Source organism: Trinickia sp., assembly GCF_057351765.1.
Genome location: NZ_JBMRBK010000095.1, coordinates 1 through 55,202 on the forward strand (window position 1 = coordinate 1; position 55,202 = coordinate 55,202).

Below are 55,202 nucleotides of genomic sequence, written 5' to 3' on the forward strand. Positions count from 1 at the left end.
ATACCAGGTGTAAAACGGCGCATTCGATTCGTCGAGCACCTTCGTGAACGGCTTGTGCCACGACAACGTCTCGCGAGCGAGCTTCGCCCAGAATCCTTCGTAGTCGTGCTCCGCGTGCTCCATCAGCGCGCGGTACGCGTCCATTCCGGACACCGTCGCATTCGCCACCAATTCGGGGGGCGGCGCAAAGACGCGACTTTCATGAAGGACCGATTCAATCGCAGACATCGACAACTCCTAATCGACAAGATGAAATTTTCTATCCGCCGCCGGCGCGCCCGTCGTTCGAGCATTCGGTCGGGCAGCTTGCAAGCTGGCGCCGATGGATGCGGCACTGCAACATGAAGCGCATCCATCCCGGGTATCGCGTAACAATCCCGAGAATATTCCCTGCACCCGCCCTGCCGCAACTCGCGTGATACCTACCGGTCGCTCTGTCCTATACGCCGCGCTGGGGATTGAATACTGCTGGCGAGATGATCCATGCGCACATCGCGCTTGCTTTACCGTGGCCCAGGCGCGCCCATACAATGCCAGCCTGACCCATGCCCCCGCACCCCATGAATCGATACGCCTGGTTTCTCATTGCCGCCATGCTGCTCGTCGGCAGCAATGTCGGGATCGGCAAGTCGATCGTCGCTTTCGTCCCCGTCCCGCTTTTCGCCACGCTGCGTTTCGTCATCGCGCTCGCCGTACTTTGGCCGCTTTTGCGTGTGAGCAAAATGAAACGCGTCAAGCGCGACGAATGGTTCAATCTCTTCCTTCAAGCTCTTTTCGGTACGTTCGGCTTCACGCTGCTGATGCTGAGCGGAGTCGCGCGTACCAGCGCGGTGGCGGCCGGAGTCATCACCAGTACGATCCCGGCCGTGGTCGCCCTGTTCGCATGGCTTTTTCTGGGTGAAAGACCTACGGGCCGGGCCATCGTCTCGATCGCATTCGCCGTCGCCGGCATCGTCGTCATCAATCTCTCGCAAGTCGGCGCACACGCACCCGCGCGGCCCGTTGCGGCATCGCTGGCCGGCAACCTGATGGTGCTCGGCGCCGTTTGCTGCGAATCGCTGTACGTGATCTTGTCGCGCCGCCTCACGCAGACATTGGCACCGATCGATATCTGCGCTTACACGCACCTGTTCGGTTTCCTGCTCATGTTGCCGCTCGGCGCCAATACGCTCGCGCACTTCGATTACACGAGCGTGCCCAGCCACACCTGGGTGCTCGTCGTCTGGTACGGGCTGTCCGCCAGCATCTTCTCGTTCTGGCTCTGGATGAAAGGCATCCGCCACGTTCACGGCAGCCTTGCCGGCGTCTTCAGCGCCGTACTGCCCATCGCGGCTGCCGCGTACGGCATCGTATTTCTGGACGAACGCCCCACATTCGCGCACGGCATTGCTCTCGCGTGCGTCATGGCCGGTATTGCGCTGGCGAGCGTCGGCACGAAACGCACGCCGCCCGTCGCCTCCTGATCGGGCGCCGGCTCCGGCGGGCCCGGGCGGGTGCCGGGCTCCGAGACGAACGGCCAATGCACAGCGCGGTACAATAGCGCGATTTTTCGCGTTTTCCCGGCGGCCGGCGCGCCGCCTCGCCCCCACAGCATCCAAGCCATGACAGTCATCAAACAGGAAGACCTGATCCAGAGCATCGCCGATGCGCTGCAATACATCAGCTACTACCATCCGCTCGACTACATCCAGGCACTCGGTCGCGCGTATGAACTCGAAGCCAGCCCGGCGGCGAAAGACGCCATCGCGCAAATCCTGACCAACAGCCGCATGTGCGCGGAAGGCCGCCGGCCGATCTGCCAGGACACCGGCATCGTCACCGTCTTCGTGAAGGTCGGCATGGATGTGCGTTGGGGCAGCGAGAGCGGCCCGGCAACGATGGGCGTGACGGAGATGATCAACGAAGGCGTGCGCCGCGGATATCTGAATCCCGACAACGTGCTGCGCGCCTCGATCGTCAATCCGCCGGAAGGTGCGCGCAAGAATACGAAGGACAACACGCCGGCCGTGATCCATTACGAGATCGTGCCCGGCAACACTGTCGATGTGCAGGTCGCGGCCAAAGGCGGCGGCTCGGAGAACAAATCGAAGTTCGCGATGCTCAACCCGTCCGATTCGATCGTCGACTGGGTGCTGAAGACGGTGCCGACGATGGGTGCGGGCTGGTGCCCCCCCGGCATGCTCGGGATCGGCATCGGCGGCACGGCCGAGAAAGCGATGGTAATGGCGAAGGAATCGCTGATGGATCCCATCGACATTCAGGAAATCATTGCGCGCGGCCCGCGTGACTGGATCGAAGAGCTGCGCATCGAGCTGCACGAAAAGGTCAATGCCCTCGGCATCGGCGCGCAAGGCCTCGGCGGCCTTGCGACCGTGCTCGACGTCAAAATCATGGCCGCGCCGACGCATGCCGCCTCCAAGCCCATCGCCATCATCCCGAATTGCGCGGCCACCCGTCATGCGCACTTCACGCTCGATGGATCCGGCGCCGCGAAGCTCGAGGCGCCCCCGCTCGACGCCTGGCCGAAGGTTCAATGGGTGGCCGACACCGAGACGAGCAAACGCATCGACCTCAATACGCTCACGGCAGAAGAAGTCGCCAGCTGGAAGCCGGGGCAAACGCTGCTACTGTCGGGCAAGATGCTCACCGGTCGCGATGCGGCGCACAAGCGCATTGCGGACATGCTGGCGAAAGGCGAAAAACTGCCGGTCGACTTCACGAACCGCGTGATCTACTACGTCGGGCCCGTCGATCCCGTCCGCGACGAAGTGGTCGGCCCGGCCGGCCCGACCACGGCCACGCGCATGGATAAGTTCACCGAGACGATGCTGTCGCAAACGGGTCTCATCTCGATGATCGGCAAGGCCGAGCGCGGCCCGGTCGCGATCGAGGCGATCAAGAAGCACAAGGCGGCTTATCTGATGGCAGTCGGCGGAGCGGCCTATCTGGTGTCGAAGGCCATTCGCGGCGCGAAGGTGCTGGCGTTCGAAGACCTCGGCATGGAAGCCATCTACGAATTCGACGTGACGGACATGCCGGTCACGGTGGCGGTCGACTCCACGGGTACGTCGGTGCATGAAACCGGCCCGAAGGAGTGGCGCGCCAAGATCGGTAAGCTGCCCGTGGTGCCGGCTTAAGGCGACGACCTGGCCGCGGCGTCTCGCGTGCGAAAGCCGGGCCGTCGCGCCCGGCTTTTTCACTGCGGCACGCCGAACATCGTCCGATCGGTCAACGCTCGCGCACGCGGCTTGGCATTTCGGACAGCAGCGTTTATCGTTCGCAAACAGATGCCTCACGACAAAGGAAGATCATGCAAGGCGACAAGCAAGTTCTCGACTATTTGAACCGCCAACTGACCAACGAGCTGACGGCAATCAATCAATATTTCCTGCACGCCCGCATGTACAAGCACTGGGGGCTCGAAAAGCTGGGCAAGCACGAATACGATGAATCCATCGGCGAGATGAAGCACGCCGACATGCTCATCGAACGCATCTTCATGCTCGACGGATTACCGAACCTCCAGGATCTGCACAAGCTGCTCATCGGCGAGGAAACGCGCGAGATTCTCGAGTGCGATCTGAAGCTCGAGCAAGGGTCGCAGGCGACTTGCAAGGAAGCCATCGCCTACTGCGAATCGGTTCGCGACTACGTCTCGCGCTCCATCTTCGAAAAAATCCTCGACGATACGGAAGAACATATCGATTGGCTCGAGACGCAACTCGATCTCATCGATAAACTCGGCATTCAGAATTATCAACAGTCGGCAATGGGTTCGATCGAATCCTGATCGAGCAGTAGCCCGACTACGCGATCGTCGCTTCGTCGCTTCGTCACTTTGTCACCTTTCATGACGACCACCCCAACTTCGTTCGAAAGCAGCCCGGCGGGCACCGTTCCCGATCTGGCCGCCGCACCCGTCGGGATCTTCGATTCCGGCCTCGGCGGTCTTTCCGTGCTGCGGGCCGTTCGCACCGTGCTGCCCGGCGAGTCCCTCCTCTACGTGGCCGACTCCCGTCACGCCCCCTATGGCGAGCGCGACCACGCGTATATCGTCGAGCGCACGCTCGCCATGGGGGACTGGATCGTTTCGCAAGGTACGAAAGCGCTCGTTGTCGCTTGCAACACGGCCACGGCCGAGTCGATCGCCGCGCTACGCGAGCGCCTGCCCATTCCCGTCGTAGGCGTCGAGCCCGGCATCAAACCGGCGGCCGCGCAGTCGAAGACGCGCGTGGCCGGGGTGCTGGCCACGCCCGTCACGCTGAAAAGCGAGCGGTTTCGCCAACTGGTGGAGCGCCACGCGGCCGATTGCCGCTTCATCTGCCAACCGGGACACGGCCTCGTGGAGGCGATCGAACGCTGCGACATCGATTCGCCGGCGCTCTCGCGGCTCCTCGAGGGTTACATCGAGCCCATGCTGGAAGCGGGCGCCGATACCCTCGTCCTCGGTTGCACCCACTACCCGTTCCTCGATACGGCCATCCGCCGAATCGTCGGAGACCGGTTGACGCTCATCGACACGAGCGTTGCCATCGCCAGACAGCTCGAACGCATCCTCGATACTCACGGGTTGCGTGCTGTGCAAGGCACCGCACCCGCGGCGCCGCGCCTCTGCTCCACGAGCGACGGAGCCCATCTGCGGCAGCTGGCCCAGGCTCTCTTGAGCCTGGATCTGCCGGTGGAGCAGTTGCAGCCCGTTGGCGCGCCCGGCTCGGAACGCGGCGTGGCCGGACACGCTCCCAAGGCGGCATAACAGCAAAACCGTTTACACCGGCCTACACCGGCCCGCCCTTCCTGCCCCAATAAAGGGGCAGGACATCCTTCCCCGATAAAAAAACAACGCACAGGCTTGCAAAGCGTTGCGAACGAAATGATAATAGTTCGCATTAACGTTCTCTACTGCACGAGCCATGATTGTCTGCGTCTGCAAGTCCGTTTCGGACCGGAAGATTCGCGCCGCCATCGCGGAAGGTGTCGATTCGTTCGACGAACTGCAATTCGAGTTCGGCGTCGCCACGTGCTGCGGCAAGTGCGAGGAATCGGTGCGAGACGTCATGGCACAGTGCGGGGTATGTGAGACGCGCTGCGGCGTGCAGCGCCCGGCGCACGCACATCCGATGGAAGTCACTTTTTACGATCGCAAAGCTGCTTGAGCATTGCGCAGTTTGCTTTCGCTGTTTATCTTTTCGTTCGGCGCGCCAGTTTCGTCACCCGCCAGCAGCCGCTCGTGTTCGTCGGAGGACTTCGAGATGGAATTGCTTATCGGTTTCGCCATGGCGCTGGGTATCTCCCTCCTGATTTTTCGCGCATGAAGTGCCAGCCATTGGGTCGCGCGCGCCATGAAGTCGGCGCACTGCCGTATTGATGATGGGCGCGCCATTGAACGTCCCGGCCTCGACGGCATCGGCGCTGCCGCCAGCGGCGCGCATGCGCGCAGTGTCGACCGTGGCCGCGGTTGCCATCATCCACGTCGTGTTGATCGCCCTGATCATGCGGGCGAGCGAGCGTACGGCCCCGCCCGTCGAGATCGAATCTCCCGTCATCCGCGCACAATTGCTGAGCCCCGAACCGGCGCCAGCCGCCCCAAGCGCATTACGGTCGAGCCCCGCGCCCGCTCCGGCACCCCAACCCGTCGTGAAAAAGCACATCGAGCCGCGCGTGCAGCCGCCAGCGCCTGTGCACACGGTGTCGCCGCGCGTTCCCGACCATCCAGCGGCGCCCGCGCCATCAGCCGCGTCACAGAACAAGCCCGAGCCGGCTGCGGTCGTCGCGCCTCCCAAAGCGAACGAGGCGGCCAGCCAGCCGGCTCAGCCCGCGCCGGCCGCCACAGGGCGCGAAACGCTTGCGATGAGCGCGCCCAAAGACGTACGTCACGTCGACTGCAACATCGTCAAACCGGACTACCCCGCGTTATCGCGTCGCCGCGGGGAAGCCGGCACGGCGGACGTGAATTTCGTGATCGGCCTCACGGGTACGATCGAAAACATCGAACTTGCCAAGAGCAGCGGCTACCCGCGGCTCGACGAAGCGGCGCTTGCTGCGATGCGCGCGAGTTCTTGCCGTCCTTATACGGAAAATGGCTCGCCGGTCCGCGTGGCCTATACGAAGCCGTTCATATTCGCGTTCGGCGATTGACGTCACCGAGAAAAGAGGAAACCAATGCAGAGCTACGGTGTAGCCCATGTCTGGGCACAGGGCGATTTCGTCACGCGCGCGATTGCGATCGCGTTACTGGCAATGTCGTTGATGTCGTGGAGCGTGATCATCGCGAAGGGATGGAGCGCGCTCCGGCTGCGCCGCCTGACGAAGCATGCCGAGCGCGATTTCTGGCATTCCGGTGATTTCACGAGCGGCATCGAGAAGCTTGGCGCATCGGCGCGCGCCGCCCACGACAACCCTTTCCTTGCGCTCGCGCTGTCGGGCCAGGAAGCCGCCGATCACCACAAGCGAACGCAGCCCCATTTGCACGATCAACTCGACGTTTCCGAATGGATCTCGCGGTGCTTGAAGGACACGATGGACAATCGTGTCGGGCATCTGCAGAGCGGCCTCGGCGTGCTCGCGTCGATCGGATCGACTGCGCCGTTCGTCGGGCTCTTCGGTACCGTATGGGGCATTCATCGTGCGCTGATCTCCCTCGGTGCGAGCGGCGCGGCATCGATCGATCAAATCGCCGGCCCGATCGGTGAAGCGCTCGTCATGACGGCGTTCGGGCTGATCGTTGCGATTCCGGCCGTGCTCGGTTACAACGCGCTCACCCGCTCGAACAAGGCGATCGTCGGAGGTCTGCGTCGGTTTGCCCACGGCCTGCACGCGTATTTCGTGACAGGGACACGGCTTTCATCGACGGGAACGGGAAGCCTGCGCCTCGCGACGCGCGCGAACTGAACACGGGACGGGCAACGACCATGCAAGCCTTCGATGTCGATGACGACGACGATCTGATGAACGAGATCAACATGACACCGTTTATCGATGTCATGCTCGTGCTGCTCATCGTGTTCCTCGTAGCCGTTCCCGCGATTCATCGCGCAATCGCGGTCGATCTCCCGCAAGCCGGGGGAAGCGCGCCGGCTCCACGTCCCGCCCATGTGAGCGTCAGCGTGCGCGCCGACGGCGCCCTCTTCTGGAACAACGAGCCCGTTGCGCCGGACGCGCTGTTGCAACGAATTCGGAAGACGGCCGAGGCCGATCCACAAACCGAGTTGCATCTCGAAGCCGATCGGAAGGTTCCGTATGAGCGGGTCGCCGAAGTCATGTCGATGGCGCAAGCGGGCGGATTGACGAGAATCGGTTTCGTCACTGCACCCAAGCCGAACGCGGCGCCCGTTGAGCGCGCATTCCGCGCTCAATAAAAAAGGCCCTCATCATGCGACGAGGGCCCTTTTTTTCATGCGCACACGGCGCCTTCGGGCGGCGGGCTCGCTCGCCATCGGGGTAGCGGGAGCACGCAAATGCGACAGCCGTGATCGTCACGGACAGCGCGTTTCAGCCCTATTCGGCTTGCTATGAGAGAAGCCGCCATATTCCGCACTGGACCGCCAGCGCGAACGGGATTCCACTATAGGTCTCCCTGCCGGACGGTTCAAGCGAACCGCCATAGAAACTACTGATCGTCGCCGGCGCTTCAATGACAAAAGCGATGCACCCGCCTCATGGCGCCACCAGGGACGCTTGCCGTTGCGCCGCGCGAACCTGCTCTTTTGTGGGGCATTCGCCCGGATGTTCGGCCCGATCGATGACCTCGACGAGATAATCGACGAAGGCGCGCACCGCCGGAATCATGCCCTGTCGCGAGACGAACACCGCGAAAAGTTGCGGCGCCGGCAACGTCCAACCCGGCATCACGGGCGAAAGCTGTCCCGTTCGCATGGCGGCGCCATACATCATGACAGGCAATGCAGCGATACCGACACCGGCCAGCACTGCGTCACGAATCGTCGTGAGATCGGCCGTCACCACGCGCGGCTCATGCTCGTGCGCGTGCCGCTTGCCATCGGGTGAAATCAGATTGAACACGTGGCGCCCGTCCCCGCTCGGGGTATCGAGCGTCTCGAAGCGTGCCAGATCGGCCGGAACAACGGGCGGCGCATGCTGGCTCAGCAGGCTCGGGGCTCCCACGAGCATCTGCTCGGTGCGCCAAAGCGGTCGCGCGACGATGTTGGCGTTGTCGGGCGGCTCCGAACGTACGCGCAGTGCCACATCAATGGAGTCGTCGTAAAGATCCATCACCCGATTGGTCACACGGATCGATAGCCGAATTTCCGGATATCGCAGCAGGAATTCAGGAAGGACGTCCGACAGCAGCGTCTGCGAGACCGTCACTGGAACGCTCACACGTACGGTACCTCGCGGCGAGGACCGCAACTCCTGAACCGCATCCATTGCGGCTTGCGCTTGCGTCAGCATCTCTCGGCAATGCTGGTAAAAGAGCTGCCCCGCTTCGGTCAGTGCAAGCTTGCGTGTCGAGCGCTGCAGTAACCGCACACCCACCGCCGATTCCAATTCCGCCACTCTGCGCGACAGGCGTGATTTCGAAATACCGAGCACACGCTCAGCCGCGGAGAAACCACCGTGTTCAACGACGCGCGCGAAATACATCAGGTCGTTCAGGTTGTGCGAATCGAGCTGCATCTGATTGTTCCATCAATGGGACGGTCCATTGCCCTGGAGGTGGCTGGAATGGCGGGTGCCGGTCCATATAATAAGCCTACACACTCAAACCGCGATGCCCGAGAGGGATCGCAGAGATCACTCCACATGTCAGCCACTCGCAGCATCAGATATACGCTCCCCGCCGTCCGCACGACGGAAGGCGGCGGGTTTGTCGTCCATCGACCGTTCCCTACCCGCATGCTGATGGACTTCGATCCATTTTTGCTGCTCGACGAGATGGGGCCCACCGACTACGCGCCCGGCGCGGCCAAGGGCGCGCCCGATCACCCGCACCGCGGCTTCGAAACGGTGACCTATCTGCTCGAGGGCCGTTTCAGCCACAAGGATTCGGCCGGGCATTCCGGTGTACTGAAGCCGGGCGACGTTCAGTGGATGACGGCCGGCGCGGGGGTCGTTCACAGCGAGATGCCCGAGGCGGCCTTCGCCGCCGGTGGCGGCCGCGTACACGGGCTCCAACTCTGGGTCAATCTGCCGCGCAAGGACAAGATGATCGCGCCGCGCTACCAGGAAGTCCCTTCGGAGCAGATTCCGATAGCGATTTCGCAAGACGGTAAGGTACGAGTCAAAGTGATCGCGGGCGAAGCGCTCGGCGTGCGGGCCACCATCGAAACGCGCACCCCGATCCTGTATCAGCACTTTTCGCTGCAGCCTGGCGGCTCGGTCGTCCATCCGGTGCCGGAAGGGTTCCGCGTATTTGCCTATGGGCTCTCCGGTGTGGGGCGGTTCGGTCCGACGGGGCAAGCCGTTCGCGCGCAGCATATGGTCGTATTCGGCGACGACGGCGACAGCGTGACGCTGAGCGCGGGCGACGAGCCGCTGGAGGTGCTGCTCATCGGCGGCGCACCGCTCAACGAGCCGATCGTGCGGCACGGTCCGTTCGTGATGAATACAGAGGAGGAAATCAGGCAGGCTGTCGTCGACTATCAGACGGGCCGCATGGGCCAGATCGCCCACTGATTCCCGGCTCCGGGCATTGCCATGCGCGCGCTGTCTCTCGCGCAGACGGCGATGAATTGCGTCACAATAGTCGTTCGTGCGGCTGACCGTCTGCGCGCCAGCCGTACGACGGCTATCGGCACCGCAACGTCGAGCCCGCCCTTGAACCCGGAGCCCAGGCATGAGCGAACGCGTCGTCCACGCAAAGATCGGTCCTACCCCCTATCAAGTTCTGTTCGATGACGGTGTCCATCTCTGGCATGCCGACGAACCCGCCGCGCTCGGCGGCGGCGATCGAGCACCCACCCCAGTCTCGCTGCTGCTGTCCGGTCTAGGCGCATGCACTTCGATCACGCTGAAGATGTATGCCCAGCGCAAACAGTGGCCGCTGGAGGATGTGCATGTCACCCTCTCGCTCGAGCCCACCGAAGAAGGTTCGACGATCAATCGCACGATCGTTCTCACGGGGCCGCTGTCCGACGAGCAACGCGAACGGCTTCTGCAAATCGCCAACGCCTGCCCCGTTCACAAAATCCTCACGCGTCCGATCAACATCAATACCGGCCTTGCCGCGGTGCCCCCGTCGACCGTGGATGCCACCGGAGCATGAACGCCTGAAGCGAAGGACCCGTCTTGAATTTCGAACACCTCATCCAGATCAACGACCCGCTCAATCCGCTCGTCGAGAAGCTGACGCGCGAGCAGCTTTGGGAGGGGCTCGTGTTGCGTGCTGAGCAGCCGCAACTGTTCGTGATCGGATTGGATAGCTGCACGATCCTCTCACGAACGGACTTGACGCTCGAACGCGAACTCCACTACGGCTCCGCTACGGTTCGAGACCGCGTCACGCTGACGCCGAACGAAAGTGTGCGGTACGACATTCTCCCGACGCAGGCATATGTGGGCGGCTCGCTTACGATGACGATCGAGCAACCGAACGCATCCCAGCTTTTTCTGCGTTTTCAGTACGAGACGACCCTCCCTACCGCTGACACCGAAGACGCAAGGCAAACGACGGAAATCGTGAAGTCCGCATATCGGGAATCCGATATCGACACCGTGCGCCTCATTCGCCAGTACGCCAGCAACCCGAAAGAACCGCGCGCCTTGCATTAACGGCGAGCCACACGCGAAGTAAGCAAACGGCATCGATACGTCGCTATCGGTGCCGTATCTCGATGAAAATCTTTTTTGCAATTAATAATGATTCTCATTTATACTTTGATTTATCGAATCGAGACATTGATGCGCAGATGAGTGAATTCAACCGCCCGACAACCCTGACTTTGCGACGCGCTATGCCAACCGCCTCACGTCACAGCCGAAACGAACGGACCGATCCGGCTTCTGGTCTGGGCACGGCTTCAGCAAGCGATGGGAGCGGCAGCGAACGTCGCGAGCAGCGCGTGGTGCGCAGCGATACGCTGCTTCAGGGAGGAACGCATGTGCTGATCGCCCATAACGGCGAAACGTACCAGCTGCGCGCAACGCGCCTGGGCAAGCTGATCCTGACGAAGTAACGACCGGGTATTGTGGGGACCACCTCCCAAGAGGTGTTGGGCAGTAGCCAGCCGCGACGGAATTGCACGCGAGTCTAGACCCCTTCGTGCAACCACTTTTTGCAACCGCCGCAGCCAGCCATGCCGTTTTTTTTATGCGGCGTTACGCTGCTCCAGCTCGACTAGCGAGCGAAACCCCAGAACATCAACCACCAGGCGCTATCGGCGACGGCAAGCGCCGCAATATACGGCAGCATTGCCGCTCCACGCGCAAGGAAGGTGGTCGCATAACGGCTGATCACGCGCCAGCCGAGCCATAGACTCCATAGATTCGCGATCGCAAGCACGGCGATTCTGACGCCCGGCGCCCACTCGAGCGGAATGTGCTCCGCGCGCAGCAGCGAAAGCGTCGTAGCGGACAATCCCAGAAAAACGCCGGCGCCTGCAACGGGGATCAGCGCCTGCGTCAGATGATGCAGCCGCTTGAAATCGAACCGGCCCAGCGCGCGCGTAGCAAGCGACAAACAGACGAGCAGCACGGTGCCATAGACGGCGGCAGTCGCCAGAATGTAGCCGACGATGAGCGCGCCATCGAGCCACGAGAAAACATCGTTTTGTTCAGGGTAGTGAGTCAGCAGGAACCACGGTGCACTCGTGTCGAGCGGCCAGGTGATATCGTGATCGATCAGCCACATGGCAAGCGACTGCTTGATCTGCACGAACCACGGGCTGACCGTCCAGTGAAACGCGCCGATGGCGATCCCGAGCAGGCCATAGAGAATCAGCGCGGTATCCCAGCCGCTCGCGGCATCACGCCCCAACTCCACGACCTCCTGCGACGGCGAACGCCATGACAGCGCAATCGCGTCGCGATGCCCGCTGCACCGACCGCACATATGGCAGGCGGCACCGCCTTTCATATTGCGCAAGGGAACGAGCGGCGCACAATTGATCGGAATCACGCGGTGACCGTGCTCGCCGGCTTTATATGAACGCCGCCACGCGTCTTCATTGACCTTGTAATGAAACGGCGCGAGGCGCGCAAGCAAGGCAAACACACCGTTGACCGGGCACAGGTACCGGCACCACACACGCTTTTCCCGGCCATACAGCAAACCGATCGCGATTGCCGCCACCGTCGAGCCGCCTAGTACGAGCAAAACCGCTCGCGGGTACTGATAGACGCTCACCATCTGTCCGTAGATCGTGGTGAGCCCAAACGCGACAAACGGCCAGCCACCCCAACGCATCCAATGTGGAATGGCGCGTCCTCGCCCATGTTTGCTCGCGAATTCCGACAGTGCGCCTTCGGGACAGAGCACGCCACACCAGAAGCGGCCGAGCATCACCATCGAAAGCAAAACGAACGGCCACCAGATCCCCCAGAAGACGAACTGGGCGGCAAGCGTCAAATTGGTCCAGAGATGAGCAGTGTTGTCGGGCAGCGGCATGCAGGCTGGCACGACAATGAGGAATGCATAGATCGATACGACAACCCATTGCACCGCACGAATGACCGCACCGTGACGCTGCATCCATGCGCCAACTTGCGCGAGCCGACTCGAACCCAACATCGTGACCGCGGGGCTGCTCATACCGGGCGGCCCGCTGTAGTTGCCGGCATGCGGCTCGCGCGGCGCGCAAGCCAACCGACGACCGCCCAATACAAAACGTAGGCGACGAGATTGGTCAACGAAGGATGAGCCCGGTAGCCCGTCAATGCGGCGACGAGCGAGCCGACGGTGCTTGAATCGTCGATCAAAGCCGACGTGTTCCACAGTTGCGCGATACCGAGCGGCAATATCTCCTTGTCGATCAACTTATCGACACCGGTCTGCAGCAAGCCCGCACCGAGCAGCAGCAACATGATCTCGGTAACGCGGAAGAAATGCCGCCACGAGAAGAACCGGCCGCCCAATTGCAGGCAGTAGAACGTGAGAAACGCCAGAGCGAGACCGAGCACGATCGCGAGCACATCGGCGCCGCCGACATGTCCGGACTGCCCGAATCCCAGGCCGTAAAGAAAGATGACCGTTTCGCTGCCTTCGCGGGCAATGGCGAGCGCGACGAGGATCGCGATGCCCCAGCCGTTGCCGTCGCGTGTATGGGTCTGCAGCGAGCGCTCCATGTCGCGCTTCAAGGTGCGCCCGTGCCGCTTCATCCAAAGCACCATCTGCACGATCAGCACGCAGGCGACGAGTACCATGCCCGTCTGGAAGTAATCAGCCGCATCGCCCGAGAGGAATTCGCTGAATCCGACGAGCGCAGCACCCAGCGCGATAGCCGCCAGTACACCCACGCCGACGCCGGCCCAGAGAAACGGCAAAGACCGCCGCGCGGACATATCGCCGTTTTTCAGCCACGCATAGAGGATACCGACGACGAGCAACGCCTCGACGCTTTCCCGCCATACGACGAACAATACCTGCCCCATCCGAACTTCTCCGGCACGCGGCAAACGCGGGTTGCGTCCACCGCGCGCAATGCTCGACTCATCCCACTACTTCGCGACGATCACACCCTGCGCGCTCTGATGGAAATCGTCGAAGAACTTGTACTCCCCGGGCGTCAGCGGCGCGATCACGACGAACGAATCCGCGCCCGGTGCAAGCACCTTTTCCTTGCGCAACTGCACGCTCTCGAACTCGACAGCGCCTTTGCCCGTGTTCCGGATTTCGATCTTGATGCGTTTGCCCGCCGGCACCTCGATGCGCGCCGGCTCGACTTTGCCGTCCGCCATGTCGAGCTTGAATGTCGGCAAGTCTTCCGCATGGACCGAGGCGCCGGCCAGCCCGAGAACGACGCCGGCGAGCCATAGACTGAGACGATGAAATTTCATACGTGCAATCCTTCGTCAACGGATCAATATCCGCCCTTCTTGCCGATACCGGCGAACGGGAAGTCGTATTCGATCGTGATCGGCTTGAACCAGGGGCCGACGCCGGTTTCCTTGTCCACGTGTCGGCCGAATGCCATATGGCCCGTTTGCATCGGTGGATTGACCACGAGCTTCAGGTGATACTTGCCCGGGCCGGCGAGCTTGACGTTATCGCCATAGTGCGGACCGTCATCGGCCACCATCGGCATCAGGTCGCCCGTCTGCTTGTAGCTCGCACCTGCTTTCGTGAGTTCGTACTTGACCTGCAGGTAGGGCATCCAATCCCCTTCGGCAAAGCCCGTGGGGTTGTTCTTCACAGCGTGGATGTCCGCCTCGAGATGGACGTCAGAATCGGACGCCTTGCGCATCATCCCTTCCGGATCCATCGTGATCGGCTGCAAATAGACGGCGCCGATCTCCATTCCCCCCTCGATCTTTTGCTTGCCGATCGGGTATTCGGCGGCCGACGCCACCGTGGCGACCATCGCGGCAGCCACGATCAGGCCACCGCGCATCCAGGAAGAACGCTGCATTTACACTCCTTCGAAAGACGACCGCGGGCCATTCCGCCCGCGCTGAACTGTGACTCGACGTAATCCGATCGCCGTTCGCATTGCGAAAAGTAACGCGAATGCGAACGATTATCAATTGCGCATAAGTCTAGCATCGTTCCGTCGGACAAACAAACAAAAGAACGCCGGCGAAACGTCTCAGTCGCCGCCGACGATGGAGTCCCCGACGTTCGCGCCGAATACGCGGGCGCGGAGCACGGCGAGTTGATCGCGCGCCTGCGCCGCCTTTTCGAATTCGAGATTCTTGGCGTGCTCCATCATCTGCTTCTCGAGCCGTTTGATTTCCTTGGCCAGCTGCTTTTCCGACATATCCTCGAACTTCGCGCGCTGCTGCATTTCCTTGAGCTCGGCACGCGCGTCGTCGGCGTTGTAGACGCCGTCGATGATGTCCTTGATCCGCTTGACCACGCCGCGCGGCGTGATCCCCATGCGTTCGTTGTGAGCCAGTTGCTTTGCGCGCCGACGCTCGGTTTCGTCGATCGCGCGGCGCATGGAATCCGTGATGCGGTCCGCGTAGAGAATCGCACAGCCGTTGACATTGCGTGCCGCCCGCCCGATCGTCTGGATCAGCGAGCGCTCGGCACGCAGGAAGCCTTCCTTGTCCGCATCGAGAATGGCGACGAGCGACACTTCGGGAATGTCGAGCCCCTCGCGCAGCAAATTGATGCCGACGAGGACGTCGAACGTCCCAAGTCGCAGGTCGCGGATGATTTCGACGCGCTCGACCGTATCGATATCGCTGTGCAGGTAGCGGACTTTCACGCCATGGTCGGCCAAAAACTCGGTCAACTGCTCGGCCATCCGTTTGGTCAGCACGGTGACGAGCACGCGTTCGTTCACCGCGACCCGGACATTGATCTCCGAGAGCACGTCATCGACCTGCGTGCGTGCGGGGCGCACCTGCACCGCCGGGTCGACGAGCCCCGTAGGCCGCACGACCTGCTCGACGACCTGCCCGGACGTTTTCCTCTCGTATTCCGCGGGCGTTGCGGTCACGAACATCGCCTGGCGCATCTTGCGCTCGAATTCGTGGAACTTGAGCGGACGATTGTCGAGCGCCGACGGCAGGCGAAAACCGTAATCGACGAGGTTTTCCTTTCGAGCGCGGTCGCCGTTGTACATCCCGTTCAACTGGCCGATCAACACGTGCGATTCGTCGAGAAACATCAGCGCGTCCGACGGGAGATAGTCGACGAGCGTCGGAGGCGGCTCGCCCGGCGCCGCGCCCGAGAAATGCCGCGTATAGTTTTCGATGCCCTTGCAAAAACCGAGCTCCTGCAGCATTTCCAGGTCGAAACGCGTGCGCTGCTCGAGCCGCTGCGCTTCGACGAGCTTGCCGTCGCGATGGAAGAATTCGAGCCGCTCGCGCAGCTCCGCCTTGATCGTCTCCACTGCGCGCATGACGGTCTCGCGCGGCGTCACATAATGCGAGGACGGATAGACGGTAAAGCGCGGGATCTTCTGGCGCACGCGTCCCGTGAGCGGATCGAACAGATGCAGCGATTCGACCTCGTCGTCGAAAAGCTCGATGCGGACTGCCATCTCGGCGTGCTCGGCCGGAAAGACGTCGATGGTGTCGCCCCGCACGCGAAACGCGCCACGCTGGAAGTCCGCCTCGTTACGGCTGTACTGCATCGCGATCAGCCGCGCGATCACGTCGCGCTGGCCGATCTTGTCGCCCGTGCGCAGTGTCAGGATCATCTGGTGGTATTCGCTCGGATTGCCGATACCGTAGATGGCCGAGACAGTCGCGACGATCACGACATCGCGACGTTCCATCAGGCTCTTGGTGGCCGACAGCCGCATCTGCTCGATGTGTTCGTTGATCGACGAATCCTTTTCGATGAAAAGGTCTCGCTGCGGCACATACGCTTCCGGCTGGTAATAGTCGTAGTAAGAGACGAAGTACTCCACCGCGTTGCGCGGAAAAAACTCGCGAAACTCCGAATACAGCTGCGCGGCAAGCGTCTTGTTGGGCGCGAAGACGATGGCGGGCCGGCCGAGCCGCGCAATCGTGTTGGCCATCGTAAAGGTCTTGCCCGAGCCCGTCACGCCCAGCAACGTCTGATACGACAGGCCGTCGTGGATGCCCTCGACGAGCAAGCGGATCGCCTCCGGCTGGTCGCCGGCCGGCGGATACGGTTGATACAGGTGGAACGGGGAGCCCTCGAACTCGATGAATTTCGATTCGTCGAGTGCATCGGCGGCATGAGGCTGATGTTCGGACATGAGGGAAAAAGGGGCATCGTTCGCCGAAGAAAAAAGCTATTTTAGCGTTTTACGGATAGGCAAGCAGCGGAGCGACCCGACGAGCGCGATATACACGGAAACGAACGCCCGTCCGGCGAAACGCCGCATGCCCGGGCAGAAAAGGCTCCGACGCCGGCCCCGGATTCGTTACAATTACGATCTTCAGCGCTCGCCGTCGGTTCAAGCTCCTGGCCCGTACTCCCGGGCCAACTGCTGCCGGCATGCACGAAGCCGCCGCTTTTCTACTCAGCCGATACAGACCATGTCACTCTTTTCCGCTGTCGAACTGGCCCCCCGTGATCCGATCCTCGGCCTCAACGAAGCCTTCAACGCCGATCCCCGCTCGACGAAGGTCAATCTGGGCGTCGGTGTCTATACCAACGAAGAAGGCAAGATTCCGCTTTTGCGCGCGGTGCGCGAGGCTGAAAAAGCGCGCGTCGAAGCCGCGCTGCCGCGCGGCTACCTGCCGATCGACGGCATCGCCGTCTATGACGCAGCCGTGCAAAAGCTGCTTCTCGGCGAAAGCTCGCCGCTCATCGCAGCCGGGCGCGTCGTGACGGTACAGGCACTCGGCGGTACAGGCGCACTGAAGATCGGTGCGGATTTCCTGAAGCGCGTGGAACCGAACGCGAAGGTCGCCATCAGCGATCCGAGCTGGGAAAATCACCGTGCCCTCTTCGAAAGCGCTGGCTTCGAGGTCGTCGCCTATCCGTACTACGACGCCGCAACACACGGCGTGAATTTTCCGGCGATGCTCGATGCGCTCAACAGCTATCCGGCAGGCACGATCGTCGTGCTGCATGCCTGCTGCCACAATCCGACCGGCGTCGATCTCAGCGAAGCGCAGTGGAAGCAGGTCGTCGAAGTCGTGAAAGCACGCGGGCTCGTACCGTTTCTCGACATCGCGTATCAAGGCTTCGGTGACGGCATCCAGGAAGACGCATTCGCCGTGCGCCTGTTCGCCGAGGCTGAGCTCAACGCATTCGTTTCGTCGTCTTTCTCGAAGTCGTTTTCGCTTTACGGCGAGCGCGTCGGTGCGCTGTCGGTCATCACCACGGGCAAGGACGAGGCTGCGCGCGTATTGTCGCAATTGAAGCGTGTGATCCGCACGAACTACTCGAACCCGCCGACGCATGGCGGCTCCATCGTCGCGAGCGTGCTGGCCACGCCGGCGTTGCGCGCCACGTGGGAAACGGAACTGGGCGAGATGCGCGATCGCATCCGCGCCATGCGCACCGGACTCGTCGAACGCCTGAAGGCTGCCGGCGTCGCGCGAGACTTCGGCTTCGTCAATGCGCAACGCGGCATGTTCTCGTATTCGGGACTCAACGCGGCTCAGGTGGATCGTCTGCGCGAAGAGTTCGGCATCTATGCGGTCGGCACGGGTCGCATCTGCGTCGCCGCCCTCAACATGCGCAACATCGATACGGTGGCAAATGCCATCGCTCATGTGTTGAAGTAATCCAGGCGCTGCCGGCCGCGCCCCCCCATGGGCGGCCCAACGCCCGCTTCGCTGAACGGCACGCTCGCTGCGTGCCGTTTTTTATTGAACGAAAGCGCCGAACCGGCTACCCGCTCTCCCGGGGACAGCTTCGGAGGCACGGCTCACCGCGAGTCGCGGTGGATGTCGTGTGTAACGAAGCCGGCGTCGTTCTCGGGCATATCCAGCCATCCGGGCTGCGCCAGGCTCGCGCGCATATCCTGCAAGCCGCTTTCCCAGTGGAGCCGCATCGTCGAGAGCCCGAACTGATAGTCCTTGTAGTTGCCCTCGAATTCCTTGTCGCGATAGACGAGCTGAAATACGTTATAGCGACGCGAAGTCGCAAGCTCCTCGGCAAGCTTGCACCAAGGATCGTCCCGATGCTCGGGCGATACGCGCGCGAGTACTTCGCGCAGCACATGCCTGAACCGCTGCGAGTGCTGCAGCATATCCGTGACGAGTCTCGTGCGGCTCGAATACTGAATATCCTTGATGCGGCTTTGAACATCGGTGAGCGTATTCGGCGCAGGGCCGCGCGCGCTCCATAGATCAACCTGGAATGCGAGCGTGTCGCGGCGCGGCGTTGTCTGGACGACCTCCGAAAGCGGCGTATTCGACATCAAACCGCCATCCCAGTAAAACTCTCCGTCGATCTCCGTGGCGGCAAAACCGGGCGGCAGCGATGCCGATGCCATGAAGTGCTCGGCCCGCAGCTTCGTATGCTGATTGTCGAAATAGGCGAAGTTACCGGTCTGAACGTTGACAGCCGCCACCGAGACGCGCGTCTCGCCAGAATTGATCCTGTCGAAATCGCACAAACGCTCCAGCGTTGCTTTCAGCGGAGCCGTGTCGTACCAGCTCGCCGTATCGGGCGTGCCGACCGAAAACGGCAACGGCGGCGGCACACGCGGAACGAAAAACCCCTTTTGCCCGTCAACGAGCGCGCTGGCCGCCTGCATGGCGGTGAATGCGGTCCGCACCACCTCTGTCGAATCGAAGAATGCCTGTTCGACCGCGGGCGGCAGCGCCAACCCGTAAGCCGGTTGGCAAATGGTTTCCCAGAATTCTCGCAAGCGCGCGACCCGACGCTCGGGTGCGTTGCCGGCAAGGATCGCGGTGTTGATCGCCCCGATCGAAATGCCGGCTATCCAATTCGGGACGACCCCGGCTTCGTGCAGCGCCTCGTAGACGCCAGCCTGATAAGCGCCGAGCGCACCGCCGCCTTGCAAAACCAGCGCGATCGTCTCATAGGGCGGCAACGCAATGCGTGGCCGTTCGGCTGTTTCCTGCTCCCGTGCGCGCACATGTCCCTCTCGGGACGGAGATTGCGTCTGCGCGTGCAACGGCTGAGCGTTGTGCTCCGCCATCGTGGCTCCTTTTTTTTCAGTGCATGTGCCAACCGTGGCTGAGAACGATCGATTGACCCGTCAGGACCGCATTGGGGAACGCTGCAAGGAACAATGCGGTTTGCGCGACGTCCTCGACCGTCGTGAAAACGCCGTCCACGGTCTGCCCCAGCATGACCCGCTTGACAACCTCCTCCTCGCTGATCCCGAGCTCCTTCGCTTGCTCGGGAATCTGCTTGTCGACGAGCGGCGTACGCACGAAGCCAGGACAAATCACATGCGAGCGCACGTTGTGCGGAGCGCCTTCTTTCGCCAGCACGCGCGCCAGTCCGAGCAAGGCATGCTTGGCGGCGACGTAAGCCGATTTCAGCGGCGAAGCCTCGTGCGAATGGACCGAGCCCATGTAGATGACCACACCGCCGCGATTGTCGCGATACATATGCTTGAGGGCCGCTTTCGTTGTCAGGAATGCGCCGTCCACGTGGATCGCCTGCATTTTCTTCCAATCGGCGAACGAGTAGCTTTCGATTGGATTGACGATCTGGATGCCGGCGTTCGACACCAGAATATCGACCGAACCGAACCGCTCGGCCACTGCATCGATGCCTTGGGTGACAGCGGCTTCGTCGGTCACGTCCATCGCAAGCGCAAGCGCTTTGCCGCCGGCTTTTTCGATCTCCTCCACCACGGCCTGCGCCCCGGCGATGTTCAAATCGGCAATGCCGACGGCTGCTCCATTCGCAGCGAACGTCAGCGCGATGCTTTTGCCAATGCCGCTTGCCGCGCCTGTCACGACCGCGGCCTTACCGCTCAAATTGCTATTCAACGAGGACATTCAGATCTCCATCGACTCGAGCACAATGACACCATGACGCACGATGCGGGACAACCTGGCCGAATGGCATATGCCGTCCGGTCGACTCGCGCGCCAGGATCGACTTCGCTATTGTGCATGAAGGGACGGCCGGCGCGTGGCGATTTGCTCGACGGCGCCGGATCGCCGCTCGAACTCCGAGCGCCGCACTCGAACCTGCACGGGAATCGCTCGCGTACAATGACGCGCCCGTTTGCAGGACGCAATGCGGCGCACCCATACGCTGTCGGCGCGAGTCTCGTGTCGCGGTTCAACTCTCGTTCGATTTGCCATGCTCAGCTATCGCCATGCGTTTCACGCCGGCAATCACGCCGATGTCCTCAAGCACGCTGTCGTCGTACAGTTGCTGCGCTATCTTGGCCAAAAAGAAAAGCCCTACTGGTACATCGATACGCATGCCGGTGCGGGCGTCTATGCGTTGACCGAAGGCTACGCGGCCAAGACCGCCGAATTCGAAACGGGCATAGCCCGACTGTGGAATCGCAACGACTTGCCAGCCGCGCTTGCCGATTACGTCGAGCAAGTGAGCGCCATCAATGCCGATGGCAATCTGCGCCTTTACCCCGGCTCGCCCTATCTGGCCTGGCGCTTGATGCGCCCTCAGGACCGCATGCGCCTATTCGAACTGCATAGCACGGAGATCGAGGTGCTGCGTCATAACTTCCGCGACGCGGGCCGTCGCGCGATGCTCTACGCCGGGGACGGATTCGAAGGCATCAAGGCCCTGCTGCCGCCCGCACCGCGGCGCGCGCTCGTGCTGATCGATCCGTCCTATGAAGACAAGCGCGACTATGCGCGCGCAATAACGTGCCTCGAGGAAAGCCTCGCCCGATTCGCCACGGGCGTGTACGCGGTCTGGTATCCGCAGGTGGTACGCCCGGAGTCGCAGCGGTTCCCGGAGCAGCTGAAGCGCCTGCAAAGCACGGACTGGCTACATGTGAGCTTGACTGTAAGCCGGCCGCCATCGGACGGCTTCGGGCTGTACGGCAGCGGAATGTTCGTTCTCAATCCGCCCTATACGCTCGCGGCGTCAGTGCGGGAGATGTTGCCGTTTCTGAAGGATGTGCTGAACGAGGACGGCGAAGCGCGCTTCGAGATCGAAGCGCGCGTGTCGTAGCGCGTCACTGCCCTGCGGCCGGGCGCGGCCGGTACACGGCGCGCCGATCCGACGCACCGGGCAATTCAATGTAAGGTGCAACCACGATAGGCTGCTGGGCTTGAGGCGCCATCTCCGGCAGCATGGCCGTGGGCTGCGTGGGCACCATCGCCTGGCGCGCAAGCGGAGCGTTTTGCAGTACAACGCCGCTTCTGCCGTCGTGGATGCCGGTTTGAGTATCGAGCACGACGGGTGCGCGGTCCGAGTCCGCCAGAACGGGGCTCGCTACAACGGCAATCGAGAGTCCGGCCGCCGCCGCGAGTGAACGCGCAGGCGCGGAGAAAAAAGAAATGAGGTGCATGGAGAACTATCCACAAGGCGCGCGACGCAAAACGCGTACGCGACGCTCACACCTTAGCGCGGCCCGGACATTCCGGCTACCGGAAACGCGCGAAACACCGGGTCGAGCCAACGCCGATTGTGATGATCGTCCTCGGCGAGCTGGGAGCACTCAATGCTGCCCCGCTTGCTGCGACTACACAATTACAGCGTATAGCCGTTGCTTTCGAGGGCGCGCAGGCGCTTTTCGAGATCGACGACATCGGACGACGAGGCGAGATATGCTTCGCGGCGGGTGCGTTCGGCCGATTCGAACCAGTTGCTGAGCTTTTCGATGATATAGGCGAGCATGACGTTTCTCCGGGGTCGGGAAACCGCTGCCGAAGCTAGGGATTTCCCGCAAAAGGGTTAACCCGGATTATATAGTGATCACGGAAAGTCGCCAGTGAAATGCACGAATGACGTGCATTCCGCTATGGAATGGTGCCGGCAGCCGTCTTTTTCGTCGAGAATGCACCTTGACGGTGCAACCGGCGTGCGAGCGTCGTTTCCCAGCCTCACACGACCTTTGCGGCAAACGTCGAGTGGCTTTCTTGAAATGCGACGGGATCCTCGCTCGCGAGTTCCTCGAGGATCGGGCAGTCGGGGCGCGCGTCGCCGTGACAATGGCGCGCGAGGTGCGCCAAAACGTCTCGCATCTCTTTGAGTTCGGCAATGCGCCTGTCCAGTTCGCCGACGTGTTCCAGTGCGATCGCCTTGACCTCGGAGCTTGCACGGGATCGATCGTGCCAGAGGGCCACCAGCTTCCGGATATCTTCGACGAGAAAACCCAAACGCCGCGCCTGACGAATGAACCGCAACGTATGCACCTCGGCCGGACCGTAAAGCCGATAACCGGATTCGGTGCGGCCCCGGGGTGCGAGCAACCCGACCTGCTCGTAATAGCGGATCATTTTTGCGCTCACGCCCGACGCGCGCGCAGCTTCGCCGATATTCATCGATACCTCCCGATTCGTGAAGACAGCGTATACCTTCCCACTATGGCAAGGTATACGCTCGATGCAAGCGTGACGATGACCGGCAACGATCCGGCGTTCGCGCTTCGAACCCACTTACATCGAAGGGACACCGAATGATCGAATTCCATGTCGAAGGCATGAGCTGCCAGCATTGCGTTTCAGCTGTCACCCAAGCGGTGCAGGCGGTCGATGCCGACGCACAGGTCGACGTCGACCTTGCGGGGGGACGTGTGCGGGTCGCGTCGAGCGCAGATATCGGGACGCTGACTGCCGCGATCGATGAAGCCGGCTATGCGGTCCAGGAAGCAAAGACCGTCGCCGATCCGGGCTGAGACACCGCATGTTTACAGTCGCGGTGATCGGCGGCTCGGGGCTGGTCGGCCGGGCCGTCATGGAAACGCTGGCCGAGCGGGCGGACTGGCGCGTGATCGGCACCGCTCATCGTCGAGCGGGAGGCGCGCTGATGTCCCTCGACATCCGGGACGCAGCGGCCATCGACGCGTTCATGGCGCGAACATCGCCGGACGCCGTCGTCATTGCGGCAGCTGAGCGGCGCCCCGATGTTTGCGAAAGCGATCCGGCACTCGCTCGCGCGCTCAACGTCGACGCGGTCCGGGCGATCGCATCGGCCGGACGGCGCCACGATGCGTGGGTCTTGTCGATCTCGACCGATTACGTGTTCGACGGCACGAGGCCGCCGTACCGCGTAGACGATCCGCCCTGCCCGCTCAACGCCTACGGCCGCAGCAAGCTCGACGGAGAGCGCGCGCTGGCGCAGGCCACGGATTTCGGCTGTGTGCTTCGTCTACCGTTGCTTTTCGGCCACACAACGGACTTGAGCGAATCGGCGGTGACGAGCCTCGTGCCGGCTGTCGTCGCATCCGCCAAGGCAGGCGCGCCCGCCGCCCGCATGGATGCCTGGGCGACACGCTACCCCACGTTCACCGGCGATGTGGCTCATGTGATTCGCGGCCTGCTGGAGCGGGCGGCAAGCGGGGCCGCCGTATGCGGCCGCGCCCATTGGTCCGGTGACGAGCCGATGACCAAATTCGATATCGCGGTGCGAATCGCCCGCACCCTGAGGCTCGATGCGCGCCTCGAGCCGGTGGCATCGAGCGTCGATTCCACGCCGCGGCCGCGCGACTGCCATCTCGACGCAAGTCGGCTCGAAGCGCTCGGGATCGGGCGCCGCACGCCATTCGATGACGCGCTCGAATGGGTGCTGGAACGATATCTCGCCCTGCCCCCCCATGCGTCGACTTGATACTGTATAAAAACACAGTATCATTGGCACACGCGCCGACGAACGCACCGCCCGGCATTTTTGCTCGCGTACTTCCGTAATTGCATGGCGACTTCGTAGGGGCCGGGTGCCAAACACTACGAAATACCGGGCTACACATCGCCAGCGCGCTCAATACAATCCTTTTCATGAGGGCGAGTCGCTTCGACGAGCTGCCTCAACCGCGTGCTGTTCGCGCGCCGCGGCTCGGCGCCACAAGCGACGTGCCTCGGCCCATATAGGAATTCCGCATGTCTTACCTCGAGGTAGTGGAAGAAGGCGAAGATCTCGAACCGCTCCAACCCGCGCCGGCGCGTCGGACGGGCTCCGCGATGCTCCGGGAGATCGCGCCGCGTTGCGATACGCGGTATTTCGACGAAGCGGCGCTGTCTCCGTTAGCCCGCGCCGACGGCGCGGCGGATTCGACGTTTCTCGCGGCCGAACTCAGTGCGGCGCGAACGGCCGAGGAACGGATCCGGATGATCCGCGGGGTACTTCACATCGTGGGCTTCAGAGGCCTTGGCTACGCAGCCTTGAAACTCAATGCCCAGGCCCAGGCCGAGCGCGCTTATTTGCTACGCGATTACCTGGCGAGCGATTTGTTGCCGAAGGCGCTCGAGGGCGGCTACTTCCTCCGGGATCCGCAAATGCGGCGTGCACTCGACTCGAGCCGGCTTCATGTCTGGGACATCCGTTCGATCCTGGATGCGTCGCGTAACGACGCCCTCGACCCGCAGGTCCGTCGCCACTTCGACGAGCTTCGTGCGCACGGCCTCGCCAGCGGCCTGGCATTCGGGTTACCGATCTCGCAAACGCCGATGCGCGCAATCATCGTTTTTGCTGGGGCGCCGGAGCACTGCGAATGGATCACGGACAGCGTCATCGCGCAGGCCATTGGACTCGGTCTGTCGTTGCACCAACGCTGCTCGGCCTACATCCAGGCCATGTGCAGGCGCGAGGCCACAAACGGGCTGTCCGAGCTGCAGCAACGGATCTTGTCGGCGGTCGTGGCGGGGCTGTCCGATAAGGCCATCGCAGCGCGCTTCGATACGACCGTGCACAACGTCGACTATCACTTGCGGCAACTGCGCGAGAAGCTGGGCGCGCGTAATCGCAGCCAGCTCGCCTATCTCGCCGGACGGCTTCAGGCGGCTTGACTCGCGCGGGCGCGCTAAACGCCGCTTAACCTTCCCAACCCCAGCGCGCAGCGCGGTACACGAGCTGCGCGCGGTTCTCGACGCCGAACATCTTTTGCAGCGCCCGCACGTGGGACGCCACCTTGTGCAGCGAACTCGCCGTTGCGGTGGCGATCTCCTGATCCGACAGCCCTTTGAGGAGCCGCTCGAGAACCGCGGCCTGATCTGCGCTCAACATGAGCTCCCGCGCGCGCCGGACGCAAGCGTCGATATAAGGCTGCACGATGCGGTGCACGGTCAGGGCGATCGTCAATGCGCCCCCCACGGTGCGATCGTTGATCCACCCGATCTCGTGCGCTCGCGAGGTCAGATTGACCGCTACGCGCAAATCGGGCTGCGGTGCCGGCAAGCCGAGCGTCAATCCCGCGTTCATTTCATGCGACCGCAGGCTGTTTGAAAGCATGCGCGCCCGCGAGTCTCCGGTCCGCTCTGCGTACGCTGTGACCTGCCCCGCCTGCCATGTAGCCGGCAATCCGCTTTGCCACAGCGCGGCAAAACGCGGATCGCTTTCGTACAACCGGTGTTTCCAATAAAGGCGAGAGAACGAGATATCGGCTAAATCGCTCATCGAATAGATGCGCAACACGCGTCGGCCTATCATTTCGAACGCGCCGTAATTGAGCATGTGAAACCCCATGTGCAATAGGCGTTCGTGACAACCGAGCAGATCCGATGCGGCACGGTCGACATCGGCGCTTGCGTCGATCTCGTGCAGATGAGCGAGCGCGTCGGCCTGCGAAAACCATACGAGCGTCGGGAATTCGTCGACATCTGTCATCAGGGTACGCCTCGCGTGCCGATATGCGATTTTCTGATTATCATTACCATAAGTTACACGCACTGACCGGCACCACCGTGCCGCGTTACGTGGCGCGCAACGCGACTCTCGACCGGAGGCTCATCGATGCATCACGCCGCATTGCGCGAGGACGCGTCGTCGTTCCCGCCCTCACGTCGTTCATTGGACGCTCAGCAGTCCGAAACGCCAACTTCGCAGCAACATCCGATCGATGTGATCTGGTGCAACGACCCGCGACAAACGAGTGCGGACGATCAACCTTGCCCGTCCCTCGGTATCGCCGGCGCGCTGGCCAGCGCGCGCACCGCTGCAGAGCGCAATCGCATGATCAACGGCCTCTTGCATCTGGTCGGTTTTTCGACGTTTGCCTATTTCGCATTGGAGAGCAACGTCAAGCAAGCCGAGCGGCTCTTCCTGCATGAGGCGTTCGTGCCTCCCACCTATCGCGGCGACTACGTGAAGCAAGGCTATCACGAGATCGATCCGCGCACGCTCGCTGCGCGGCGCGCCAATGCGCCGATGGTGTGGGACTTGTACCATCTGCGCGAGCAAAGCATCGGATCGAGCATCGGCACCCCGGAAGATCGAGCAGTCGACGGCTTTCTGAGCACCATGCGCGATGACGGTATGTGCAGCGGCCTGATGTTCGCCATGCCCATCCCCGGCACGCGCTTGAGCGCCTTCATGAGCTTCACCGCACCGCGCCGCTCGCGGGACTGGATCACGTCCGCAACGGTCGAGCAATCGTTGTCGATCGCGCTGTCGGTCCACGCGTTTGCCTTGCCGCAATTGACCGCGGCCTCGCGCAGCTGTGCGACGAATAGTTTGACGCCATTCGAGCGCGAATTGCTGATGGGTATTGCCGAAGGTGCGTCCGACAAGGAAATCGGCCGCCGCCTGGACACGAGCGCACACAATGTCGATTACCACCTGCGCAAGCTACGCAAGCGTTTCGGCGTAGCGAATCGCATCGAACTCACCTACCTCACCTCCAAGCTCGAGTTGATTTGAGCCGTCACGGCAAGAAGCGGCGTTCGTACGCGCGCTTCCCCACGCCGGTCCATACCGGCCGCGGCCGACCTCGTTAGGACTCCCAACCATTACGTCGAGTCTCGCACGCCGCCTGGCCGTGCGTCGGGCCACCCCGCGTCGGGCTCGGGTCCAGGATGGCGGCTTCCCGTGCCCAGGTCGATTGAGGACTCCGCCTATTGACACGCGCGAGCTCTTCCTGGCGCCAGGCCGCGCCGTCGAACGCGCCTGCCAAGCTCAAGAACCGCTTCCACTCTGCCGTTAAGTGAAGGAGGCACGTACTCGCGCCACCGGCTTTACGACTTCGCTCTAATGGTCCCCAGACAACACAAACGCGGTATCACGTTCATCGTTCGCATCGCCCTGGCCGTTGTACCGATTTTCGTCGGGTCGAACGAGAGCGTTGCTGCGCCGCCGCAATCTGGTCCCGACGACGCGCCGCTGACCGCCGACGCGCTTGCATCGATGCCGCTCGAAGCGCTCATGAACGTCAAGGTGGTCAGTACGGCGTCCCTCTTCGAGCAACCTGTTTCGGAAGCACCCGCGGCCGCCGTCATACTGACCGCCGACGATATCCGCAACTTCGGTTGGCGCAAGCTCTCCGATGCACTCGCCTCCCTGCCCGGGCTCTATGTCTCGTACGACCGGACTTATGACTATCTCGGCGCGCGCGGTTTTCGCCGCCCGGGCGATTACAACAGCCGCTTTCTGCTGTTGATCGACGGAATGCGCCTCAACGATTCCGTCTACGATCAAGCTTCGATCGGAACCGACTTTCCGCTCGATATGGATCTGGTCGAGCGAATCGAATATGTGCCGGGCCCCGGATCGGCGGTGTACGGCTCGAACGCGCTCTTCGGTGTCATCAACGTAGTGACGAAAAAGGGCGCGGCATTGGGCGGCGCCCAAACCGCTGTCTCGGTCGGCAGCTTCGGCGAAAAGCGCGCACGCGCGAGCTATGGCTGGCATGGAAGCAACGGGGCCGATCTGCTGCTGTCGGCCACTTCGTACGTCCGCAGCGGGCAAGACCTCTATTACGGCGAGTTCGACACGCCCGACCAGAAAAATGGCGTGGCCAACGGACTCGATTACGATCGCGCGCAGTATCTGTTTGCCAAATTCGCCTACCGTGATTTCATATTCAGTGCCGGCTACGGCAACCGAACGAAAGGTGTGCCGACCGCGGCCTATGGCGCCAACTTCAACGCGCCGGACAGTACGAGCGATACGCACACCTTCGCCAACGCAACCTACCGCCATGCGTTCTCGGGCAGTCTCGAGGTCGCGTCCGAGATTTATTGGGAACGCTATGACTATCGCATGCCGTCGCTATACGGCACGGCCCCCGCTGTAGTCAACGTCGATGGAGACAAGGCGATCTGGTACGGCGCCGACGTCCATGCGACTTTCACGGGCCTGCCGCGCAATAAGATCGTCGTCGGCATGAGCGTGACGCGCAATGCGAGACGCGATCAATACAACTACAACGTCGACCCGTATCAATCGATACTCGACGATCATCGCAGTTCGAACATTTTCGGTGTCTATGCGGAGGATGAGATCCAGCTTACGGATCGATTGACATTGAACGCCGGTGCGCGATTCGACGAGGAGAGCGTATCCGGTGCGAATGCGAGTCCTCGTCTTGCACTGATTTTCAAAGCGACAGCCGCCGACACGCTCAAGCTCGTGTACGGGCGTGCTTATCGTGCACCCAACGCGTACGAGCTCTATTACACCATTCCGGGAACGGACGGCCAAACTGGCAATCTTGCGCTCAAACCCGAGCACATCACGACGTATGAGTTCATCTACGATCGAAAGATCAGCGACTCCGGACATGCCACGCTGTCGGTCTTCCATTACGACGTGCGCAACCTGATCACCGAAGTACTCACCGATTCCGGGCTGTTCCAGTTTCAGAACGTCGATCGCGTCCAGGCCAACGGCGCCGAGCTTGCCTACGAGCAGCAGCTGGCCGGCGGTGCAACGATCCGGGCGAGCTATTCATGGCAAAGAGCCCGCAACAGCGATACGGGCGCGGCCTTGCAGGATTCGCCGCGACGGCTCGCCAAGCTGAATGTGTTCGTACCGGTCTTCCATCATTCGGCGCGAGTCGGCGCCGAGCTACGGTGTGTATCGTCGCGGCTGGCGCAAGCCGGCGATGCAAGCGGCTACTGTCTCGGCAATCTGAGCATCGGCACAGCGCGGCTTATTCCGCATGCCGACCTGTCGTTTTCGATTTACAACATCACCGACCGGCGCTTTACCGATCCCGCCGGTCCCGGGTTCACGCAAAGCGTCATCGTGCAGCAAAGCCGCACGTTCCTCGCCAAACTCGTGTATGGGTTCTGATGGACCGCACATGAGAAGAAAGCTTGCCGCCGCCGTGTTCATCCTTGCTATCGCAGCCTGTCTGCGTGTGACGGCACATGCTCAGGTCGATCTCTTTTCACTCGAAGCAGCCTATATCTTCAACTTCACCGCCTTCACTGAATGGCCTTCGACGCGTGCCGCTTCGACGAGTCTCATGGTCTGCTCGAGCAACAAGGGGGAGCTCGGTGCCGCGCTCGCCAAACTCGAAGGGCGCCAGGTGGCGGCGCGTACGTGGCACCTGCGCATGCTTTCCGAAGGTTCAACTGCCGCGGGATGCGATGTACTGATCGTAGATGGCAGCCCGGCGACATCGACCGCAATCAAATCCGCACTGGGTACGGACTCGCCATTGCTCATCGTGCGCACGCCCGATGCCCCCGAGGGTCCGTGCGTGGTCCTGCTGGTTCGCCAAGGCGATCAACTGCGCTTCGATATCGACAATAGCGAGGCAGCCCGACGCCATCTGGGCCTGAGCTCCAAATTGCTTCGGCTTGCGAGGAATGTCACATGAAGCACGTCAAGCTCGAAACGCCAAGTCCGGCGCGCGAAATGGCACGGATCAAGACGTTGCGCGTGGGAGTAGCCTTGCTCATATCGAGCCTGGTACTCCTTGTCTATCAAGCCGTGACGCTGCGGACATCCCTGACCGAAGACGCCAACATGATTGCCGAGATGGTGGCGGACAACACCGCGGCGCCGCTGATGTTCGACGACAAGCCGGCTGCGGGCGAAGTCCTGCATTCGCTGAGCAAGGTGCCTTACGTCGAAACGGTGGCGGTCTTCAAGAGCAATGGAGCATTGTTCGCCCGCTACGCGAAGCCCGGACTCACAGAACGCGAGCGCGGCGAAGCCACGCTCGAGCATGCACGCATGCACGCGGGGCCCTGGTCGCTCACCGATGTCATCGTCGAATCCGAGGTCCAGGTCAAGGGCAAGGCAATCGGCGAAGTCGTGCTCGTCGCCACGACAGATGCGGTCGTCGCTCAACTGCTCCACTACGGCGCGTTTCTCTCGGCGGCTTCGTTGGTGGCGATCTGGGTCGCGTTCGCGGTCACGTCGCGAATGGGCGCGCGCGTCGCGCAAGCGGAGAAAGAGCTCGAATACCTGGCGTCCACCGACCCGTTGACGGGGCTGCCGAATCGTCGCGCGTTCTACGACGAGCTCGACCGGCGGCTGCATCGGCCGAGCTACGTCGGCACGCGTCTCGCACTGGTGCTTGTCGATCTCGACGATTTCAAGACTGTGAACGACACGCTGGGGCACGGTGCGGGCGACGAGTTGCTCACGCGGGTCGCGACTGCCTTGCGTCAAGCCGTACGCAGTACCGATGTGGTGAGCCGGATCGGCGGCGACGAATTCGCGGTACTCGTCGAGATCAATGAAGACAAGAGCGAGGGGCATCTGGCGGCGATGCGCATCGCCCGTGCGCTCGCTCGCCCGTTCAACCTGCAGCGATCGAGTATCGTGGCATCCGCGAGCGTTGGCGTGAGCGTGTTTCCCGACGACGCCCGGGAAGTCGCCGCGCTCGTCAGCAGCGCGGACATGGCGCTTTACGCCGCAAAGGGCCGCGGCAAGAACACGGCGGTCGAATTTCACCCCAACATGACGGTGGAGGCGCGGCGGCGCGCCAGACTCGAAAGCGAATTGCGCAAAGCAATCGAGATGGATGCGCTCGATCTCGTCTATCAGCCTCAATTCGATTGCAAAACCGGCGCGCTCGTCGGCGCGGAGGCCCTCGTGCGGTGGGAGCACCCCGCCGACGGTACCGTCTCGCCGGCCGAATTCATTCCTATTGCCGAAGACAGCGATCTCATCGTCGCGCTTGGACAGTGGGTGCTGCGGAGGGCTTGCCGCGACGCCGCGCATTGGAATGAAGTGTCCGCCACGCGAATTCACGTGGCGGTCAACGTCTCGGCCCGTCAGTTGCGGCAATCGGAATTCGATCATCAGGTGAAGGCGGTGCTGTCCGAAAGCGGGCTGGATTCTCAACTGCTCGAGCTCGAGCTGACGGAAAGTCAATTGATGGCGAATATGGATGCGGGCATCGATTCGATGAACCGCCTTCGAGCATCGGGCGTAAGACTATCTCTCGACGACTTTGGAACCGGCTACTCGTCGCTTTCGTATCTTCAATCGTTTCCCGTCAACAGCCTCAAAATCGACCGCAGCTTCGTTCATCCGCTTCCCGATGCGGGGCAACCCATCGTGACCGCGATTATTTCGATGGCGCACAGTTTCGGTATCGCCGTGGTGGCAGAAGGTGTCGAGCACGCCGCGCAACTTGCCTGGCTCGCCGAATCGGGCTGCGATATCGTGCAGGGTTTCCTTACCGGGCGGCCCATGCCGTTCGAGCAATTGATGAAATTGCTGGGCGATGACGCAGCCAAACCACGCGTGCTTAGCGACGCCGGAATGTCACCGAAGACGTTGGCGGAATGAACGGTCGGCACGGCGACTGTTTGAACCGGGTATATCGCCGCGATAACCGGCGATCGAACCTGAAAATCGGAATCGGCGCCATTTTCCGAAAACGGCGTCGTTTTGGAGTTTACGGTTCAAATCGCCGATAATAGGCCCGCGCGAACGTATGAGCGTCTCCTTTTTCAACGCGGGATGCGAAAAACGCTCGCTGGCATGGTCCTTTTCAATATCGACGGTTCGAACAGATGGAAGAATTGCTTCCGCATTACGAGCGCGAGCTTGCGTTGCTCCGGCAATCGCTGCAGCAATTCGCCGCGCGCTATCCGAAAATCGCCGCGCGCCTCGCGATTGCGGGCGAGCACTCGGAAGATCCACATGTGGAACGCATGCTTCAGTCGTTCGCCTTGCTGGCCGCGCGCATCGACGTCAAGCTCGACGACGACTACCCCGATTTCACGGAAGCGTTGATCGAGATACTGTTTCCGCAGTACCTGCGTTCGATTCCTTCATGCTGCATCGCGCAGGTCCGCACCGATGCAGTCTTTGAGAAATTGACCGCCCCGCTGACGATCGCGCGCGGTACGCAATTCGTCGCCAAAGCCACCGAATGCGGCTTTCGCAGCACGTACGACGTAACGCTCGCGCCGCTGCGCGTCACGCAGGGGTCCTACACCGCGTCCCCGCATGCGCCTACCGGCACGATCTTCCCTGCCGAAACGACGGGACTCGTTTCGCTCGGAATTTCGGCCACGCGCGCAGGCGCCCTGCTCAACGCCACTGCACCGCCTCGCTTGCGTTTGCACTTGGCCGGCGCGCGCGAAGTGATCGCGGCGTTGAACGATGCCCTGCATCTGAAGACGGTCGCCGCGTATGTCGAAGCAGACGGTTTGGGCCGTTGGAAGCGCCTCGAGCCCTCGCCTGTTTCCGCGGTGGGGTTCGACGACTGCGAGACGCTCGTCGCGGGGTCCGACGATACTCCCGCTGCGCTGCGTTTGCTCATGGAGTATTTTGCGTTTCCGGAGAAGTTCGACTTCATCGATCTCGATCTGGCCGCATTGCTGAGTACCACCGGTCCCTGCGGTAGTGTGACGGTCCACTTCGCGCTGGCCGAAATTCATAAGGACTCCTGGGCATCGCAGCGTCTCGCGAGGATCGGGGCGAATACCTTCCAGCCGTTTTGTACACCCGTGGTCAATGTCTTCAAACGCGATGCCGCATCGATCAAGATCAATCCGGACGTGACCGCTTATTCGCTGCTCCCGTCGTTACCGGGCAAACCGGAGGCCGAGATTTTTTCGATCGATGGCGTCAGCACCGCGGGGCCCTCCCCCGCTCGCAAGACAGTGCTCCATCCGGTCAACTCCCTGATGCACGGCAGCGCGGAGAAGCTCGCCGGGCCCTATTGGACGGTGCGCCGCGACCGATGGCGAGCCGATGCCGAGAACCGCGGCCGAACCGAACTCGTGTTCGTGGGACTCGATGGCGAACCGGTAACGCCCGAGTTCCGCGAGTTCGGTGTCGATATGACCTGCACGAACGGGGATCTGCCCGCCTCACTGCCGATCGGCATGCCCGGGGGCGATCTGCAAAGCGGAGGCAGCGAATTGGGACGCAACGTGGCGATGTTGTCGCGGCCGACGCAGCCGGTGCGCTTGCCCCGCGGCGATGGCGCATTGTGGCGGCTCATCGGTCAGATGGCACCTCATACGCTGCAGTTGAGTCAAGCGGGGCTCGATGCGTTCAAGCAGTTCTTTCGGCAATTCGCGACGCTATCGCAGTCACAGGCGCCACACATCGACGGCATCGTGTCGCTGGACTACCGCCCGACGATGCAGTGGATCGCGATGGAACCGTCGCCCGCATTCGTTCGGGGCATCGAGATCACCGCGACCGTCGACGAGCATGCGTTCGCATCGAGCAGCCTGCGTGTTTTTGCGGGCGTGATGGACCGGTTTTTTGCGCCGTATGCGCCCGCGAACAGCTTCGTACAGGTGGTACTGCTATCGAAAAACATCGGCGCCGAAATTTGGCGTTGTCCGCCACGGGAAGGCGCCGCGCCGTTGATCTGACGCTCGTCTATCCCTTGCTGGCGCCAAACGTCAATCCGACGACAAAGTGCCGCTGCATGGCAAAGAACATCAACACCGAAGGCAGCGCCGCCATGATCGAACCGGCCGAGACGAGGTTCCACGCCGTTGTCCACTGCCCCTTGAGCGCCGCGACGCCCACGGTAATGGGCGCAGCCTCGTCGCCTTGCGTCAGGCACAACGCCCAGAAGTAGTCGTTCCAGACGAACGTGAAGACGAGAATGGCCAACGCAGCCAGCGCCGGCCGGATCAGCGGCAATACGATGCGGAAAAACACCGTCCATTCCCCGGCGCCTTCAACTCGCGCAGCCTCGATCAGTTCATACGGCAACTGCTTGATGAAATTGCGCAGAAACAGCGTGCAAAACCCGGTCTGAAACGCGATATGAAAGAGCATCAATCCTTCGACGGTATTGAAAAGCCCGAACTTCAGCGTCAGGTCGCGCACCGGGATCATCAACACCTGCACGGGAACGAAATTCCCCGCCACGAATGCCGCGAACAATAGCGTATTGCCGCGAAAGCGATAGGTCGCAAGCGCGAAACCGGCCATCGAGGCCAGCGCGATCGAGCCCACCACGGCCGGCACCGTGATCAGCACGCTGTTCCAGAAGTAATGCAGCATGGGCGAGGTCGTCAGCGCCTCGGTGTAGTTGCCGATCAGCGAAATATGCTTCGGCCATCCCCAGTAATTGCCCTCGCTGAGCTCTTCGGACGAGCGCACCGACGTCATCAGCACTGCAAGCATCGGCAGCATCCAGACCACGAGCGCAATCGGCACCGAAATCTTGTAGAACCGTCGCGGCAGCGGCTTCCATTTATCGACAGGCAGCGGATACATGAACTTCTCCTTCTACTGCTCGTTACGCAGCGTGCGCCGCAACTGGTAGACGATGTAGACCAGCATGATGGCGAAAAGCACCACGGCGATCGATGCCGAATAACCCAGGCGGTAATACTTGATCGCCTGGTCGTACATGTAATAAGCAAGTACGGTCGAACTCTCGAACGGCCCGCCGCCCGTCATGACGGCGATGAGATCGAAACTGCGCAGTGCACCGATCACGGTAACCACCACCGCCATGAACGTCGTCGGCCGCAGTTGCGGGAGCACGACATGCCAGAGCAATGCCCAGCGGCGCGCGCCCTCCATTCGCGCCGCCTCGAGTTGCTCGCCGTTCAGCGTCGTCAGCCCGGTGAGATAGAGAATCATGCAGTACGAAGTCTGCGCCCACAACGCGGCGATCACGATACCGAACGTGGCATACCGTGCATCGCCAAGCACGGGCACGCCGTGCCCGACGATCAGCGCGAGCAAGCCGAACGTCGGATCGTAGAACCACGAGAACATGAGGCCGACGACCACACCGGACAATACGAACGGCGCGAAGAAGAGCGACTTGACAACGCGCATTCCCGCCACGCTCTGATTCAGATACAACGCTACGGCAAGGCCCGCTGGCGGCGCGAGCAGAAACATCGCAAGCCAGATCACGTTGTTCTTCAGCGCGGTATAGAAAGTCGGCGCATGGAACAGCTCGATGTAATTGGCAAGCCCGACGAATACCTTGTCCGACATGCCATCCCAGTTGAAGAAGCTCAACCAGATCGTCGACGCGATCGGCCATATCACGTAGACGCCGAACATGACGCAAGCCGGCGCGAGGAACAACAGCGCGGCACGTCGCTGGCGGCGCGCCGTGGGCGACAGCTTGCGTCCCGCCTGCCGGCCCGCGCCGGGCCGGCTTGCCGGCGGTTTGCCGGCCGGCATGGAAAAGTCCGCGCCGTCTGGCGCGGCGCGCAAATGCTCGTGGGTGGCTGACTGCGACACGACAAGGCCTCCAATGCGTTTCGGCGTTTCGGCATTTCGGCGGCCAACTACGGCCGCCGCCTGCCCTTACTGCTTGTAGATACGCTTGCGCGTCTGCTCCAGCTGCGTGAGCACAGCATCGATCTGCGTCGGATCGGACACGAATCGCTGCATGCCCTTCATGCCTTCGTCGGCCATCTCCTTCGTCATATCACGATCGTAGAACTGTGCAATACCGCCCTTCGTATTGGACAGGATCTGAAAACCGATCTTCGAAATCGGATCCTCCGGCTCGGGCGATTTGCTGTTGGCCGACAGCGAACCAAGTCCCTTCGCGAGCCGCGCGCCGTTCTCGGGTGTCTCGATGAACGCGAGGAACGCCCGCGCTTCGGCCTTGTGCTTCGCATGCGCGGGAATGTGCAGCGATTCGACGGGACCGTCTTCGGCGGTCGGCACGTTCGAATCGATGATCGGGAACTGGAAGTAGCTCATTTGCGGCTTGATCGACGGCGGGAAACCCGCGCTGATGAACGTGCCCATCAGCATCATTGCGGCCTTGCCCTGGAACAGGAACGGTTGTGCCGCGTCGAGATCGTACGAGAGCGAGTTGTCGATGAAGTCATGATCGTCGATGAGCTGCTTCCACGTCGTATAGACCTTCTTCACGCGCGCGTCGGTATAAGGCACTTCCCCCGCCATCAGCTTTTGATGGAACGCATTCCCGTTCAAACGCAAGTCGAGGTAGTCGAACCAGCCGGCCAGCGTCCAGGCGTCGCGGCCAGCCACGGCGATCGGCGTAATGCCGGCAGCCTTCAGCTTCTTGCAGGCATCGAGGAATTCAGGCCAGGTCTTCGGCTCGCCCGCAATACCGGCCTTTTGAAAGAGATCCTTGCGATAAAACATCCCCCATGAGTAATACACGGTCGGCGCCGCATATTGCTTGCTCTGGTACGACGATGCTTCTTTCGTCGAAGCGTACATCTGATCCCAGCCGTTTTTCGCCCAATCCCCGCTCAGATCTTCGAGCAACCCGCGCTTCGCGTAGTAGGCCATCCGCTCGCCGTCATGCCAGTTCACGATGTCGGGCGCAACGGTCGTGAGCCACCCCGGCAGCTGCACCTTGTAGGCCTCCTCGTCGATGAACGCCGCTTTCACGTCGATATCCGGATGCGCCTTCTTGAAGTCGTCGAGCGTCGATTGCCATACCGCGCGCTGGCTGGCGCCCTTGAAGGCAATGTTGATATCGAGCGTGCCTGCCTGTGCCGCATTGGCCCACCAGGACGCGGCTGTCGCCACCGCGAAAAACGCGGTGGCGACGCCGATGCGAAAACGGTTCGCGGGTTGCTTCATGCGTGTCTCCTTCGTGTTATCTAAGGTTTATATCGTCATCAACGGTAGCCGCCTGAGCGGCAAATAACGCGCTCCGGCCCATTTCAGCTGGAACGATACGCGCAAACGCCCTGCGGTTCGACTCGCGCGGCGCCTATGACGAAGGCGTCGGCTTCGACGCCTTCGACCTCGTACACGCGCTCGCCATAATTGAAGACGTAGGTCACGCCCGCGCGGCGGCTCACTCGCACCCCTTCCGGTAGCGGCACGGCACGCAATCCGGCGCGCTCGGCAACGTCGGCAAAGAGTTCCCGCGTCAACGCTTCATCGAAGAGGCCCGCGCAATAATGGAAGGCACCGTGGCGTACGAAAGCAGGATGGCCATCGCCAAACTCGGCAACGACCTCGTGCGGCGCATGGGTATCGAGTTCGATCAGATCGCGCCAATGGCGGCCCTGCCCCGCATCGCTAACGGGGCGGCCCGCCGATGAGCTTGCCATGCGTACGGCCGGGCAGATATTCGGCCGCAGCGACTCCACTCGCCATACGCGCAGCTTCAATGCCTCGGCAAGCGGTCCCGGCGGCAAATTGCCGGGAATTTGCAAATCGACGGTCTTGGAACCCGTGCGCGGGCCAATGACGACTTGCGCCCCGCTCCGGGTCAATCGCTCGACAAAATCGTCGGGAACGATCGGCAACGGCGGCACGACGATCATTCGATAACCATCGAGCGGCGCATCGACAGGCACGACATCGACATCGAGCCCGAGCGAACGCAACGCGCTGTAATACTCGAACGCGAAACGCGGATAGTGGAAATCCGCGCCTTGCGGATGAACCTCGAAGAGCCACTTCGCCGGGTAGTCATAGATGAGCGCGACAGAACGCTTCGCATCCTCAACCGCATCGGGGTGAGCTTCGAGCATCGAGCGGATTTCCGCTGCAACGCGCGACGCTTCGCTGCCGCCGATATCGAGCCGGTTGTCGGGCGTATTGAGCCCGGCGTGCATCTGCTCCTGTGCAAACGGTGCCTGTCTCCAGCGGAAATACGACACGCAACCGGCGCCATGCGCAAATGCCTCCCAGCTCCAAAGGCGCACCATGCCCGGCAGCGGCGCCGGATTCCAGTGTGCCCAATTGACGGGCCCCGGCTGCTGCTCCATGACCCAGAACGGCTGGCTCGACATGCCGCGGTAGATATCGTGATTGAAGGAGGCGAAATCGGGATGCCCCGTGCGCAGCCAGCGCGCTTTCGTTTCCGGGTCGAACCACAGCTCTTCAAGGGCGCCCAGCGGGTAGCTGTCCCATGCCGCGATATCGAGATCGGCCGCGACCTTGTAATGATCGAACTCGGTAAAGAGCTGCATGAAATTGTGCGCGACGGGCCGCCCAGGCGAATGCGCGCGGATGATCTCGGCCTGCATGCGGTTAAAGCGCGCAAGCTCGTCGGATGCGAAGCGCCGATAATCGAATCGGTGCGAAGGGTTCGCCTCGGTCACCGTCGCAGCCGGTGTATCGACCTCGTCGAAGCTGCGGTACTCCATGCTCCAGAACACGTTGCCCCACGCACGGTTGAGCGCGTCTATCGTGCGGTAGCGCGCGCGCAGCCATTCTCGAAAGCGCAGCAGCGCGGCCTCGGAATAGCTGACCACGGTTTGATGACAACCGAACTCGTTATCGATCTGCCAGAACGCAACGCCAGGATGCGCGCCGTACCGTTGCGCCACTGCGGTACTGATGCGTCGCGCCGCCTCGAAATACGACGGCGACGAAAAGTCGTAATGACGGCGCGAGCCGAACCGGCGTGCCTGCCCATCGGCACCGACGGGCAGAATATCGGGGTGCCGGTCGATCAGCCACTTGGGCGGCGTCGCCGTCGGCGTGCACATGACGATTTGGAGTCCTGAACGATGCAATACGTCGACCGCACGGTCGAGCCAGTCCCAGTCGTATTCGCCCGGCGTGGGCTCGATACGGCTCCACGCGAATTCGGCGATGCGCACGCGCTCGATGCCGAGCGCCTTCATCCGTTGCGCGTCGCCTTCCCACATCGATTCCGGCCAATGCTCCGGGTAATAGCAGACTCCAAGGTGCATCCCTTCCCTCCTCAGGCGTAGTGTTCGATCGATTGCAGCGGTGCGATGGCAAAGCCGTCGTCCCCGAATAGATGGCATGCCGAAGCCGGTGCGCCAAATGACATGCGTGCACCCCGCTCGACGCGTGCGTCGCCGGCAACCTTGGCGATCAGCGTGCGGCCGTCCGGCGCATCGAGGTGTACATAGGTCTGCTCGCCGAGGCGTTCGGTGAGCACGACTTCACGCGTGAGCGCAAGCGAGCTGGCGACGTTCACGTCGCCGCCACCGCGCAATGTCAGATGCTCGGGCCGCACGCCCACCGTGACGGGCTGCGACGGGACCAACGATGAGCCGTCCACCGCGAGTCGCACCGTTTCTCCGGTCCCATCGATCACGGCGCTCACGCCATCCGCATCGATCGAGGCGATCGATGCCGGCAGGAAGTTCATGCGCGGCGAGCCGATGAAGCCCGCAACGAAACGGCTCGCGGGCCGGTAATAGAGTTCGAGCGGCGCGCCGATCTGAGCGATGCTGCCGTAACGCTCGGTATCCATACCGGCATGCAGCAGAACGATTTTGTCGGCGAGCGTCATCGCCTCGATTTGATCGTGCGTGACATAGACGACGCTGGCCTTGGCGAACTGACGATGCAAGCGCGCAATCTCGATCCGCGTTTGTCCGCGCAGCGTCGCATCGAGATTCGAAAGCGGCTCATCGAAAAGGAACACTCCGGGCTCGCGCACGATCGCTCGTCCGATTGCCACGCGTTGGCGCTGACCACCGGAAAGCGCCTTGGGCCGGCGATCGAGCAACGCATCGAGTTGAAGAATGCGCGCGGCTTCGTGCACCTTACGCACGATTTCCTGCTTCGGCGTCTTGGCGAGCTTCAGGCCGAAGGCCATGTTCTCGAACACCGTCATGTGAGGAAAGAGCGCGTAGCTCTGAAACACCATTGCGACACCGCGCTCGGCCGAAGGCACGTCGTTGACGAGTCGCTCGCCGATGCGCACCTCGCCTCCCGTGACGTCTTCGAGGCCGGCGATCATTCGCAGCAGCGTCGATTTCCCGCACCCTGACGGTCCGAGAAAAACGCAAAACTCGTTCGAACCTATCTCGAGGTTCACATCGCGAATGACCGGCGCTGCATCGCCATATGCCTTGTGAAGACCCTTCAAGGAAATGCTCGCCATCGCTTCCGCTCCGTGATGTAATCGGTCGAAGTCGGAGATTAAGCGCTTAATCAAGCCGGCATAGGAAAACGGCCATCGAGGCCGCGCGCCTTTGCCCTGTCTCCGAATTCATTGATCTAATGGGCGCCATAGTGCCGTTACTCGAAGCAGCTTGCAAACTCTGAACACTCATCCCAAATACTGAGCACGCATGACGACGATCAACGAAGTGGCACGGTTGGCCGGCGTAACGCCCGCCACCGTCTCCAACGTATTGCGCAAGCGTGGCCGTGTCGGCGAGCAAACGCGTCAGCGCGTACTCGATGCCATCGACACCCTGGGCTATCGTCCGCACCTTGCGGCACGCGCGCTGGCGGAGGGACGCGGTCCCACGCTCGCGTTGATGGTCTCGAGCATTGCCAACCCGTTTTATCCCGAGTTCGCGCTCGCGGTCGAACGTGCGGCCCGGGAATCGGGGCACTTCGTCATCATTTGCAATACCAACGACGATCCGGCCATGGGTCGCGCCTATCTGGAGCAAATCGCCGGTACGTTGTCGGAAGGCGTGCTCGTCATGAACGCGAATCTCGATTTCGCCGATCTCGCGGCGACCGAAGCACGCGGCGCACCGGTCGTCCTGTGCATGTGGGAGCGTCCCGAAGCCCCACCGCGCCTGCCTTGCGTGGCAGTCGATTTCGCATTGGCCGGGCAGCTCGCGGCATCGCATCTGATCGCGCTCGGACATCGAAAGATCGGCGCCATCGTCGGCAGCAAAGCGTCCGGTATCCATACGCCGCGTCACGAAGGGTTCGTTGCCGCGATGCGGGAAGCCGGACTCGAAATCGATGCCAGCACCGTCATTCACGCGCCCGACACGATAGAGGGCGGCTACACGGCTGCTCGCTCGCTGCTCGAGCAGCACCGCGCGCTCACGGCGATCTTCGCGACCAATGACCTGCCGGCGCTCGGAGCCATGCACGCGGCGGCCGATGTCGGCCTTCACGTGCCGCGCGATTTGTCGGTCATAGGCATCACCGACATTCATCTCGCCCGCGAATCGCGGCCCGCATTGACAACCGTCGCGATACCGACGGCCGAGGCAGCACAACTTGCCGTCACGTTGCTGCGCAAACTGGTCGTCAAGGGTGCGCGTGCGCCCGATGGGGAACCGGAGATCTGCCAGACCTCGGCACCGCGGCTCGTCGTACGCGCCTCCACGGCCCCGCCGCCCGCGAGGCGCCGTCCAGTCAAGAGGAACACGACCGCATAGCGATGCCAACGCGTGACGCGCATGGCATTGCATGCCATGCTCTCCCTTTGCTCCGCGCGCATGATTGCCTGCATCAGCCTTGCCAGTTCGGCACGCATCGCTATACTTGGAAAAAATCTGAACAAACGATCTGTCCGTCCGTAACTCACGTATCCAACAAAATCCGAGGAGAGGCGCATGGGGGAGCAGCTCGAACAACGCGAATCGTTCGCATTGATGCATCAGATGGGGCTCAACGATGGCGCCATCGAACGCCGCAAGCAAGTCGTTGCTCTGGAGCACTCCGACCTCGCCCGCATTGCGCGCATCAGGGATCTCGTGCTGCCTCGCGTCGACGAGTACGCGGCCGCGTTCTTCGAGCATCTCGCCAAGTTCGACGAGGCTCGTCCGCTGTTCGACAATCGAGCCTTGCTCGAGAAGGCCAAGCGTCTCAAGGCGGAACACCTGCAGGGTCTTGTATCGGGCGACTACAGCAGACATTACGTGGCGCAGCGCATCGAGCTGGGCCGGCTTTACGCCGTGGCAGGGCTCGAGATGCGGTTTTTTCTCGGCGCATTCCATCAACTGCTGAGGTTCATCGGCAACGAGGTCATGACGCATTCGGAGCACGCGCCACTCGAAGCGTTCGATGCCTTCATGTCGCTGAAAAAGGTGGCGTTCTTCGATCTTGGGCTGATCGTCGATGTGCTGGTGTTCGAACGCGAGCGCATCATTCGACAGCAACAGGAAGCCATTCGGGAACTGTCGACACCGGTCCTGCAATTGCGCGATCGCCTGTTGCTGTTGCCGATCATTGGCGTCATCGATACCTACCGGGCCCGGCTCATCACCGAAAACCTGCTCGAAGCGGTGCGCGCACGGCGCGCGAAGGTGGTCGTCATGGACGTCACTGGCGTGGCGACGATCGATTCGCGCGTCGCGAACCACATCCTGCAAACGGTAACCGCGGCACGACTCATGGGTGCGCGGGTCATCGTAACCGGTATCACGGCGGCCGTTGCGCAATCGCTGGTCGCGCTGGGTATCGAGCTCGATCGGCTCCTCGATACGGTCGGCGATCTGCAAGGCGGTATCGAGTTGGCCGAGCAGATTCTGGGCTATCGCGTGTCGCAAGGCAACGCCAACGAGTCGCGCGCCAACGCAACGAGCTGATACCGTGTCCGTTCCCATTCTCAAGCAAGGCGATGTACTCATCGCATCGATTCAATCGGCGCTGTCGGACCAGGATCTCGTTCAATTGCGGGATGATTTCGCCGAGAAGATCGGTCGATTGCGCACGCGAGGCGTCGTCATCGACGTCACCGCGCTCGACGTGCTCGATTCGTTCGCTACCCGCACATTGCGCGGCATCGCCTACATCGCGAAGCTGCGCGGTGCGCAGACCGTCGTAGTCGGGATTCAGCCCGAGGTCGCGTTTGCGATGGTTCAGCTCGGCCTGTCGCTCGATGGCATTGCGACGGCGCTCGATCTCGAGGAGGGCCTCGCCCATCTCGGCGATACCGCGAACGGGAGCGCTGGCGATGGCGGATGAATTTCACGTGCCGATCGAGCGCGAAGAGGATGTCGTCATTGCCCGTCAGAAGGGGCGCGAACTCGCTGCGGCTGCCGGATTCTCGATGACGGACCGGACCATCATCGCACTCGCCATTTCCGAGATGGCGCGCAACATCGTCAGCTATGCACGCCGCGGAGAAGTCATGCTGCGAAAGCTCGACGACGGCGCGCGTGTCGGCATCCTGATCGTCGCGGAAGACGAGGGTCCAGGTATTGCCGACATCGAACTCGCGATGCGCGACGGCTATTCGACCGCGAAGAGCCTCGGCGTGGGCTTGCCCGGGACGAAGCGGATCATGGACGAGTTCGAGTTGATCTCCGTCGTGGGCAAAGGCACGAAGGTCACGATGAGGAGATGGCTGAGATGAACGCCGCGTCCCCGCCTAGTGAACCCATCATCGAATGGGGTTGGGCGGGGCGTGCGCTCGAAAGCGTCTCGGGCGACCTGCACGTCGTCGTTCAATTCGACGACGGGGCCGTGGTAGCGCTGCTCGATGGTCTCGGGCATGGCCACGAAGCGGCGCAAGCGGCATGCGCGGCGGCGCCGATCATCGAGGCGCACGCGCGCGAACCCATCTTGCAAGTGCTGCGGCATTGCCACGAAGGGCTGCAAAAGACGCGTGGCGCCGCAATGAGCATCGCGTCGTTCGACGCTCGCGACAGCTCGATGACCTGGGCGGGCGTCGGTAACGTCGACGGCGTTCTCGTTCGGGCCCAACTGGACGCGCACGCGCGCGATCGCGCGATTTCGACGCGTGGCGGCGTCGTCGGCTACCGCCTGCCCCCGCTGCGAGCGGAGCGCCTGTCGCTATCGCGCGGCGATACGCTCGTGATGGTCACCGACGGCATACAGAGCACATTCACCGCACGCATGCCGATTGCCGTCACCCCACAGGAGCTTGCGGAAACCATCCTCGTACGATACGGCAAGGCTACGGACGACGCGCATGTCGTCGTTGCCCGCTATCTCGGAGCGCACGCATGACGACGCAGCTCGCCGCGCTCGAAGCCGAATACCTGAGCGGGCTTCGAGCCTATCTCGAGCACGAAGGCGAAGCAGGGCTCACGCATGCTTACGAGATCGGCCGGCGCGCCCTGAGCCAGGGCGTGGGACTGCTCGATATGGCTGCGCTGCATTACGCTTCGCTCGATGAACTCGTGCTCCCTGCCCCATCGCGGGATCGGGCCCGGCTCGCGCAAGCCGCGGCAGCGTTCTTCAACGAACTGCTCGCGCCTTTCGAATTGTCCATCGAAGGCTATCGCGCGGCGCTGGCGGCGAGCGAGGAACGGTTTCAACTGGCGGTGAGCGGCACGACCGCGGGCTTGTGGGATTGGAATCCGCAGACCGACGCGATCTATTTCTCCCCGCACTTCAAGCGGATCATGGGCTATGAAAATCACGAGCTGCCCAATGAGCGCCAGGCGCATTTCGGCGCGATTCACCGCGACGATGCGCACCGCGTCGAACAAGCTCTGAAAAAGCACCTCGACGAGCGTCGCCTCTATGACGTCGAATACCGGGTGCGCATGAAGTCAGGCGAGTTCCGCTGGGTCCAATCCCGCGGGCAGGCGTTGTGGAACGACAAGGGCGAGCCTTATCGCATGGTCGGCTGGATCATGGACATCACCGATCGCAAGCGCGACGAGGAAGCGCTGCGCGCATCGGGAGAAGAGCTGCGCCGTCTGTCAGGGCATATCCAGCACATCCGCGAGGAAGAGAAGGCCCGCATCGCACGCGAGCTGCACGACGATCTGGGGCAGCAGTTGACCGCCTTGAAGATGGCCGCGTCGATGCTCGAACATCCAGGCGGCGGCGGATACCTGCCCGCGCCGAAAGAGGCGTTCAAGGCGATGTACCGGATGATCGATCAGCTTGTCGACTCGGTGCGGCGAATCGCGGCCGATCTGCACCCTGTCATGCTCGACGACCTGGGCCTGATCCCCGCGATCGATACGCTGATCGACGAATTCACGGCGCGTTATCGAATCAAGGTGACCCGCCATATCGACGCCGACGCGATTGCGTTCAACCGCGAATGCCGGATCGATCTCTTCAGGATGGTGCAAGAAGCGCTGACGAACATCGCGCGCCATTCGGGCGCAACGGAGGTCGTCCTCGATATCGTTCGCGAGGAGCCTCACTGCGTCGTACGGGTCGTCGACAACGGCCGCGGCGCGGCCCAGAACGATCGACGGGGCAGACATTCGTTCGGGCTGCTCGGCATACGCGAGCGCGCGGCCCTGCTGGGCGGCGAAGTCAGCATCCGGACGGCACCGGGCGCCGGCTTTGCGCTGACTGCGACCTTGCCCCTCGAGGCGGTGGAGGTCAGACGTGAACTGCGCTGAGTAACGCTAAAGCAGGTCTCGCTCGCCGCCGTCATGCCACTGCGTCATCGTCACCGTGACGCCTTGACCCGGTGCCGAACTGATGTGGAATTCGTCGACGAGGCGTTTCGCGCCTGCCAGTCCGGCACCCAACCCGCCTCCTTTGGTCGAATAGCCGTCTTGCATTGCGCGTGCGATGTCGGGAATCCCCGGGCCGTCATCGCGCGCAACGACGAAGACACCGCGACGCTGCCCATCCGCAGTCGAGTGAAACGTCAGTTCCCCGCTGCCCGCGTGAACGACGATATTGCGTGCGATTTCAGTCACCGCGGTGGCCAACGCGGCCACTCGGGCTTCGGGGAGGCCCTGCTGCGCACCGAGTTCGCGAACGACCTGCCGCGTCCAGGCGACATCCGATTCGCCAACCACGGACACATGCACTGCAGTGCCGAGCGTGCGATGCGTCGTCACGGCAACGGCCCTGAGCGGTATATGCGACGGACTCCTTTCATACGAATGCCCTCGCTGTTTTTGGCGTGCATGCATCCTAGCACCGCCGCATCGATGCGTCGTCCCTCCCCGCCGGCACGCGGCTTGCTCGCTTGGCGTTGCCCACCGATCTGTTTCGATATTCACATTTCAACATATCGGGCGATACGCCCGGAGAGGAGCGCCCATGTCCACGCCGACGAACGATTCGTCGCGGCACGATCCCTACGACAACGTGCCCGATTCTTCGCTGCCGCCCTATTCGAACCGACACCCGATCACGCGCGCGTTCGATTCGTTTGCGAGCGCAGTAACACGATGGACCGGTTCGCCTATCGCTTTCAGCATCGCTGTGATCATCATTGCGGCGTGGGGCGTGCTCGGCCCGGTGTTCAAGTTTTCCGATGCCTGGCAGCTCGTCATCAATACTGGCACGACCATCGTCACGTTCCTCATGGTGTTCCTGATTCAGCAAAGCCAGAACAAGGACAGCGTCGCGATTCATCTGAAGCTCAATGAGCTCGTAGCGGCAAACCGCAGAGCGAACAGCGAGCTGATCGGAATCGAGGACGTGTGCGAAGAGGACTTGCGGCGCATTGCGAATGCTTATCTGGCACTCTCGAAAAATGCGGAGGCAACTGAGGAAGTCCGGTCCGAGGTCGAACGCGAGATCAACGAGGCAAAAGAAAGGCCCGGGGGGAAGAACAAGTAACAGCACGACCGAGGAAACAGCACCCGGTCCGCAGATCAGACGATGGCCTTCAGACGGGAAAGTACCTCCTGCGTGTGCTCGCCGATGCGGGCGAGTGCCCGGCGCACGCCGAGGCGGCGCCCGTCCATCGTCAGCGGCAGCAACGCTATCTCGGTCATGCCACCGTCGTCCGTCCGCATCGGTGCGAGGCCACCGCTCGCTTTCAAATGCGGATCGTCGAACAATTGGTGCGGGCGAACGATCGGTGCGTATGGAATACCGGCCGCCTCGAGCTTGGGTGTGAGGTCCTCGACGCGAAGTTGCACGAGTATCGCGCCGAGGCGTTCGAGCAGTTCCGGACGAACGGCCACGCGCTGGGCATTCGTGGCGAAGCGCGGCTCGGCTGCGAGCTCGGGGCGTTCGAGCAGTCGGCACAGCGTAACGAATTGCTTGTCGCTCACGGCTCCGATGAAAAGCTGCTCGCCTTCGGCCAGCGTAAAGACGTCGTACACGCTCCAGGCTGAAACGCGCGCAGGCATGGGCGGAGGTGCCTCGCCCGTCATCGCAAACTGCTGCATATGCTGCGAACAGAGGAACACGCAATTCTCGAAGAGCGCGCTTTGCACCTCTTGCCCGCGACCCGTGCGTTCGCGCTCGCGCAGCGCGGCAAGCACACCGATCACGCCGAACATGCCACCCATGATGTCGTTGACCGACGTGCCGGCACGCAGCGGGCGACCGACCGGTCCCGTCATATACGCGAGGCCTCCCATCATCTGCACCACTTCGTCGAGTGCGAGGCGCTTTTCGTAGGGTCCGGGAAGAAAGCCTTTATGCGAAACATAGACGAGTCCCGGGTATAGAGCCGAAAGCGACGCGTAGTCGAGTCCCCGCTTGGCCATCAGCCCGGGGCGGAAATTCTCGATCATGACGTCGCAGGTCCCGATCAATTCGATGGCGGTCCGCCTTCCCTCGGGCGTATCGAGATCGAGCACGACGCTCTTCTTGTTCCGGTTGAACGAGCGGAAAAAGCCGATGCCGAGCCCCGGCAACTGTCGCGTTTTGTCGCCTCCCGGCGGCTCGATTTTGATGACCTCGGCGCCGAGGTCAGCGAGGATCATTCCGCAGGTCGGCCCCATGACCATATGCGTGAATTCGATCACGCGTACGCCTTCGAGCGGGAGGCGGCCGTTGCAATGGGTCTGATTGCTCATATTGCCTCGTCAATGCGCATAGCTACAGGCACTGTATCGGTTCCATATCGGCGTCAAAAGCGGTATTTTGGCAGGCGTTATCGTTCCGATCCGGAATGCCATGTGCCGCGCACGCGGCATCGAGGAGCCTCCTCCGATGCACGACATCGATATCAAAACGCTGCGTCTATTCGTCGCCGTGTGCGATCACCGCAACATAGCGCGCGCCGCCCAGGAGGCCCATATCGAGCCATCGGCGATCAGCAAGCGCATTGCACAACTCGAGAGCGAGCTTGGGGTGCCGTTACTCTCGCGCTCTCGCCGCGGCGTCGATCCGATGCCTGCCGGGCTCGCGCTTCTCGAGCATGCGCGGGCGGTGCTTTTCACGATGGAACGGATGGAGAGCGATGTTGCCGCGCTGGGTGCGGGGCTGCGTGGCAGGGTCAGTATTTGCGCTTCGCCTTCGGCGATGGCCGAGAGTCTGCTCGACGATATCGCATCGTTCATGCGTGAGCCCGAGAATAGGAATATCCGTGTCGATATAGAGGAGCGGATGTCGACCGATCTCGTTCGACAAGTGCGCGAGGGAACATCGGCGATTGGCGTTTGCTGGGACAACGTCGATCGCAGCGGCCTGCACGCGCAACTTTATCGGCGTGATCGCCTTGCGATTGCGGCGCATCGCGATCATCCGCTGGCGAGCAAAAGGTCGATCGATTTCGAGCAGACGCTCGAGTATGACCATGTAGGGCTGCCGCCCAACTCCTCGGTGCATACGATGCTCAGGCGAGCCGCGGCGAACGTCGGTAAGACCATAACGTACAGGGTCATCGTCTCGAACCTGGATGCCACGTTTCGCGTGGCCGCCGCGGGATTGGGGATCAGCGTTGTGCCGGTGGAGGTCGGCCGAACCTATCGCCGCGCGCTCGGGCTGCGGATCGTTCCGCTGAACGACGCATGGGCATACCGGCGTTTCGTTGTCTGTTGCAAGGATTTCGATGCGTTGCAACCGCCGGCCCAGCGGCTCGTGAAGTATCTTGGAACGCGCGCGGAAAGTGAGTGAGCCAAAGGGGTTGACGACAAAGGAATCAGCTACCGCAGCGTCATGCACTACAACCAACTCGCGAAGCCTGAGGATCGGCTATGAGCGATTCGCTTTTGGAAGAAGTCGAGTCGCTCGCCGATGAGCGTGCAATCCGAGCTAGCTCGCCGGTGCCGACCGCGTAGATCGACGCTCGGCGGCGAGCTTGGAAAAAGCGATCGATGGTTGATCGATGAACCGTTCATACACACTTGCTACGAAGAACGTGAGAGGCCACGCGATGGCGCACGACAGTGCTATCGACCCACCATATCCTAGGTGCCGCGCGGCAATCGTCACGACGGCAGACGCCACGGTAAAAAGTATTGGAAAGTGCGTCAGGTACAGACTGAACGATATTTTCCCAAACCACATTGGCACACGACTGCACAGAAATGATCGGCAGCTCGGTGTGATGCATAATCCCAAGAGGGTGGCCAATGCGGCGACGGAAAACTGGAATTGCGCGCCATCGACACTTTTTGTCAAATTCACTTTGGCCAGCACATCAAGTACCAACTGAAATTGCTGATAGTAACGTGTGAAACTCAGTGTGACACCCAGCCCGAGCAGCGCATAGCCTACGGTGGACCACTGTGCGCTGTTGCGACACAACAGTCGATGTCTGCCCATATAAGCAGCGAAACCAGCGAGGAATAACGAGTATTTGCTCGTTCCGGTCACGAACAACAAGACGACGAAGACGAGCCAAAACGCGGGCCTTGGCAACCGACGATAAATGGCGGATAGAGCAATCACCAGCATTGACCCCCAGAACTCGGCATGGAGCGACCAGAGAGGAATATTGGCTGCGATGCTGAACGGCGTTAGTGGGAATACGTCCTTGAGGTAGGGTGTGTGATCAAATATCGACGCACCACCGTAACCGGTCAGCATTGAGCTCAGCAGCGCTTCACCGAAGAATGAATGAGGTGTGAACGGGTCGAGCGACAATCCCGCGAGCCAACTCGACATGCTGACCCTCGCCGCATCGGCGTGCACCGACGGCATGGACCAAAGCAGCAGCGTCGCGAATATCACGGAACATACGATCGGCGGGTACAGGCGCAGGAATCGTTTGGCAATCTGCGACGGGATACCAAAATTCGACTTGGTGAATGAACCGGCGAGCACAAAGCCGCTCATGGTGAAGAACATATATACCGCCACGGTCCCATTGATCAGCGAAAATACCGGCGTGCCCGTGATCCACGTCTCCCATGAGAAATGAGGCGGCGTCTTCGCGACGCGCGCGAAAGCAGGAAGGAAGGCGGAACAGTAATGCCCTAGAAGCACCATGATCGCAGCAATTCCGCGCATGCCCTCGATAAATTCGAATCTTTCTCCTGCGTTGATTTTTCGACCCATCTCTCGTTCTCATTTTTAGAATACCCCCGATCTTACGGTATAAATGCCTTTCTCATGGTCCGCTTCGTCTTACGGGCTCTTGCCGCCGCCCCAAAGACGGAAAACGCGATTAAAGCTGGAACGAGTGGCACAGCGCGGCTTTTATCTTCTCTTTTTCGCGGTCGTCGAGCGCTTGAGGTTGAACGGCGGCATTTTACGTGCGTCGGCTAGAACGCATAGTTCAACGTCACCATATACCTTTGACTCCGGACGGGACGCCGTCCTGCCAGCGCGAAGCCCAGGTACCCATGAGCTCGCGTGCGCGTCAAGAATATTTCAACCGAACTTGTGGTCGGTGAACGCCCTGATCTGCTCACGCGTCCAGACACCAGGGAAGTTGTGATTCCGAGACTTGCGTAGCTCACGATCGAACGCGCAGGCTCAGTACGCGTAGGTACCTATGGACGATCACCCCGCATAACAGCGTCACCAGCGCACAAGGCGACGCGTGGGGTCTGTCAATGAGCGGCGGCGCGATGCGCCCTAGCGCGCGTGAGTATTATGCCTGCGCCCCATACGATCAGGGCGGCAATGATGAAGCTCAATACGAGCAGCACGCCGAGCAATACGGTTTCCTCGCCCTCGATGCCTACCGCGCCGAACAGGCGGAACAACGGCGCAAGCGCGGACCACACGGCTTCACTGCCGACCCAGCGCGCGAGCGGATCGATGCGCGAAAGCCCGAAGAAAACCGGGCCAGTCAGCACAAGGGCAATCACGAATCGCAGAATCAGCTTCATCGGACGTCCACCGTTCCGTAGTAGGGGGTGCTCGTACCCGGAATGGGCTTCGTCGGCTGTGAGAGTAAGTAGTCGCGCAGACGATCGAACTGGTGTTGTGACACGAGCGTTATGCAGCCGTCGCTCACGCCCCATCGGCCGTTCGGATGCAAGCGGAAATTGCCGCGCCTCACACCTTCCACGAAGGTCCAGTCGTCGATCTTGCCGTCAGCGCTATAGAGCGCGAACCACGTCGCGCGCTCGCTATTCGACCACATATCGAGCCCGAGATCTCTGAGGCGGCCAAGGCGTCCGCCCGTTTCACGCTTGATAATGTAGTAGTGCCCCTTCGGGATCGGGCCTGCGTTGGGGACGGCCGTGGCGGCGGGTTGGTCGACGTATGCGCCGTTGATAGGTTTTTTGCTCGTGCTCAACGACTAGTCGGAATTCACCTCGATGCACGAGGATGTACGCTCCCCAACCGCGCGAGTTTCCGACGTTTAGGCAATGACTAGGCAACACAAGCCGAGAATCGACGATGATGGCGCGGGCAGGCCAAAAACGAAAAACCCGCGTCAGCCTTGACTGACGCGGGTTTTAATCTGGTCGGGGCGAGAGGATTTGAACCTCCGACCACCTGCACCCCATGCAGGTACGCTACCAGGCTGCGCTACGCCCCGAAAGCATGAAAGTATAACAGACACTTTCACCGAAAAGAACTACACCTCATCACTAATGACGCAACAACTCGATGACACCGCGCAACTCCTTGCGCAGCCGCTCGATATCGACGGCCGGCGCAGCGCTCGGCGCTGGCTGCGCCGCCGACGCTACATCGGGTCGCGACGCGTCGCTCGGCGCATCGCTGCCCTCTTCCATCACCGCACCGCGCGCATCGAGCCGATTGCGCGCACCATTGATCGTGAAGCCCTGCTCATAGAGCAATTCGCGAATCCGCCGAATCAAAAGGACTTCGTGATGCTGGTAATAGCGCCGATTACCGCGCCGCTTCACCGGACGCAACTGCGTAAACTCCTGCTCCCAATAACGCAGCACATGCGGTTTGACGCCGCACAGCTCGCTAACTTCACCAATCGTGAAGTAGCGCTTCGCCGGAATCGGAGGCAAGACGACTTTTTCGACCGTCGTTGTCATCGTCAGTTAACCGTCGTGGTGAATGGGCGCGACACCGCGCCTTTCGCTCGTCAGCGCGGGAAAGTCGCTTCGACTCCGTTTTCGACGAGCGCCTTGAGCTTTTGACTTGCGTGGAACGTCACGACGCGGCGCGCGGCAATCGGAATCGCCTCGCCTGTCTTCGGGTTACGACCGGGTCGCTGCGGTTTGTCCCGCAACTGGAAATTGCCGAATCCCGACAGTTTCACGCCATCGCCGCTTTCGAGTGCGTCGCGAATCACGTCGAAGAAAGCCTCGACCATATCCTTCGCCTCACGCTTGTTGAGCCCGACGTTATCGAACAGCAACTCGGCCAGCTCAGCTTTCGTCAGCGTCGGCGTTTCGCTCGAAACGCCCGCGGGCGGGGTCGGAATTTCTCGAATCATGGCGCCACGCTGCGCCGAAAGAAGGGCTTCGAAATCACTCGAGTTCATTTCGTTCATATCTAAAAACAGCGGCCATCCGATGCCAACGCGCAGCGCCGGCATCGTTCCGAAGCTGTTCGCGCTTACCCCCGCAACCGCGCACCGTAGACTCGAGCCAAACGATCCACCAAGGCCTTGACGGCCGCATCCACCGTCTCGTCCTGCAGCGTGCCGCCAGTATCTTGCAGGGTCACGCGGAAGGCAAGGCTTTTCTCGTGCGCAGCCAGGCCACCGGAAGTATTTGATTTTGCACGAAATTCATCGAAGAGCGCAACCCTTTGCACGAATTTGCCGGCGCCCTCGCCCAGCGCCTTTTGCATCTCGTCCAGCAGCGCCTGCGTCTCGATCTTCTGATCCACCACCACGGCAATATCGCGCCGCACCGGCGGAAATTTCGATACTTCGGCGGGCACCGGCAACGCGCGCGCCATCACCGCTTCGGCGTCGACCTCGAAAACGATCGGCGCCTGCGGCAAATCGTATTGCCTCATCCAGCGCGGATGCAGCTCGCCGATGAAACCGACTGCGCGACCGTCGAGCTCGATGCGAGCACTGCGTCCCGGATGCAGCGCGGGATGCTCAGCCTTCACGAAGCGTGCAATGCGCGGCGCAAAAAGCGCCTCGACATCGGCCTTGACGTCGAAGAAATCGACCTGGCGTGTCGGGAGACCCCACTGCTCTTCCGCCACGGGCCCATAGGCAAGCGCACCGATACGCTTCGGCTGGATGTACCCTTCGACGGCATATTCGCTGGCCTCCTGCGTCGCATCGCGCAGGAATACGCGCCCGAGTTCGAACACGCGGATACGCTCGGCACGCCGATTGAGGTTGTGGCGAAGCACATTCACGAGGCTGCCGACGAGCGTCGTACGCATCACCGACATCTGGCTCGCAATCGGATTGACGAGCCGCACCGGATTATCGTTGCCGGCGAAATCGCGCTCCCACGATTCGTCGACGAAGCTGAAGTTGATCGTCTCAGAGTAATCGCGGGCGGCCAGTGCGTGGCGAATCGCGTGAATCGAGCGTTGCGTCTCGTTCGTCGCGCGCATTGCGTTGGCCGCCATCGGCGGGCGCGCCGGAATCTTTTCGAAACCGTAAATACGCGCCACCTCCTCGATCAGATCCTCCTCGATCTCGATATCGAAGCGGTACGGCGGCGGCGTGACGGAAAACCGCTCGCCGTCGAACTCGAACGCGAGCCCAAGGCGCTCGAAAATACGAGCCATCTCGTCGGCGGGAACCGGCACGCCGATGATGCGCTGCGCACGCGCCACACGCATCGCGACCGGGGTGCGCTTCGGTACGTTGACCGTTTGATCGTCGACCGGACCGGCCTTGCCGCCGCAAATATCGAGAATCAAACGCGTGATGTATTCGATGTGCTCGACCGTCGTCGAGTAATCGACGCCACGCTCGAAGCGATGGGCCGCGTCGGTCGAGAAGTTGTACCGGCGTGCACGCCCGCGGATACTGTCGGGCCACCAGAACGCCGCCTCGAGATAAATGTTCGTCGTATCGAGCGTGACCGACGTACGCTCGCCACCCATGATGCCCGCCAGGCTTTCGACTTGCCGATCGTCGGCGATGACACCCACCGTCTCGTCGAGCTCGATCGTATTGCCGTTCAGCAACTCCAGGCTTTCGCCGCGGCGGCCCCAGCGCACTTCGATGCCGCGATGAATCTTGTCGAGATCGAACACGTGCGTCGGCCGGCCGAGCTCGAGCATCACATAGTTCGAGATATCGACGAGCGCCGAAATGCTTCGTTGTCCTGAACGCTCCAGCCGTTCGACCATCCATTGCGGCGTTCTCGCGCGCGCATTCACGCCGCGAATCACACGCCCGGAAAACCGGCCGCACAAATCGGGCGCCGCGATGTTGACCGGCAGCGTCTCGTCGAGTCCGGCCTGCACCGGCTCGATTGCGAGGGGCTTCAGCGGCGCCCCCGTAATGGCCGACGTCTCGCGCGCGACTCCGAAGACCGACAGGCAATCGGCCTTGTTCGGCGTCAGCTTGATTTCGAAAATCGTATCGTCGAGATTCAACGTCTCGCGAATATCCTGCCCCACCGGCGTATCGTCGGGGAGGATCAAAAGGCCGCTGTGGTCTTCCGAGAGTTTGAGCTCGCGCGCGGAGCACAGCATGCCCTGACTTTCGACGCCGCGCAGCTTCGAGAGCTTGATCGCGAACGGCGCGCCGCCCTCCTCGGCCGGCGGCAGTTGTGCGCCCACGAGCGCAACAGGAACCTTGATGCCCGGGGCCACGTTCGGCGCACCGCATACGATGTTGAGCGTCGCGCCGGTGCCTGCATCGACCTGGCAGACGTTGAGCTTA

General features: G+C 61.9%; 56 protein-coding genes, 1 tRNA gene and 2 pseudogenes (1 of these 59 running past the window's edge). 31 read left to right on the plus strand and 28 right to left on the minus strand.

Features of this window, described 5'->3' with window-relative positions; genetic code table 11:
* Positions 1-228: acetyl-coenzyme A synthetase N-terminal domain-containing protein (locus ACO1XS_RS25450; RefSeq protein ID WP_486391992.1), on the minus strand; the 228-nt coding region annotated here is incomplete at its 3' end.
* 332 nt (positions 229-560) lie between these two features.
* Between ACO1XS_RS25450 and ACO1XS_RS25455 the strand changes: the two genes are divergently transcribed.
* From ACO1XS_RS25455 to ACO1XS_RS25475, 5 genes are all read left to right on the plus strand, one after another.
* Positions 561-1,463 (plus strand): DMT family transporter, encoded by a 903-nt coding sequence (locus ACO1XS_RS25455; protein ID WP_331572481.1) that lies wholly within the window; start codon positions 561-563, stop codon positions 1,461-1,463.
* Positions 1,464-1,601: 138 nt separating this feature from the next.
* Positions 1,602-3,137: a fumarate hydratase gene (locus ACO1XS_RS25460; protein ID WP_331572479.1), complete on the plus strand. Its 1,536-nt coding sequence runs from the start codon at positions 1,602-1,604 to the stop codon at positions 3,135-3,137.
* Between the two features lie 173 nt (positions 3,138-3,310).
* Positions 3,311-3,790 carry a bacterioferritin gene (gene bfr, locus ACO1XS_RS25465; RefSeq protein ID WP_173258965.1) on the plus strand — a complete coding sequence of 160 codons (480 nt, stop codon included), beginning with the start codon at positions 3,311-3,313 and terminating at the stop codon, positions 3,788-3,790.
* A gap of 60 nt (positions 3,791-3,850) precedes the next feature.
* Positions 3,851-4,753 carry a glutamate racemase gene (murI, locus tag ACO1XS_RS25470; RefSeq protein WP_486391993.1) on the plus strand — a complete coding sequence of 301 codons (903 nt, stop codon included), beginning with the start codon at positions 3,851-3,853 and terminating at the stop codon, positions 4,751-4,753.
* A gap of 157 nt (positions 4,754-4,910) precedes the next feature.
* Positions 4,911-5,153: a (2Fe-2S)-binding protein gene (locus ACO1XS_RS25475; RefSeq protein WP_173258962.1), complete on the plus strand. Its 243-nt coding sequence runs from the start codon at positions 4,911-4,913 to the stop codon at positions 5,151-5,153.
* On the opposite strand, the gene ACO1XS_RS25480 is transcribed toward ACO1XS_RS25475, so the two are convergent.
* Positions 5,132-5,380 carry a hypothetical protein gene (locus ACO1XS_RS25480; RefSeq protein WP_331572494.1) on the minus strand — a complete coding sequence of 83 codons (249 nt, stop codon included), beginning with the start codon at positions 5,378-5,380 and terminating at the stop codon, positions 5,132-5,134. The two genes, ACO1XS_RS25475 and ACO1XS_RS25480, sit on opposite strands and share 22 nt — an antisense overlap.
* Here ACO1XS_RS25480 and ACO1XS_RS25485 point away from each other — a divergent pair.
* The 3 genes from ACO1XS_RS25485 to ACO1XS_RS25495 are packed head-to-tail and all read left to right on the plus strand — an operon-like array spanning position 5,368 to position 7,355.
* Positions 5,368-6,135, plus strand: a complete 768-nt coding sequence (locus tag ACO1XS_RS25485; RefSeq protein ID WP_486392013.1) for an energy transducer TonB — start codon at positions 5,368-5,370, stop codon at positions 6,133-6,135. The genes ACO1XS_RS25480 and ACO1XS_RS25485 overlap by 13 nt on opposite strands.
* A gap of 24 nt (positions 6,136-6,159) precedes the next feature.
* Positions 6,160-6,888 (plus strand): MotA/TolQ/ExbB proton channel family protein, encoded by a 729-nt coding sequence (locus tag ACO1XS_RS25490; protein WP_481580660.1) that lies wholly within the window; start codon positions 6,160-6,162, stop codon positions 6,886-6,888.
* Between the two features lie 20 nt (positions 6,889-6,908).
* Positions 6,909-7,355, plus strand: coding sequence for an ExbD/TolR family protein (locus ACO1XS_RS25495; RefSeq protein WP_486391994.1), 447 nt, complete (start codon positions 6,909-6,911; stop codon positions 7,353-7,355).
* A 298-nt stretch (positions 7,356-7,653) separates the two neighbouring features.
* Here ACO1XS_RS25495 and ACO1XS_RS25500 read toward each other — a convergent pair whose 3' ends face one another.
* Positions 7,654-8,634: a LysR family transcriptional regulator gene (locus ACO1XS_RS25500; protein WP_331572468.1), complete on the minus strand. Its 981-nt coding sequence runs from the start codon at positions 8,632-8,634 to the stop codon at positions 7,654-7,656.
* 126 nt (positions 8,635-8,760) lie between these two features.
* Here ACO1XS_RS25500 and ACO1XS_RS25505 point away from each other — a divergent pair, with 126 nt between their 5' ends.
* The 4 genes from ACO1XS_RS25505 (at position 8,761) to hemP (ending at position 11,132) form a co-directional block, all read left to right on the plus strand.
* A complete protein-coding gene (locus ACO1XS_RS25505) occupies positions 8,761-9,633 on the plus strand; it encodes a pirin family protein (protein ID WP_486391995.1) in 873 nt (290 codons plus the stop codon).
* Between the two features lie 160 nt (positions 9,634-9,793).
* Positions 9,794-10,222, plus strand: coding sequence for an OsmC family protein (locus ACO1XS_RS25510; protein ID WP_486391996.1), 429 nt, complete (start codon positions 9,794-9,796; stop codon positions 10,220-10,222).
* 23 nt (positions 10,223-10,245) lie between these two features.
* Positions 10,246-10,728, plus strand: a complete 483-nt coding sequence (locus ACO1XS_RS25515) for an SRPBCC family protein (protein ID WP_331572462.1) — start codon at positions 10,246-10,248, stop codon at positions 10,726-10,728.
* A gap of 137 nt (positions 10,729-10,865) precedes the next feature.
* The gene (gene hemP / locus ACO1XS_RS25520; protein ID WP_331572492.1) at positions 10,866-11,132 is read left to right on the plus strand and encodes a hemin uptake protein HemP; all 267 of its coding nucleotides are present in this window, start codon (positions 10,866-10,868) and stop codon (positions 11,130-11,132) included.
* 161 nt (positions 11,133-11,293) lie between these two features.
* On the opposite strand, the gene ACO1XS_RS25525 is transcribed toward hemP, so the two are convergent.
* From ACO1XS_RS25525 to uvrB, 5 genes are all read right to left on the minus strand, one after another.
* Positions 11,294-12,685 carry a 4Fe-4S binding protein gene (locus ACO1XS_RS25525; RefSeq protein WP_440559030.1) on the minus strand — a complete coding sequence of 464 codons (1,392 nt, stop codon included), beginning with the start codon at positions 12,683-12,685 and terminating at the stop codon, positions 11,294-11,296.
* 17 nt (positions 12,686-12,702) lie between these two features.
* Positions 12,703-13,545 carry an FTR1 family iron permease gene (locus tag ACO1XS_RS25530; protein WP_331572458.1) on the minus strand — a complete coding sequence of 281 codons (843 nt, stop codon included), beginning with the start codon at positions 13,543-13,545 and terminating at the stop codon, positions 12,703-12,705.
* A 66-nt stretch (positions 13,546-13,611) separates the two neighbouring features.
* On the minus strand, positions 13,612-13,950 hold the full coding sequence (locus tag ACO1XS_RS25535; RefSeq protein WP_331572456.1) for a cupredoxin domain-containing protein: 339 nt from the start codon (positions 13,948-13,950) through the stop codon (positions 13,612-13,614).
* Positions 13,951-13,973: 23 nt separating this feature from the next.
* A complete protein-coding gene (locus ACO1XS_RS25540; RefSeq protein ID WP_331572454.1) occupies positions 13,974-14,522 on the minus strand; it encodes an iron transporter in 549 nt (182 codons plus the stop codon).
* Positions 14,523-14,699: 177 nt separating this feature from the next.
* The gene (gene uvrB, locus ACO1XS_RS25545) at positions 14,700-16,790 is read right to left on the minus strand and encodes an excinuclease ABC subunit UvrB (RefSeq protein WP_331572452.1); all 2,091 of its coding nucleotides are present in this window, start codon (positions 16,788-16,790) and stop codon (positions 14,700-14,702) included.
* A gap of 283 nt (positions 16,791-17,073) precedes the next feature.
* On the opposite strand from uvrB, the gene ACO1XS_RS25550 reads away from it, so the two are divergent.
* On the plus strand, positions 17,074-18,273 hold the full coding sequence (locus ACO1XS_RS25550) for an amino acid aminotransferase (RefSeq protein WP_331572450.1): 1,200 nt from the start codon (positions 17,074-17,076) through the stop codon (positions 18,271-18,273).
* A gap of 143 nt (positions 18,274-18,416) precedes the next feature.
* On the opposite strand, the gene ACO1XS_RS25555 is transcribed toward ACO1XS_RS25550, so the two are convergent.
* Both ACO1XS_RS25555 and ACO1XS_RS25560 read right to left on the minus strand, forming a co-directional pair.
* Positions 18,417-19,658, minus strand: coding sequence for a patatin-like phospholipase family protein (locus ACO1XS_RS25555; protein ID WP_331572448.1), 1,242 nt, complete (start codon positions 19,656-19,658; stop codon positions 18,417-18,419).
* 16 nt (positions 19,659-19,674) lie between these two features.
* Positions 19,675-20,472: a 3-hydroxybutyrate dehydrogenase gene (locus ACO1XS_RS25560; RefSeq protein WP_331572446.1), complete on the minus strand. Its 798-nt coding sequence runs from the start codon at positions 20,470-20,472 to the stop codon at positions 19,675-19,677.
* 310 nt (positions 20,473-20,782) lie between these two features.
* Here ACO1XS_RS25560 and ACO1XS_RS25565 point away from each other — a divergent pair, with 310 nt between their 5' ends.
* Positions 20,783-21,628, plus strand: a complete 846-nt coding sequence (locus ACO1XS_RS25565) for a 23S rRNA (adenine(2030)-N(6))-methyltransferase RlmJ (RefSeq protein ID WP_331572444.1) — start codon at positions 20,783-20,785, stop codon at positions 21,626-21,628.
* 4 nt (positions 21,629-21,632) lie between these two features.
* On the opposite strand, the gene ACO1XS_RS25570 is transcribed toward ACO1XS_RS25565, so the two are convergent.
* The 3 genes from ACO1XS_RS25570 to cueR form a co-directional block, all read right to left on the minus strand.
* Positions 21,633-21,968 carry a hypothetical protein gene (locus ACO1XS_RS25570; protein ID WP_486391997.1) on the minus strand — a complete coding sequence of 112 codons (336 nt, stop codon included), beginning with the start codon at positions 21,966-21,968 and terminating at the stop codon, positions 21,633-21,635.
* Positions 21,969-22,150: 182 nt separating this feature from the next.
* Positions 22,151-22,297, minus strand: a complete 147-nt coding sequence (locus ACO1XS_RS25575; RefSeq protein ID WP_331572440.1) for a DUF3563 family protein — start codon at positions 22,295-22,297, stop codon at positions 22,151-22,153.
* A 206-nt stretch (positions 22,298-22,503) separates the two neighbouring features.
* Positions 22,504-22,944, minus strand: a complete 441-nt coding sequence (cueR, locus tag ACO1XS_RS25580; protein WP_331572438.1) for a Cu(I)-responsive transcriptional regulator — start codon at positions 22,942-22,944, stop codon at positions 22,504-22,506.
* A 134-nt stretch (positions 22,945-23,078) separates the two neighbouring features.
* Between cueR and ACO1XS_RS25585 the strand changes: the two genes are divergently transcribed.
* From ACO1XS_RS25585 to ACO1XS_RS25595, 3 genes are all read left to right on the plus strand, one after another.
* Positions 23,079-23,297 carry a heavy-metal-associated domain-containing protein gene (locus ACO1XS_RS25585; protein ID WP_331572436.1) on the plus strand — a complete coding sequence of 73 codons (219 nt, stop codon included), beginning with the start codon at positions 23,079-23,081 and terminating at the stop codon, positions 23,295-23,297.
* Positions 23,298-23,305: 8 nt separating this feature from the next.
* Positions 23,306-24,229 (plus strand): dTDP-4-dehydrorhamnose reductase family protein, encoded by a 924-nt coding sequence (locus ACO1XS_RS25590; protein ID WP_486391998.1) that lies wholly within the window; start codon positions 23,306-23,308, stop codon positions 24,227-24,229.
* A gap of 269 nt (positions 24,230-24,498) precedes the next feature.
* Entirely contained in the window at positions 24,499-25,404 is a 906-nt protein-coding gene (locus tag ACO1XS_RS25595) for a helix-turn-helix transcriptional regulator (RefSeq protein WP_486391999.1), read from the plus strand.
* Positions 25,405-25,429: 25 nt separating this feature from the next.
* On the opposite strand, the gene ACO1XS_RS25600 is transcribed toward ACO1XS_RS25595, so the two are convergent.
* Entirely contained in the window at positions 25,430-26,221 is a 792-nt protein-coding gene (locus ACO1XS_RS25600) for a helix-turn-helix transcriptional regulator (protein WP_486392000.1), read from the minus strand.
* A 126-nt stretch (positions 26,222-26,347) separates the two neighbouring features.
* Between ACO1XS_RS25600 and ACO1XS_RS25605 the strand changes: the two genes are divergently transcribed.
* The 5 genes from ACO1XS_RS25605 (at position 26,348) to tssF (ending at position 34,137) form a co-directional block, all read left to right on the plus strand.
* A complete protein-coding gene (locus tag ACO1XS_RS25605) occupies positions 26,348-27,253 on the plus strand; it encodes a helix-turn-helix transcriptional regulator (protein WP_331572428.1) in 906 nt (301 codons plus the stop codon).
* Positions 27,254-27,583: 330 nt separating this feature from the next.
* Complete coding sequence (locus tag ACO1XS_RS25610) at positions 27,584-29,626, plus strand: TonB-dependent receptor plug domain-containing protein (RefSeq protein ID WP_486392001.1); 2,043 nt, start codon at positions 27,584-27,586, stop codon at positions 29,624-29,626.
* A gap of 10 nt (positions 29,627-29,636) precedes the next feature.
* Complete coding sequence (locus ACO1XS_RS25615) at positions 29,637-30,158, plus strand: YfiR family protein (protein WP_486392002.1); 522 nt, start codon at positions 29,637-29,639, stop codon at positions 30,156-30,158.
* Positions 30,155-32,086: a putative bifunctional diguanylate cyclase/phosphodiesterase gene (locus tag ACO1XS_RS25620; RefSeq protein WP_331572424.1), complete on the plus strand. Its 1,932-nt coding sequence runs from the start codon at positions 30,155-30,157 to the stop codon at positions 32,084-32,086. The genes ACO1XS_RS25615 and ACO1XS_RS25620 overlap by 4 nt, the downstream gene beginning before the upstream one ends.
* Before the next feature lie 227 nt (positions 32,087-32,313).
* Complete coding sequence (tssF, locus tag ACO1XS_RS25625) at positions 32,314-34,137, plus strand: type VI secretion system baseplate subunit TssF (RefSeq protein WP_486392003.1); 1,824 nt, start codon at positions 32,314-32,316, stop codon at positions 34,135-34,137.
* A 7-nt stretch (positions 34,138-34,144) separates the two neighbouring features.
* On the opposite strand, the gene ACO1XS_RS25630 is transcribed toward tssF, so the two are convergent.
* The 5 genes from ACO1XS_RS25630 to ACO1XS_RS25650 form a co-directional block, all read right to left on the minus strand.
* The gene (locus ACO1XS_RS25630) at positions 34,145-34,996 is read right to left on the minus strand and encodes a carbohydrate ABC transporter permease (protein WP_331572420.1); all 852 of its coding nucleotides are present in this window, start codon (positions 34,994-34,996) and stop codon (positions 34,145-34,147) included.
* Positions 34,997-35,008: 12 nt separating this feature from the next.
* Entirely contained in the window at positions 35,009-35,926 is a 918-nt protein-coding gene (locus ACO1XS_RS25635) for a carbohydrate ABC transporter permease (RefSeq protein WP_486392014.1), read from the minus strand.
* 126 nt (positions 35,927-36,052) lie between these two features.
* Positions 36,053-37,315 (minus strand): ABC transporter substrate-binding protein, encoded by a 1,263-nt coding sequence (locus tag ACO1XS_RS25640; protein WP_331572418.1) that lies wholly within the window; start codon positions 37,313-37,315, stop codon positions 36,053-36,055.
* A gap of 83 nt (positions 37,316-37,398) precedes the next feature.
* Positions 37,399-39,390, minus strand: coding sequence for a beta-galactosidase (locus ACO1XS_RS25645; protein ID WP_486392004.1), 1,992 nt, complete (start codon positions 39,388-39,390; stop codon positions 37,399-37,401).
* An 11-nt stretch (positions 39,391-39,401) separates the two neighbouring features.
* The gene (locus tag ACO1XS_RS25650) at positions 39,402-40,559 is read right to left on the minus strand and encodes an ABC transporter ATP-binding protein (RefSeq protein WP_486392005.1); all 1,158 of its coding nucleotides are present in this window, start codon (positions 40,557-40,559) and stop codon (positions 39,402-39,404) included.
* Positions 40,560-40,749: 190 nt separating this feature from the next.
* Between ACO1XS_RS25650 and ACO1XS_RS25655 the strand changes: the two genes are divergently transcribed.
* From ACO1XS_RS25655 to ACO1XS_RS25685, 7 genes and pseudogenes are all read left to right on the plus strand, one after another.
* Entirely contained in the window at positions 40,750-41,808 is a 1,059-nt protein-coding gene (locus ACO1XS_RS25655) for a LacI family DNA-binding transcriptional regulator (RefSeq protein WP_486392006.1), read from the plus strand.
* Positions 41,809-41,985: 177 nt separating this feature from the next.
* Entirely contained in the window at positions 41,986-42,960 is a 975-nt protein-coding gene (locus ACO1XS_RS25660) for a protoglobin domain-containing protein (RefSeq protein ID WP_331572409.1), read from the plus strand.
* A gap of 4 nt (positions 42,961-42,964) precedes the next feature.
* Positions 42,965-43,339: an STAS domain-containing protein gene (locus ACO1XS_RS25665; protein ID WP_173258902.1), complete on the plus strand. Its 375-nt coding sequence runs from the start codon at positions 42,965-42,967 to the stop codon at positions 43,337-43,339.
* Positions 43,329-43,730, plus strand: a complete 402-nt coding sequence (locus ACO1XS_RS25670; RefSeq protein WP_331572407.1) for an anti-sigma regulatory factor — start codon at positions 43,329-43,331, stop codon at positions 43,728-43,730. The genes ACO1XS_RS25665 and ACO1XS_RS25670 overlap by 11 nt, the downstream gene beginning before the upstream one ends.
* Positions 43,727-44,347 (plus strand): SpoIIE family protein phosphatase, encoded by a 621-nt coding sequence (locus ACO1XS_RS25675; protein WP_486392007.1) that lies wholly within the window; start codon positions 43,727-43,729, stop codon positions 44,345-44,347. Before ACO1XS_RS25670 ends, ACO1XS_RS25675 begins: the two co-directional genes overlap by 4 nt.
* Positions 44,344-44,592: pseudogene (locus ACO1XS_RS25680) on the plus strand (phosphatase RsbU N-terminal domain-containing protein); the annotation flags it as partial. The gene ACO1XS_RS25675 and the pseudogene ACO1XS_RS25680, both read left to right, overlap by 4 nt.
* A 33-nt stretch (positions 44,593-44,625) precedes the next feature.
* A pseudogene (locus ACO1XS_RS25685) lies at positions 44,626-45,708 on the plus strand (sensor histidine kinase); the annotation flags it as partial.
* 6 nt (positions 45,709-45,714) lie between these two features.
* Here the strand turns inward: ACO1XS_RS25685 and ACO1XS_RS25690 are convergent.
* A complete protein-coding gene (locus ACO1XS_RS25690; protein WP_331572402.1) occupies positions 45,715-46,158 on the minus strand; it encodes an anti-sigma regulatory factor in 444 nt (147 codons plus the stop codon).
* 205 nt (positions 46,159-46,363) lie between these two features.
* Between ACO1XS_RS25690 and ACO1XS_RS25695 the strand changes: the two genes are divergently transcribed.
* Positions 46,364-46,888: a low affinity iron permease family protein gene (locus ACO1XS_RS25695; RefSeq protein ID WP_486392008.1), complete on the plus strand. Its 525-nt coding sequence runs from the start codon at positions 46,364-46,366 to the stop codon at positions 46,886-46,888.
* Positions 46,889-46,923: 35 nt separating this feature from the next.
* On the opposite strand, the gene ACO1XS_RS25700 is transcribed toward ACO1XS_RS25695, so the two are convergent.
* Positions 46,924-48,081 (minus strand): CaiB/BaiF CoA transferase family protein, encoded by a 1,158-nt coding sequence (locus ACO1XS_RS25700; RefSeq protein ID WP_486392009.1) that lies wholly within the window; start codon positions 48,079-48,081, stop codon positions 46,924-46,926.
* A gap of 136 nt (positions 48,082-48,217) precedes the next feature.
* Between ACO1XS_RS25700 and ACO1XS_RS25705 the strand changes: the two genes are divergently transcribed.
* Entirely contained in the window at positions 48,218-49,123 is a 906-nt protein-coding gene (locus ACO1XS_RS25705) for a LysR family transcriptional regulator (protein WP_331572395.1), read from the plus strand.
* Positions 49,124-49,261: 138 nt separating this feature from the next.
* Here ACO1XS_RS25705 and ACO1XS_RS25710 read toward each other — a convergent pair whose 3' ends face one another.
* From ACO1XS_RS25710 to pheT, 7 genes are all read right to left on the minus strand, one after another.
* Complete coding sequence (locus ACO1XS_RS25710) at positions 49,262-50,509, minus strand: acyltransferase family protein (protein ID WP_331572393.1); 1,248 nt, start codon at positions 50,507-50,509, stop codon at positions 49,262-49,264.
* Between the two features lie 497 nt (positions 50,510-51,006).
* Positions 51,007-51,288, minus strand: coding sequence for a hypothetical protein (locus tag ACO1XS_RS25715; RefSeq protein ID WP_486392010.1), 282 nt, complete (start codon positions 51,286-51,288; stop codon positions 51,007-51,009).
* Entirely contained in the window at positions 51,285-51,701 is a 417-nt protein-coding gene (locus tag ACO1XS_RS25720) for a DUF2778 domain-containing protein (protein WP_486392011.1), read from the minus strand. The genes ACO1XS_RS25715 and ACO1XS_RS25720 overlap by 4 nt, the downstream gene beginning before the upstream one ends.
* 169 nt (positions 51,702-51,870) lie before the next feature.
* A tRNA-Pro gene (locus tag ACO1XS_RS25725) sits at positions 51,871-51,947 on the minus strand.
* A gap of 52 nt (positions 51,948-51,999) precedes the next feature.
* Positions 52,000-52,422: a MerR family transcriptional regulator gene (locus tag ACO1XS_RS25730; RefSeq protein WP_331573363.1), complete on the minus strand. Its 423-nt coding sequence runs from the start codon at positions 52,420-52,422 to the stop codon at positions 52,000-52,002.
* A 50-nt stretch (positions 52,423-52,472) separates the two neighbouring features.
* Positions 52,473-52,883, minus strand: coding sequence for an integration host factor subunit alpha (locus tag ACO1XS_RS25735; RefSeq protein WP_173258880.1), 411 nt, complete (start codon positions 52,881-52,883; stop codon positions 52,473-52,475).
* A 65-nt stretch (positions 52,884-52,948) separates the two neighbouring features.
* Positions 52,949-55,202: the 3' portion of a phenylalanine--tRNA ligase subunit beta gene (pheT, locus tag ACO1XS_RS25740; RefSeq protein ID WP_331573361.1), read on the minus strand. It continues 179 nt past the right edge of the window; the window shows 2,254 of its 2,433 coding nt (coding positions 180-2,433); its start codon lies beyond the right edge, outside the window — the gene reads right to left on this strand; the stop codon is at positions 52,949-52,951.

Bases quoted from the DNA above. Each gene is read 5' to 3' on its own strand.
- ACO1XS_RS25710 (WP_331572393.1), bottom strand. From the start codon at position 50,509: ATGGGTCGAAAAATCAACGCAGGAGAAAGATTCGAATTTATCGAGGGC.
- ACO1XS_RS25590 (WP_486391998.1), top strand. From the start codon at position 23,306: ATGTTTACAGTCGCGGTGATCGGCGGCTCGGGGCTGGTCGGCCGGGCC.
- ACO1XS_RS25480 (WP_331572494.1), bottom strand. From the start codon at position 5,380: ATGGCGCGCCCATCATCAATACGGCAGTGCGCCGACTTCATGGCGCGC.
- ACO1XS_RS25570 (WP_486391997.1), bottom strand. From the start codon at position 21,968: ATGCACCTCATTTCTTTTTTCTCCGCGCCTGCGCGTTCACTCGCGGCG.
- ACO1XS_RS25490 (WP_481580660.1), top strand. From the start codon at position 6,160: ATGCAGAGCTACGGTGTAGCCCATGTCTGGGCACAGGGCGATTTCGTC.
- ACO1XS_RS25455 (WP_331572481.1), top strand. From the start codon at position 561: ATGAATCGATACGCCTGGTTTCTCATTGCCGCCATGCTGCTCGTCGGC.
- cueR (WP_331572438.1), bottom strand. From the start codon at position 22,944: ATGAATATCGGCGAAGCTGCGCGCGCGTCGGGCGTGAGCGCAAAAATG.
- ACO1XS_RS25460 (WP_331572479.1), top strand. From the start codon at position 1,602: ATGACAGTCATCAAACAGGAAGACCTGATCCAGAGCATCGCCGATGCG.
- ACO1XS_RS25525 (WP_440559030.1), bottom strand. From the start codon at position 12,685: ATGTTGGGTTCGAGTCGGCTCGCGCAAGTTGGCGCATGGATGCAGCGT.
- ACO1XS_RS25555 (WP_331572448.1), bottom strand. From the start codon at position 19,658: ATGGCGGAGCACAACGCTCAGCCGTTGCACGCGCAGACGCAATCTCCG.
- ACO1XS_RS25540 (WP_331572454.1), bottom strand. From the start codon at position 14,522: ATGCAGCGTTCTTCCTGGATGCGCGGTGGCCTGATCGTGGCTGCCGCG.
- ACO1XS_RS25670 (WP_331572407.1), top strand. From the start codon at position 43,329: ATGGCGGATGAATTTCACGTGCCGATCGAGCGCGAAGAGGATGTCGTC.
- ACO1XS_RS25640 (WP_331572418.1), bottom strand. From the start codon at position 37,315: ATGAAGCAACCCGCGAACCGTTTTCGCATCGGCGTCGCCACCGCGTTT.
- ACO1XS_RS25630 (WP_331572420.1), bottom strand. From the start codon at position 34,996: ATGTATCCGCTGCCTGTCGATAAATGGAAGCCGCTGCCGCGACGGTTC.
- ACO1XS_RS25655 (WP_486392006.1), top strand. From the start codon at position 40,750: ATGACGACGATCAACGAAGTGGCACGGTTGGCCGGCGTAACGCCCGCC.
- ACO1XS_RS25645 (WP_486392004.1), bottom strand. From the start codon at position 39,390: ATGCACCTTGGAGTCTGCTATTACCCGGAGCATTGGCCGGAATCGATG.
- ACO1XS_RS25650 (WP_486392005.1), bottom strand. From the start codon at position 40,559: ATGGCGAGCATTTCCTTGAAGGGTCTTCACAAGGCATATGGCGATGCA.
- ACO1XS_RS25675 (WP_486392007.1), top strand. From the start codon at position 43,727: ATGAACGCCGCGTCCCCGCCTAGTGAACCCATCATCGAATGGGGTTGG.
- tssF (WP_486392003.1), top strand. From the start codon at position 32,314: ATGGAAGAATTGCTTCCGCATTACGAGCGCGAGCTTGCGTTGCTCCGG.
- ACO1XS_RS25485 (WP_486392013.1), top strand. From the start codon at position 5,368: ATGGGCGCGCCATTGAACGTCCCGGCCTCGACGGCATCGGCGCTGCCG.
- ACO1XS_RS25535 (WP_331572456.1), bottom strand. From the start codon at position 13,950: ATGAAATTTCATCGTCTCAGTCTATGGCTCGCCGGCGTCGTTCTCGGG.
- ACO1XS_RS25695 (WP_486392008.1), top strand. From the start codon at position 46,364: ATGTCCACGCCGACGAACGATTCGTCGCGGCACGATCCCTACGACAAC.
- ACO1XS_RS25595 (WP_486391999.1), top strand. From the start codon at position 24,499: ATGTCTTACCTCGAGGTAGTGGAAGAAGGCGAAGATCTCGAACCGCTC.
- ACO1XS_RS25495 (WP_486391994.1), top strand. From the start codon at position 6,909: ATGCAAGCCTTCGATGTCGATGACGACGACGATCTGATGAACGAGATC.
- bfr (WP_173258965.1), top strand. From the start codon at position 3,311: ATGCAAGGCGACAAGCAAGTTCTCGACTATTTGAACCGCCAACTGACC.
- uvrB (WP_331572452.1), bottom strand. From the start codon at position 16,790: ATGTCCGAACATCAGCCTCATGCCGCCGATGCACTCGACGAATCGAAA.
- ACO1XS_RS25500 (WP_331572468.1), bottom strand. From the start codon at position 8,634: ATGCAGCTCGATTCGCACAACCTGAACGACCTGATGTATTTCGCGCGC.
- ACO1XS_RS25715 (WP_486392010.1), bottom strand. From the start codon at position 51,288: ATGAAGCTGATTCTGCGATTCGTGATTGCCCTTGTGCTGACTGGCCCG.
- ACO1XS_RS25510 (WP_486391996.1), top strand. From the start codon at position 9,794: ATGAGCGAACGCGTCGTCCACGCAAAGATCGGTCCTACCCCCTATCAA.
- ACO1XS_RS25550 (WP_331572450.1), top strand. From the start codon at position 17,074: ATGTCACTCTTTTCCGCTGTCGAACTGGCCCCCCGTGATCCGATCCTC.
- ACO1XS_RS25730 (WP_331573363.1), bottom strand. From the start codon at position 52,422: ATGACAACGACGGTCGAAAAAGTCGTCTTGCCTCCGATTCCGGCGAAG.
- murI (WP_486391993.1), top strand. From the start codon at position 3,851: ATGACGACCACCCCAACTTCGTTCGAAAGCAGCCCGGCGGGCACCGTT.
- ACO1XS_RS25700 (WP_486392009.1), bottom strand. From the start codon at position 48,081: ATGAGCAATCAGACCCATTGCAACGGCCGCCTCCCGCTCGAAGGCGTA.
- ACO1XS_RS25705 (WP_331572395.1), top strand. From the start codon at position 48,218: ATGCACGACATCGATATCAAAACGCTGCGTCTATTCGTCGCCGTGTGC.
- ACO1XS_RS25505 (WP_486391995.1), top strand. From the start codon at position 8,761: ATGTCAGCCACTCGCAGCATCAGATATACGCTCCCCGCCGTCCGCACG.
- ACO1XS_RS25530 (WP_331572458.1), bottom strand. From the start codon at position 13,545: ATGGGGCAGGTATTGTTCGTCGTATGGCGGGAAAGCGTCGAGGCGTTG.
- ACO1XS_RS25620 (WP_331572424.1), top strand. From the start codon at position 30,155: ATGAAGCACGTCAAGCTCGAAACGCCAAGTCCGGCGCGCGAAATGGCA.
- ACO1XS_RS25735 (WP_173258880.1), bottom strand. From the start codon at position 52,883: ATGAACGAAATGAACTCGAGTGATTTCGAAGCCCTTCTTTCGGCGCAG.
- ACO1XS_RS25605 (WP_331572428.1), top strand. From the start codon at position 26,348: ATGCATCACGCCGCATTGCGCGAGGACGCGTCGTCGTTCCCGCCCTCA.
- hemP (WP_331572492.1), top strand. From the start codon at position 10,866: ATGAGTGAATTCAACCGCCCGACAACCCTGACTTTGCGACGCGCTATG.
- ACO1XS_RS25660 (WP_331572409.1), top strand. From the start codon at position 41,986: ATGGGGGAGCAGCTCGAACAACGCGAATCGTTCGCATTGATGCATCAG.
- ACO1XS_RS25635 (WP_486392014.1), bottom strand. From the start codon at position 35,926: ATGCCGGCCGGCAAACCGCCGGCAAGCCGGCCCGGCGCGGGCCGGCAG.
- ACO1XS_RS25610 (WP_486392001.1), top strand. From the start codon at position 27,584: ATGGTCCCCAGACAACACAAACGCGGTATCACGTTCATCGTTCGCATC.
- ACO1XS_RS25575 (WP_331572440.1), bottom strand. From the start codon at position 22,297: ATGCTCGCCTATATCATCGAAAAGCTCAGCAACTGGTTCGAATCGGCC.
- ACO1XS_RS25565 (WP_331572444.1), top strand. From the start codon at position 20,783: ATGCTCAGCTATCGCCATGCGTTTCACGCCGGCAATCACGCCGATGTC.
- ACO1XS_RS25600 (WP_486392000.1), bottom strand. From the start codon at position 26,221: ATGACAGATGTCGACGAATTCCCGACGCTCGTATGGTTTTCGCAGGCC.
- ACO1XS_RS25615 (WP_486392002.1), top strand. From the start codon at position 29,637: ATGAGAAGAAAGCTTGCCGCCGCCGTGTTCATCCTTGCTATCGCAGCC.
- ACO1XS_RS25585 (WP_331572436.1), top strand. From the start codon at position 23,079: ATGATCGAATTCCATGTCGAAGGCATGAGCTGCCAGCATTGCGTTTCA.
- ACO1XS_RS25560 (WP_331572446.1), bottom strand. From the start codon at position 20,472: ATGTCCTCGTTGAATAGCAATTTGAGCGGTAAGGCCGCGGTCGTGACA.
- ACO1XS_RS25475 (WP_173258962.1), top strand. From the start codon at position 4,911: ATGATTGTCTGCGTCTGCAAGTCCGTTTCGGACCGGAAGATTCGCGCC.